At 63.8% G+C, this 42,711-nt stretch carries 38 protein-coding genes, 1 pseudogene and 1 riboswitch; of the genes and pseudogenes, 22 read left to right on the forward strand and 17 right to left on the reverse strand.

Annotated elements, in window-relative coordinates:
- Positions 1-5 precede the first annotated feature (5 nt).
- A complete protein-coding gene (locus I8N66_RS13545; protein WP_291154475.1) occupies positions 6-1,679 on the forward strand; it encodes an ABC transporter ATP-binding protein in 1,674 nt (557 codons plus the stop codon).
- Positions 1,680-1,702: 23 nt separating this feature from the next.
- Positions 1,703-3,076, forward strand: coding sequence for an alpha-glucosidase/alpha-galactosidase (locus I8N66_RS13550; RefSeq protein ID WP_291154425.1), 1,374 nt, complete (start codon positions 1,703-1,705; stop codon positions 3,074-3,076).
- Positions 3,077-3,189: 113 nt separating this feature from the next.
- On the opposite strand, the gene I8N66_RS13555 is transcribed toward I8N66_RS13550, so the two are convergent.
- Both I8N66_RS13555 and I8N66_RS13560 read right to left on the reverse strand, forming a co-directional pair.
- On the reverse strand, positions 3,190-4,560 hold the full coding sequence (locus I8N66_RS13555) for a HAMP domain-containing sensor histidine kinase (RefSeq protein WP_291154427.1): 1,371 nt from the start codon (positions 4,558-4,560) through the stop codon (positions 3,190-3,192).
- Entirely contained in the window at positions 4,557-5,231 is a 675-nt protein-coding gene (locus I8N66_RS13560; RefSeq protein ID WP_291154429.1) for a response regulator transcription factor, read from the reverse strand. The genes I8N66_RS13555 and I8N66_RS13560 overlap by 4 nt, the downstream gene beginning before the upstream one ends.
- Positions 5,232-5,456: 225 nt before the next feature.
- Here I8N66_RS13560 and I8N66_RS13565 point away from each other — a divergent pair, with 225 nt between their 5' ends.
- A complete protein-coding gene (locus I8N66_RS13565) occupies positions 5,457-6,935 on the forward strand; it encodes a patatin-like phospholipase family protein (protein WP_291154431.1) in 1,479 nt (492 codons plus the stop codon).
- Positions 6,936-6,984: 49 nt separating this feature from the next.
- Here the strand turns inward: I8N66_RS13565 and I8N66_RS13570 are convergent, their stop codons facing one another.
- The 3 genes from I8N66_RS13570 to I8N66_RS13580 form a co-directional block, all read right to left on the reverse strand.
- On the reverse strand, positions 6,985-8,052 hold the full coding sequence (locus tag I8N66_RS13570) for a GH25 family lysozyme (protein WP_291154432.1): 1,068 nt from the start codon (positions 8,050-8,052) through the stop codon (positions 6,985-6,987).
- A 140-nt stretch (positions 8,053-8,192) separates the two neighbouring features.
- On the reverse strand, positions 8,193-9,782 hold the full coding sequence (locus I8N66_RS13575) for a radical SAM protein (RefSeq protein WP_291154434.1): 1,590 nt from the start codon (positions 9,780-9,782) through the stop codon (positions 8,193-8,195).
- Entirely contained in the window at positions 9,779-13,894 is a 4,116-nt protein-coding gene (locus tag I8N66_RS13580; RefSeq protein WP_291154436.1) for an AAA family ATPase, read from the reverse strand. The genes I8N66_RS13575 and I8N66_RS13580 overlap by 4 nt, the downstream gene beginning before the upstream one ends.
- A gap of 171 nt (positions 13,895-14,065) precedes the next feature.
- Here I8N66_RS13580 and I8N66_RS13585 point away from each other — a divergent pair, with 171 nt between their 5' ends.
- On the forward strand, positions 14,066-15,763 hold the full coding sequence (locus I8N66_RS13585) for an amidohydrolase family protein (RefSeq protein WP_291154438.1): 1,698 nt from the start codon (positions 14,066-14,068) through the stop codon (positions 15,761-15,763).
- A 41-nt stretch (positions 15,764-15,804) separates the two neighbouring features.
- Here the strand turns inward: I8N66_RS13585 and I8N66_RS13590 are convergent, their stop codons facing one another.
- Genes I8N66_RS13590 through thiO form a run of 4 tightly spaced genes read right to left on the reverse strand, consistent with a single transcriptional unit; the run spans position 15,805 to position 18,349 of the window.
- Positions 15,805-16,410: a thiamine phosphate synthase gene (locus I8N66_RS13590; protein WP_291154440.1), complete on the reverse strand. Its 606-nt coding sequence runs from the start codon at positions 16,408-16,410 to the stop codon at positions 15,805-15,807.
- A complete protein-coding gene (locus I8N66_RS13595) occupies positions 16,407-17,180 on the reverse strand; it encodes a thiazole synthase (RefSeq protein ID WP_291154442.1) in 774 nt (257 codons plus the stop codon). Before I8N66_RS13595 ends, I8N66_RS13590 begins: the two co-directional genes overlap by 4 nt.
- 3 nt (positions 17,181-17,183) lie before the next feature.
- Complete coding sequence (gene thiS, locus I8N66_RS13600) at positions 17,184-17,381, reverse strand: sulfur carrier protein ThiS (protein WP_291154444.1); 198 nt, start codon at positions 17,379-17,381, stop codon at positions 17,184-17,186.
- Positions 17,378-18,349 carry a glycine oxidase ThiO gene (thiO, locus tag I8N66_RS13605; protein ID WP_291154446.1) on the reverse strand — a complete coding sequence of 324 codons (972 nt, stop codon included), beginning with the start codon at positions 18,347-18,349 and terminating at the stop codon, positions 17,378-17,380. Before thiO ends, thiS begins: the two co-directional genes overlap by 4 nt.
- Positions 18,350-18,509: 160 nt before the next feature.
- A riboswitch (TPP riboswitch) is annotated at positions 18,510-18,630 on the reverse strand.
- A 410-nt stretch (positions 18,631-19,040) separates the two neighbouring features.
- Here thiO and bioB point away from each other — a divergent pair.
- The 5 genes and pseudogenes from bioB to I8N66_RS13630 all read left to right on the forward strand — a co-directional run bounded on the left by bioB (position 19,041) and on the right by I8N66_RS13630 (position 24,084).
- Positions 19,041-20,056 (forward strand): annotated as a pseudogene (bioB, locus tag I8N66_RS13610) (biotin synthase BioB).
- Positions 20,053-21,198 carry an 8-amino-7-oxononanoate synthase gene (locus tag I8N66_RS13615; RefSeq protein ID WP_291154448.1) on the forward strand — a complete coding sequence of 382 codons (1,146 nt, stop codon included), beginning with the start codon at positions 20,053-20,055 and terminating at the stop codon, positions 21,196-21,198. Before bioB ends, I8N66_RS13615 begins: the two are co-directional and overlap by 4 nt.
- Positions 21,195-21,833 carry a dethiobiotin synthase gene (bioD, locus tag I8N66_RS13620; RefSeq protein WP_291154450.1) on the forward strand — a complete coding sequence of 213 codons (639 nt, stop codon included), beginning with the start codon at positions 21,195-21,197 and terminating at the stop codon, positions 21,831-21,833. The genes I8N66_RS13615 and bioD overlap by 4 nt, the downstream gene beginning before the upstream one ends.
- Positions 21,830-23,098: an adenosylmethionine--8-amino-7-oxononanoate transaminase gene (locus I8N66_RS13625; protein WP_291154452.1), complete on the forward strand. Its 1,269-nt coding sequence runs from the start codon at positions 21,830-21,832 to the stop codon at positions 23,096-23,098. The genes bioD and I8N66_RS13625 overlap by 4 nt, the downstream gene beginning before the upstream one ends.
- Positions 23,095-24,084, forward strand: a complete 990-nt coding sequence (locus I8N66_RS13630) for a beta-ketoacyl-ACP synthase III (RefSeq protein ID WP_291154454.1) — start codon at positions 23,095-23,097, stop codon at positions 24,082-24,084. The genes I8N66_RS13625 and I8N66_RS13630 overlap by 4 nt, the downstream gene beginning before the upstream one ends.
- Before the next feature lie 43 nt (positions 24,085-24,127).
- On the opposite strand, the gene I8N66_RS13635 is transcribed toward I8N66_RS13630, so the two are convergent.
- From I8N66_RS13635 to I8N66_RS13645, 3 genes are read right to left on the reverse strand one after another with little or no spacing between them, the layout of a single operon-like run.
- Positions 24,128-25,069 carry a U32 family peptidase gene (locus tag I8N66_RS13635; protein ID WP_291154456.1) on the reverse strand — a complete coding sequence of 314 codons (942 nt, stop codon included), beginning with the start codon at positions 25,067-25,069 and terminating at the stop codon, positions 24,128-24,130.
- A 7-nt stretch (positions 25,070-25,076) separates the two neighbouring features.
- Positions 25,077-26,054, reverse strand: a complete 978-nt coding sequence (locus tag I8N66_RS13640) for a peptidase U32 family protein (protein ID WP_291154458.1) — start codon at positions 26,052-26,054, stop codon at positions 25,077-25,079.
- Positions 26,045-26,563 carry an SCP2 sterol-binding domain-containing protein gene (locus tag I8N66_RS13645; RefSeq protein WP_291154459.1) on the reverse strand — a complete coding sequence of 173 codons (519 nt, stop codon included), beginning with the start codon at positions 26,561-26,563 and terminating at the stop codon, positions 26,045-26,047. The genes I8N66_RS13640 and I8N66_RS13645 overlap by 10 nt, the downstream gene beginning before the upstream one ends.
- A 124-nt stretch (positions 26,564-26,687) precedes the next feature.
- Here I8N66_RS13645 and I8N66_RS13650 point away from each other — a divergent pair, with 124 nt between their 5' ends.
- On the forward strand, positions 26,688-28,199 hold the full coding sequence (locus I8N66_RS13650) for a UbiD family decarboxylase (protein ID WP_291154461.1): 1,512 nt from the start codon (positions 26,688-26,690) through the stop codon (positions 28,197-28,199).
- Positions 28,196-28,786, forward strand: coding sequence for a UbiX family flavin prenyltransferase (locus I8N66_RS13655; RefSeq protein WP_291154462.1), 591 nt, complete (start codon positions 28,196-28,198; stop codon positions 28,784-28,786). The genes I8N66_RS13650 and I8N66_RS13655 overlap by 4 nt, the downstream gene beginning before the upstream one ends.
- 1 nt (position 28,787) lies before the next feature.
- On the opposite strand, the gene I8N66_RS13660 is transcribed toward I8N66_RS13655, so the two are convergent.
- The 3 genes from I8N66_RS13660 to I8N66_RS13670 form a co-directional block, all read right to left on the reverse strand.
- On the reverse strand, positions 28,788-29,477 hold the full coding sequence (locus I8N66_RS13660) for an NnrU family protein (protein ID WP_291154463.1): 690 nt from the start codon (positions 29,475-29,477) through the stop codon (positions 28,788-28,790).
- Positions 29,478-29,487: 10 nt separating this feature from the next.
- Positions 29,488-29,916, reverse strand: coding sequence for a hemerythrin domain-containing protein (locus I8N66_RS13665; RefSeq protein ID WP_291154464.1), 429 nt, complete (start codon positions 29,914-29,916; stop codon positions 29,488-29,490).
- Between the two features lie 78 nt (positions 29,917-29,994).
- Positions 29,995-30,150, reverse strand: a complete 156-nt coding sequence (locus I8N66_RS13670; protein ID WP_089044838.1) for a hypothetical protein — start codon at positions 30,148-30,150, stop codon at positions 29,995-29,997.
- Between the two features lie 122 nt (positions 30,151-30,272).
- On the opposite strand from I8N66_RS13670, the gene I8N66_RS13675 reads away from it, so the two are divergent.
- From I8N66_RS13675 to I8N66_RS13700, 6 genes are all read left to right on the forward strand, one after another.
- The gene (locus tag I8N66_RS13675; RefSeq protein WP_291154466.1) at positions 30,273-30,827 is read left to right on the forward strand and encodes a cytochrome c oxidase subunit 3; all 555 of its coding nucleotides are present in this window, start codon (positions 30,273-30,275) and stop codon (positions 30,825-30,827) included.
- Positions 30,828-30,832: 5 nt separating this feature from the next.
- Complete coding sequence (locus I8N66_RS13680) at positions 30,833-31,111, forward strand: cytochrome C oxidase subunit IV family protein (RefSeq protein WP_291154467.1); 279 nt, start codon at positions 30,833-30,835, stop codon at positions 31,109-31,111.
- A gap of 158 nt (positions 31,112-31,269) precedes the next feature.
- Positions 31,270-31,722 (forward strand): cytochrome c, encoded by a 453-nt coding sequence (locus I8N66_RS13685; protein ID WP_113538313.1) that lies wholly within the window; start codon positions 31,270-31,272, stop codon positions 31,720-31,722.
- A 24-nt stretch (positions 31,723-31,746) separates the two neighbouring features.
- The gene (locus tag I8N66_RS13690) at positions 31,747-33,093 is read left to right on the forward strand and encodes a nitric-oxide reductase large subunit (protein WP_113538314.1); all 1,347 of its coding nucleotides are present in this window, start codon (positions 31,747-31,749) and stop codon (positions 33,091-33,093) included.
- Positions 33,094-33,159: 66 nt separating this feature from the next.
- The gene (locus I8N66_RS13695; protein WP_113538315.1) at positions 33,160-33,972 is read left to right on the forward strand and encodes a CbbQ/NirQ/NorQ/GpvN family protein; all 813 of its coding nucleotides are present in this window, start codon (positions 33,160-33,162) and stop codon (positions 33,970-33,972) included.
- An 8-nt stretch (positions 33,973-33,980) separates the two neighbouring features.
- Positions 33,981-35,882 (forward strand): nitric oxide reductase activation protein NorD, encoded by a 1,902-nt coding sequence (locus I8N66_RS13700; RefSeq protein WP_291154468.1) that lies wholly within the window; start codon positions 33,981-33,983, stop codon positions 35,880-35,882.
- Between the two features lie 442 nt (positions 35,883-36,324).
- Here the strand turns inward: I8N66_RS13700 and hemN are convergent, their stop codons facing one another.
- Complete coding sequence (hemN, locus tag I8N66_RS13705) at positions 36,325-37,677, reverse strand: oxygen-independent coproporphyrinogen III oxidase (RefSeq protein WP_291154469.1); 1,353 nt, start codon at positions 37,675-37,677, stop codon at positions 36,325-36,327.
- A 224-nt stretch (positions 37,678-37,901) separates the two neighbouring features.
- Here hemN and I8N66_RS13710 point away from each other — a divergent pair, with 224 nt between their 5' ends.
- The 4 genes from I8N66_RS13710 to I8N66_RS13725 all read left to right on the forward strand — a co-directional run bounded on the left by I8N66_RS13710 (position 37,902) and on the right by I8N66_RS13725 (position 40,527).
- On the forward strand, positions 37,902-38,180 hold the full coding sequence (locus I8N66_RS13710) for a DUF2249 domain-containing protein (RefSeq protein WP_162768787.1): 279 nt from the start codon (positions 37,902-37,904) through the stop codon (positions 38,178-38,180).
- Between the two features lie 143 nt (positions 38,181-38,323).
- On the forward strand, positions 38,324-39,703 hold the full coding sequence (locus I8N66_RS13715; protein WP_291154470.1) for a hypothetical protein: 1,380 nt from the start codon (positions 38,324-38,326) through the stop codon (positions 39,701-39,703).
- A complete protein-coding gene (locus I8N66_RS13720; protein ID WP_291154471.1) occupies positions 39,684-40,214 on the forward strand; it encodes a DUF2249 domain-containing protein in 531 nt (176 codons plus the stop codon). Before I8N66_RS13715 ends, I8N66_RS13720 begins: the two co-directional genes overlap by 20 nt.
- Entirely contained in the window at positions 40,201-40,527 is a 327-nt protein-coding gene (locus tag I8N66_RS13725) for a metal-sulfur cluster assembly factor (protein ID WP_291154472.1), read from the forward strand. Before I8N66_RS13720 ends, I8N66_RS13725 begins: the two co-directional genes overlap by 14 nt.
- Positions 40,528-40,592: 65 nt before the next feature.
- Here the strand turns inward: I8N66_RS13725 and I8N66_RS13730 are convergent, their stop codons facing one another.
- On the reverse strand, positions 40,593-41,816 hold the full coding sequence (locus I8N66_RS13730; protein WP_291154473.1) for an NnrS family protein: 1,224 nt from the start codon (positions 41,814-41,816) through the stop codon (positions 40,593-40,595).
- Between the two features lie 340 nt (positions 41,817-42,156).
- Between I8N66_RS13730 and I8N66_RS13735 the strand changes: the two genes are divergently transcribed.
- On the forward strand, positions 42,157-42,711 hold a 555-nt coding region (locus tag I8N66_RS13735; RefSeq protein ID WP_291154474.1), incomplete at its 3' end, for a multicopper oxidase domain-containing protein.

Genomic DNA, 42,711 nt, shown 5'->3' on the forward strand with positions numbered 1-42,711 from the left:
GTATCATGTCTGAAACAATCGACGTCCTCACCGCCGCCCCCTCGGCGCGCCGTGCCCTTGCCGAACGCGAGGGCCGGCCGGTCATCGACGCCCGCAATGTCGCGGTTCACTTCAAGGTCGAGCATGGCACGGTGGAGGCGGTGAAGGACGTGTCCTTCCAGCTCTACCGCGGAGAGACCATCGCCATCGTCGGCGAGTCCGGCTCGGGCAAATCGGTCACCGCCCGCAGCGTGATGGGGCTGTTATCCAAGCGCGCCACCGTCGCCCCGCAATCGTGCATCGGCTATGACGGCAAGGACGTGCTGAAATTCACGCCGCGTGAACGGCGGAGCTTGCGCGGCAATCGCCTGGCGATGATCTTCCAGGAGCCGATGAGTTCGCTCAACCCGGTCTATACGGTCGGTTCGCAGATCGTCGAGGCGATTCGGGCGCATCGCCGGATGAGCCGTCGCGTGGCGACCGAACGCGCGCTGGAACTGCTGCGCCAGGTGAAGATCCCGGACCCCGAGCTCCGCATCAACCAGTATCCGCACCAGCTCTCCGGCGGCCAGCGTCAGCGGGTGATGATTGCCATGGCGCTCGCCAATGATCCGGATGTGCTGATCGCCGACGAGCCGACGACGGCGCTCGATGTCACCGTACAGGCGCAAATCCTCAACCTGATCCGCGACCTGCAGCGCGAACTCGGCATGGCGGTGATCCTGATCACCCACGACCTGACGGTGGTGCGGCAGTTCTCCGACTACGTCTACGTCATGCAATATGGCGAGGTGAAGGAGCACAACACCACGGCAGCGCTCTTCGCCAACCCTTCACATCCCTATACGAAACGGCTGCTTTCGTCCGAACCGTCCGGTGCCGCCAAGCCGCTGCCAGACAATGCGCCGATCGTGCTTGAAGGGCGGGACGTGAAGGTCTCCTTCATGCTCAAGAAGGGCGGCCTTTTCCGCTCGCAGTTTTCTGAGTTGGTGGCGGTCGACAGGCTCAGCCTCAATCTGCGCAAGCACGAGACGCTCGGCCTTGTGGGCGAATCCGGCTCCGGCAAGACGACCTTCGGCCAGGCGTTGGTCAGGCTGATCAATGCCGATGGCGGTGAAGTCTTCTTCGATGGCATCCCGATCCACGACAAGGATCGCACCGCCATGCGGCCCTTGCGCTCGCGCATCCAGATCGTCTTCCAGGATCCCTTCGCATCGCTCAATCCGCGCATGTCGATCGGCCAGATCATCGAGGAAGGCTTGGTCGTCAACGGCATCGGCGAAAACCGCAAGGAGCGGGTAGACCGGGTGGTGGATGCGCTGACGGCCGCCGGGATGCCCGGCAACATTCTCTCACGCTTCCCGCATGAGTTCTCTGGCGGCCAGCGCCAGCGCATTGCGATCGCGCGCGCCATCGCGCTGGAGCCGGAATTCATCCTGCTCGACGAGCCGACCTCGGCACTCGATCTTTCTGTCCAGGCCCAGATCATCGAACTGCTGCGCAAGCTGCAGGACGAGCGGGGCCTGAGCTACCTCTTCATCTCCCATGACCTCAAGGTTGTGCGCGCGCTCTGCCACCGGGTGGTGGTGATGCAGCACGGCAAGATCGTCGAGGAGGGGCCGGTGAGCGAAATTCTTTCCAATCCCAAGACCGCCTACACCGAAAGGCTCGTACGGGCCGCCTTCGATGTGGCAGCATGACCGCTAGAAAGCAGAGGCAATCCATGACCAGACAACCCAAGATCACTTTCATCGGTGCCGGCTCCACCGTCTTCATGAAGAACATCATCGGCGACGTGCTGCAGCGCCCGGCGCTCTCGGCCGCGACGATCGCGCTGATGGACGTCAACCCTGAGCGCCTCGGCGAAAGCGAGATCGTCGCCGGCAAGCTGGTGCGCACGCTCGGCGTCAAGGCTGACATCGAGACCCATTCCAACCAGAAGAAGGCGCTGGAAGGGGCCGATTTTGTCGTCGTCGCCTTCCAGATCGGCGGCTTTGAGCCCTGCACCGTCACCGATTTCGAGGTGCCGAAGAAATACGGTCTGCGCCAGACGATTGCCGACACGCTCGGCGTCGGCGGCATCATGCGTGGCCTGCGCACAGTGCCGCATCTCTGGAAGATCTGCGAGGACATGTTGCAGGTCTGCCCCAACGCGATCCTCTTGCAATACGTCAACCCGATGGCGATCAACACCTGGGCGATATCAGAGAAGTATCCGACGATCCGCCAGGTCGGCCTCTGCCATTCGGTCCAGGGCACGGCCTACGAGCTTTCGCGGGATCTCGATATCCCCGTGGCGGAGATCCGCTACCGCGCCGCCGGCATCAACCACATGGCCTTCTACCTGACCTTCGAGCACAAACAGGCGGATGGCAGCTTCCGAAATCTTTATCCGGATCTTGTGCGCGGCTACCGCGAGGGGCGTTTCCCGAAGCCGAGCCACTGGAACCCGCGCTGCCCCAACAAGGTGCGCTACGAGATGCTGACCCGGCTCGGCTACTTCGTCACCGAGAGCTCGGAGCATTTCGCCGAGTACACGCCCTATTTCATCAAGGACGGCCGGCCGGATCTGATCGAGAAGTTCGGCATTCCGCTCGACGAGTATCCGAAGCGCTGCGTCGAGCAGATCGAGCGCTGGAAGGGGCAGGCGGCCGCTTTCAAGGAGGCCGAGACGATCGAGGTGGCCGAGAGCCACGAATACGCCTCCTCGATCATGAACTCGGTCTGGACCGGCGAACCGTCGGTGATCTACGGCAACGTGAAGAACAACGGCTGCATCACCTCGCTGCCGGAAAACTGCGCCGCGGAAGTGCCCTGCCTGGTCGACGCCTCGGGCATCCAGCCGACCTTCATCGGCGATCTGCCGCCGCAGCTGACCGCGCTGATCCGCACCAACATCAACGTCCAGGAGCTGACGGTTGAGGCGCTCATGACTGAAAACCGAGAGCATCTCTACCACGCGGCGATGATGGATCCGCACACGGCCGCCGAACTCGACCTCGACCAGATCTGGTCGCTCGTCGACGACCTGCTCGTCGCTCATCGCGACTGGGTCCCGGAATGGGCGCGCGTGTCGAAGAAGGTCCAGGCAGCCTGACTTTTTCTCCCGGTCAGGCTGCGTCGAGCCCCGGACCCTCGTGCTGTCTTCCCCCATGTCCTAGCCGATTTAAGGGGCGAGACAGGCAGCGCAGGGTCCGGGGCTTGTTCTTTTCAAGCCGCATTGTTGGCCGCGAGTGGCAGCACGACGCGCATGCAGGCGCCGCCGGAAGAGGAGCGGGCGACATCGACGTAACCGCCGTGCAGGTGGACGATCTTCTGGACAAGGTTGAGGCCGAGGCCCGCGCCCTTGCCGTCCTTTCGAAGCCGCTGGAACGGCTCGAAGATCCGATCGGTTTCGCTGCGCGGAATGCCGTCGCCGTCGTCGCAGACGTCGATCGAGCCCTGAGGGTCGACGTTGACGGTGATGGTGCCGCGCCGACCGCCGTGGTCGATGGCGTTCTGCACGAGATTGGTCAGCGCTCGCTCCAGCGACGCCTCGTCTCCCGTCACCATGACAGGGCGTTGATCGGCCTCGAAGGTCATCTCGTAACCTGCCCCGAAGGCAAGCGGCGCGAGTGCGACGATCACCCGCTCGGCAAGGGCTGCGAGATCGACGGGCCTGAAATCATCCTTCTGGGCGTCGAGACGTTCGAGATCGAGAAGCTGGCCCGCCAGGATGGAAAGGCGCGTCACGTCCTCGTTGAGGCGCGTCTTGTCCGGTCCCGGCGGAAGCGACGCGATGCGGGCGCCGAGGATAGCGACCGGCGTGCGCAGTTCGTGCGCCGCCTGCGCCAGGAAGCGCTTGTGTCTCGTATAACCGTCGTCCAGCCGCACCAGCGCATCGTTGACCGCGGTTACCAACGGCAGGAATTCCGTGGGGACGCCCGCGACCGGCATCTGGATGCCGCGCTGGTCGTATTCGATATGGGCGGCATGCGAAGCTGCGTGCGACAGGCCCGAGAGCATCCTTCGAACGACGATCGGGGTGACGACCACGGTCGCAAGTGCGAGCAGCAGCAGCATCGGCACGAAGATGCTGAGGAAGGCGCCGGTGGTGCTGAGCAGCAGACGGCCAAGGGTCAGTTGCCCTTCGGTGCCGCTGAAGATCTGGACGCTGCCGGCCGGAGACTCGAGCCATTTGACGACGGCTTCCGGGCGGGCGTTCTTGTCCGGGGAAAGCCGGAAGCGAGCGTCGTTCATGCGCTCCAGGCCGGCGATCGCGAAGGCGAATTCTTCTGGCACGGTTCCCTCGGAGAGGCGGTTCCCTTCCCTGTCGCGGACAACAAACCAGATCTTTCCCGCTTGTTGACGCAATCGGGTGAGCTCCGGCGTTTCCTGAAGCGCGAGCCCGCCGTCGGCATTGCGAGTGATCGCGTCCTTCAGGACGTCAACATTGCCGTTCTCGTAGCCGTCGATGAGATAGCCGGTCACCCAGAGCAGACCAACGGCGATGGCGATGACGACGATAGTCGCCACCGTTTCGAACAGCACCAGCCAGCCGACGAGGCGCCATTTGAACGAATGGGAAGCGCTGCCGCTCATTGGTCTTGTCTGAGCAGATAGCCGACGCCGCGGATACCGTTGATGATCACCCCGGCATCCGCATCCGTAAGCTTGCGCCGAACGCGCGAGATATGGGTGTCGAGCGCATTGGACTGGATTTCGTCGTCGAGACCGAACACGGCTTCCATCAGGGCCGCGCGCAGCACCATCCGTCCCATGCGGCGGGTCAGCGTTTCGAGCACCAGAAGCTCGCGCCGGGGCATCTTGAGAGCAGCGCCTGCAACGCTTGCCTCGCAATGTGCGAGATCGAAGGAGAGACGTCCGACGGTGACGACATCGGATTGCACGGGCGCCGGACGCCGCGCCAGCGCCCGCAGCCGTGCCAGCAGTTCCTCGAAGGCAAAGGGCTTGCCGATATAGTCGTCCGCCCCGCCATCGAGCCCCGCGACCCGGTCAGCCAGATCGTCGAGCGCCGTCAGCATCAACACCGGCACGGTATTGCCGCGCGCCCGTATCACGGGGATGAGCGAGAGCCCGTCGCCATCGGGCAGCTTGCGATCGAGAACGACCACGTCATAGACGGCATCGTTCAGGATCAAGGCGGCCTCAGTGAGGTCGCGTGCATGATCGGCAATCATCCGGTGATTGCTCAAGGCGGTCCGCAGCGCGCCCGCCAGTTCCTTCTCATCTTCGACCAGCAAGACCCGCATGAATGCGCTTTACCTCGTGCAATGTGCCTACGCGCGCGACCCTAGCACCGCTTCATTGAGGGAACCTGTCATCCTGTCGCAAAGTAGTCCCGATCGCTGCCGCCGCACAATCATTCGTTGCGGGATTACGGCATGACATGCTGTCTCAATGTTGATCCTTAGGCTGTGCGGCACCTGCTCGTGAACCTCGGTTCTCGCTGGCGGAGCCAACCCGGATCAGGACGCATGAAGGTCATCAATCGAAAGCGGCGTTCCCTCAAGGAAATCGGAGAGGGGCCTACCGACCGCTATGCGGTGCGGAAAATTGCGGTTGTCCGTACAAGGCGGCTTCTGCGCCACGGCACGCTGGCATTTGCACTTGCGGCGGCCGGTTGCGCCGGCCCGGATGTGACGCCGACCAACAGGCGGCTCGAACTGACGACGGGAGCCGTGCCGCTGCCGCTACCAATTTCGGATGGCGGCGATACCGGCATCATCCTCGCCTTTTCCGGCGGCGGTGCCCGCTCTGCCGCCTTCGGCTACGGCGTGCTGTCGGCACTGTCGGAGGCGCCGTCACCGGGCACAAGCGGGCGCCGTCTTGCCGACGATGTCGCCGTTGTTGCCGGCGTCTCCGGTGGGGCGGTGCTCGCCTCCCATTTCGCCCTTTACGGTCGATCGGGCCTTGCTGATTTCCGTCAACGGTTCCTCGGGCGTGATGTCGAGGCATCGCTCAGGATGTCCTTTTCGCCACCCAATATCCTGCGCGGCTATCGGGGCGGCGTAAACGATCTATCCGGCTTCCCCGCCTGGCTCGAAGCCAACCTCTTCAAGGGCGCGAAGCTTGGCGACATCGCGCGTCCGGGACACCCAAACCTGGTGATCCACGCGACCGATCTCTACAATCGCGCCCCATTCATCTTCGATCGTCCGTCGTTCACCGCCATCTGCAGCAACTACGACGATTATCCGCTTGCCTATGCGGTTGCCGCCTCGGCCGCTGTTCCGGTCGTCTTCGCGCCGCTGACGCTGCAGAACTTCCGGACCGGTTGCGAGGCGTTGCCGGAAGCGAAACCGCAAAAGGCCGGGCCTCTGGCGCCGGGCTCGCTCGTTGCGCGCGAATATGCCGATTCTCTCGGGCGCTACGAAACGGCAAGGGATCTCAACTATCTCAAGCTCTACGACGGCGGTCTGGTCGATGGCGTCGGAACGCAGAGCCTCCTCCACCTGATGGGCCGGGCAGCGCCCGAGCCGCTGCCTGCGGAGCGGGCCATGCGTCTCAGGCACCTGATGGTCATCGTCGTCGATGCTTCGACGCGGATCGGAGGGGAGCTTTCAAAGACAGTCGACAGCCCCAAGGCGCCGGATGCGATCGTCGCCGCCATCGACGCGATGATCAACATTCCCAATCTTCAGAGCTTTGATGCCCTGCGCGACCATCTGCCCGCCTGGCGGGACAAGTTCGTGAAATGGCGTTGCGGGAGCAGCGGCACGAAGCGAGGCTGCGGCGATCTCGATGTCGGCATCGTCAGGCTGGCGCTGTCGGACATATCCGACCCGGCGCTGGCACGCCGGATCCTGGGGCTGCACAACCGCCTGAGCCTGGAGGCGAAGGACGTCGATTTTCTCGCGGGCCTTGGCCGGCGCTTGCTGCTCGAACAGCCGGACTACCGGCGGTTCCTGGACCGCATCAAGCGGAGCGGGCCTAGAGTTGCCCAAGCGGGCTGAGACGCCGTAGTGTCAGATTGAGCGGCTGGGTGGGCGAGAGCCTGCCGGTTCAGTTCGCCCGTGCCTCCAGCCAGTCGTGCCACTGGTCCTCGCTGCCGTGAAAGACGTTGAGGTCGATCTTGCCATCGACGCCTTGAGAAAGGCCAGAACCGGAATACTGCCAGAACAGCCACTTGCGGTTCGGGTAGACGATCGACGGGTGCTGGGCGACGGCACGCAGCCAGAACGGATAGTTCTTGAAAGCGCCCTGCAGGTTGTCGGCATAGAAATCCGGTGCGGTGTAGATGATCGGGCGCTGTCCATAGTGCGCCTCGAGCTTGTCCATGAACACCTGCATCTTTTCGCGTATGCGCTCCGGCGACAGGCGACGCTTGCAGCTCGATTCGCCGTTATATTCGACGTCGATGACAGGCGGCAGCGCGCCCGGTTCACGCGGAACGTTGCGGATGAACCAGTCGGCCTGTTCGCCGGCCGTGCGGCACCAGTAGAAGAAGTGATAGGCGCCGCGGCGGATGCCGGCCGCCTTGGCAGCGCGCCAGTTCTTCTTGAACATCGGGTCGAGGTGGTCGCCGCCATCGGTCGCCTTGATGAAGGCGAAGTTTGCCCCTTGTGTCCGCAGCCGAGCCCAGTCGATGTCAGCCTGCCAGCGCGAGACGTCGACGCCATGCACCGCCATCTTGCGCGGATTTTTGGCGCGGCCGAAGTTGATCGGCTTGGCGTCACGGAAACGATGACCGTAGATCCGCGAGCGGCCCTGCGGCATCGCCTGGGTCACCGGATTTTCCGGCGCGACGAAGGCGACCGGGCGCGCGTCGGGAACAGGCGTGGCGAGCGTCGTCGTCGTGGTGTTTGCCGCGGGCGCGAAGGCTTCAGGCTCCGGAACGGGGCCGGCCCAGGCGAGCATTTCCTGCGGCGCTGCCGATTGGACGTTCTGGGGCGGGGTCACCTGCGCGACCCGCGCGCCCACATTGGCGGCGGGCACCGGTGCGGCCGAGAGCGCGACGGAACTGGTCGTCTCGCGCGAGGGACGCGGTGCGATCGTGTCCAGGCTTGAACTGGAGGAGCAGCCGGAAACAAGGCCGGCAAAGATGATTGCGGTCGCAGCTGAAAGACGCATGGGCACCCGTACGCAAAACAAGGTCGACGGCAGTCGCCGGCCGACAGGTGTGAATAGCTAACGGAAGCTTACCCAAAAAGTTTGAATCCAATCTTACCAAGCCGACCCAACTTCACGCACTGGAGGTTGCAATGAGGAGGTCAGATTGCCGCAGGCGTAGAGGGCACGCTCTCAGCCTGCGCTGTGTTCGATCCCAAGCCCGTTCGTTGCCGCCGGCTGCTGCGAAATTCGAGATTGCGGGCAATGGTGTCGTCGAGCGCTCCGGAAGCGTCGGTGATCATGGTCGGCGCAAAATGCGAGCGGAGGCCTTCGCTGACCCGGAACGCCGGCGTGTAGAGTGGCCCGAGCGGCTGGGTCGTCGTGACGTAGGTGAGATTGTCGTCGCTCCCCGAACGCGTCGGCAGGCCATGGCGATGCAGGACCGAGGGAAGCGCGAGGCGCAGGCTGTTGGCGAGCAGATGGATCATCTGCCGGCCGGAAAGCGAGTGGCGGTAGTTGCGATAAAAGCCCAGGCAATGGCGCAGGATGCGGACGCGGTTGCCGTCGAGGCGCGACAGCTTGCGCGCAAAGAGGGCCACCTCCCCGAGGTCGTCGATCGGACGGGTCATCAAGGTGAACCCATCCATGTCGCGCAGTTTGGCTGAAGGCAGGAAGCGCCGCTCAGCGGCGCATTCGTCAAACAGCGGCGTGCCGAGCAGCGGGATCGTCAGGCTGAGGAAGGCCGGCAACGGCATGGTGCTTTCGCCGGTAATGAAGGCGAGTTCGTCCTGCATCGCCTGCATCGTCTGCGACGAAGGGTCGAACATCAGGCCATACTGGAAGGCGACGCCGGCCTTGAGGCAAGTCCGGATGGCTTCCAGTTGCGGCACCACCAGGTTCTGCTTCTTCTGATAACGCTTCAACTGCGCTTCGTTCAGCGTCTCGACACCGCTGAAAAGACCGAGACAGCCGGCCGCACGAACGGCTTCGAGATTGTCGGGGTCTCGGAAGAAATCCCCGGTGACGAGGGCTATCCACCCCTGAAACAGCCCCTCTCGCCACAGCGACCGGATCAAGTCGAGCTTGGCATGAAACGCATCCTTGCTGTTGCCGTAAAAATTGTTGTCGATGAACAGTACGTATTTCTTGGCCGGGACGTTGCGCAATTGCGCCTCGATATAGCCGAGGTCGTAGCTGTGATAGCGCCGGTTTTCGGCGGTGAGCGCGCAGAAGCTGCATTTGAAATTGCAGTAGCGGCTCGTCTCGACGTAGCTGATCGGGCCACCCCAATTGGCAAGGTCGAAGCGCGGCAGGATCGTCTCGGAGACGGCCCATTCGCCGAAGACTTCCCTGATGACCGCCTGCATCTCCTCGACGTCGCCTTCGCAGGCGTAGTCGAAGGTTTCGGCGCTCGAAACCGGCAGATTGCGCACGACCGGTCCGCCCGCAACGATCACGCATCCGGGCGACTTCGTGCGGGCATAGGCGGTCAGGTGGCGCATCCGGTCGAAGGCAGCGGTGACGCCGGTCAGCACTAGCATATCGAGGTCTGCGAACGCCGCCTCGTCGATAAGCGGCCCGTCGTGAAACTCACTGTAGGCGCGAAGGCTGACCCGATCGCGGGCAAAGGCGCCCGCCAGGAACAGATGTCCGGTTCCCTGTGGAATGAAATCGGGGCGGCCTTCTGGGTTTCTGGTCTCGTCGAAATGGGCAAGCACGATCAGGACGCGAGGTACTCGGGACTGGTTCATGCATGGCCTCCCTCGAACGCAACAATCGGGACATGGGTCGGTGGCTCGGCTTGATGAAGTTGGAGGACCTCGCTCCAGGTGTTTTGCCGAACGGCAAACATCGTCTCCAGGGCCTGCCATGCGGCAGCGTCCTTCCGACCCGCCGGGTGGTGTAACGACGCGAGCGCGACGGCTGGCATCTCCAATCGTATTGCTTCCGCGAAGGCGTATCGTGCGACCCGTTCGGCGCGGCGCTGCTGGCCGCGATGCACGTGCAGGGTCGCCTCGCCGAGCGCTGCCGCCGGGCGGCCGAGCGGATAGACGCGGGCAAACCGCTCGAGCTTTCGCAGGACAAGCTGCGCTGCCATGGGGTCGCCGCTATCAGGGTCGCTCGCGACGTCGAACAGGCGGGCAAGCGCCGGCAGGGTCCGTGTCTTCATTGCCGGGTTGAGCGTCTGGCACCAGGAGAATGCGCGTTCGAACCAGGCCTTTGCTTCACCCGTATTGCCCTGCCGCCGGGCGGCCTCTGCCAGAAGCGATGCGCCCTCGATGCAGTGAACGAGTTCCAGCCCATCGGCCTTGGCGGTGATGATCTGCTTGAGCTCATCGAGATCGGCTTCAATGGTGTTCCATCGGCCAAGTGCTGCATGGCCCCTGAGGCGGCCGAGCAGGCCGCAGCCAAGCACCTGGGTGTCGCCGCGTCTGCGGCCCTCTTCACAGATACGCTGAACGAGGATCTCCCAGGGTGCGATGCCTTCGAAGGCGGAGGTTAGTAGCCAGGGGCCCGAAATCGTCTCGAGGCCGACGGCCACCTCGCACCAGCGCCGAAGGTCACCGACGGTCGAGGCATTGTTGAGACCGGCCTCGAATGCCTGTTTGCCTTCGCGCCAATGGCCGATGCCGATCTGGTACATGCCCGACAAGAGGTCGACACGCACGCGCGTTCCCAGCTGATCCACGCGTTCCGAAAGGGCGGCGGCCAGGCGGCTGTAATGCTCGGCCTGCTTGTGAAGCGGGATGACGCCGCATATCGCGCCGAGGCTCGCGTAGTTCGTGGCGGTCGTCGGCGAGACATACTTATTTCTTTCGGCAAGGTTCGTCGCGCGAAGCGTTGCATGGATCAGCCGCAGTTTTTCGCTGGTAAAGTAGTAGATCCGCGTCAGGTCCTCATGCGCCTTTGCCGCGAGCAGGAAGGGATCGGACGGCGATCGTGAGATCTCACGTTCCAGGATCCAGTCCTTGTCCCCGTGGGTCACGCGACGCCACACCTGTTCGGCAAGATCAAGCACGAGGTGCAGCGCGAGGCCGGCCGAGGTGCGTGGCAGCGGAAGGCCGGAAAGCCGCAAACCTTCCTCATAGGCATTCCTTGCCGCCTCGGCGCGGCCGAGATTGAGGCTGGCCTCGCCGAGCAGGAAACAGGCGGCGGCCCGCCGCGCCGGCGTGATCGTGACCGAGAGTTCGCGGGCGGTCTTGAAGAAGCGCTCGATCAGGTCGACGACGGCCGCATTATCGAACTGGCGCAGGCGCAGCTCGGCGACACGATCCAGGTAGTTGAACGCCAGCCTGGCATCGCCGGCGCGTTCCCAATGGCTCAAGATGCGCGGCAGGTTCTCGGCGTTATCGGGTTGCCGGCTCTCCTCCATCGCCTGCGCGATGGCGCGATGGGCCTCGCGGCGCTGTTCCGACAACATGCTCTCGTAAATGGCCTGGCGGATGACGGCGTGGCTGAAGGTGAAGCGACCCGGGCGATCATCCATGGGCTTGATCAAATGGGCGGCCTGCAGCCGCTCGATGCTGGCTTCGATGTCGAGTGCGTATTTCCTGATCGGCGGAAGCGCCTGCAGCTCGGGAACGGAAAAAGTCGCGCCCATGGCGCTTGCGATCTTCAGCAGGGCCTGAAGCTCGGCCGGAAGCTGGTCGGTCCGGGCGATAACGGTGACCTTCGCCGTATTGAGCAGGGTCGCATCGTTCGAACGGGTTTCGGCGAGCGACAGCGGCGCGGGCGCTTCAGCCGCTTTCGGCAGTCGGCGCTCGCCGATCATCCGGCAGATTTCGCAGATCAGCAGCGGGTTTCCGGCCGACTGGGCATAGACCGCTTCGCCGAAGCCATCGGCAGGCGAATTGCTGCCGATCGAAGCGCGCACAAGCGCGATCGTGCCCTCGAAGTCAAGCGGCAGAAGGTCGAGGGTCTGGGCACCGTTATGATGTTGACCGGTCCACCGCGTCAGGTCCTGTTGTGTCCTGGCCGTCCGCGTCGATACGACGACCGGGATCGGCGCCGTTCCGGAGGCCAGCCGTCCGAGCAATTGGCCGGAGGCCTCGTCGAGCCAGTGCACGTCTTCGAGCACGACGACACCCCGCCCCCAGGAAAGACTGTCGGTCATCAGGTCGCGCAGCAATTCGCGCAGGCGGTGGGAGCGCCCGTCGCCCGACATCGCCCGCGTCTCGACCGTGTCGGTCAAGGTCAGGTTGATGGCATCGTTCAGCAGCGGCGCCAGATGTGCGAGTTCCGGGCGACGGGCGAAAAACTGCAGCACCTGGTCCGATGCCTCGGGGCCGCGCAGGTCGCCGATGCCGAGCAGATCGCGGATCACCCCGCGCCAGGCAAAATAGGGCACGTCGCTTTCGATATCGTCCGCATTGCCGACCAGGACCTGGCTGCCATGGTCACGGCAGTTTTCGACAAAGGCGCGAAGCAGCGCCGATTTCCCGACGCCGGATTCACCCTTGACGATCATCACGCCGGCGGCCTGCCCCCGGCCGGCGCGCTCCACATAGGCGTTGAGTACCGCCAGTTCGGCGGCCCGGTTGAAAAGAATGGGTGACTTGTTGTCGATCGTCGCGACCGTTTCGGCTATCGGCGCGAAGGCGACGACGCCACCGCGCATGCCGGGCACCCCAAGCGTCCAGGGGCCGGAAAAAGCGATCTGGCCGGCAGTCTCCTTGGCTGTCGCCTGGTCGACGAGGATGCGGCCTGCCGCAACGCTCGCCAATCGGGCGGCCATGTTCACGGCAGCACCCACGACAGTATAGTCGGCCCGGTGGATCGTGCCGAGTGCGCCACAGAAGCTCTCGCCGGTGGAGATGCCTGCCGACAGGCCGAGATCCGGTTCATCGAGTTCGTTCGACAGGCGAAGGGCGGCGATGATCGCCCGGCGCGCATTGTCGGCATGTTTCCTGCCGGGCAGGCCGAAAACGGCGAAGACTTCGAGCCCGCCGGCATGAAGGGCCGTGTGCAGGATCTCGCCGCCGGTGCGGCCAACGACGGCAATCGATCGTTCTATGAGCTTGTTCAGCCGATCGAGATCCGTATCAAGATCACGGCCGACGATATGCACGAAAAGCGCCGTCACCGTTCTGAGATCCGCGAGCCATTCCGAAAGGGGCGACAGCAGCCGGCTGCGCAACGAAAGCGGCAGATAGGCCTCAAGCCGGTCAGCGGTAGAGCCCGGCTGCGTGCGCGGCGCTTCCTTCGTGGTCGAGCAGGGCTCTATGCTGTCGAGCCGCGCGGTCCCCTCCCGGTTCGGCCCACCCTTGGCGCGCTTGCCGACCAGGCGCCACACGGTATCCGAAACGAGAATTTCGCCGGCATCGCTCAGCTGGCCGCAATGGTCGGCCTGAGCCAGGCAGTCGCCGCCGACGATCAGCCAGCGCTGATCGGCGCGCGGCAGCAGGTGCAGCAGCGTGATGGCACCGGCGCCAACGGCAATGCGCAATTGAAGCGCATCTTCTGGGCTGCCCGGGCCGCCGATTTGCTCGCGGATCCGTTCGGCGCAATAGCAGCTGCGCCAGGCAGTCTGCTCGAGTTCTTCTGGGGAGGGTGCCCGCCAGCCGGCAATCAGGCTGTCGCCTGCGAAACTCAAGACCGTGCCGCCATGCTCTTCGATATGGTTGATGAGCTCGCCCATGAAGGCGTTCAGGAGCAGGCTTACGCGCTCTGCGCCGGCGGCACGGTCGCTTTCGGACCATTTGGCGGTCAAGCGGGTGAAGCCGGAAATGTCGGCGAAAAGCAGCGAGCCGAGGAAGTCTTCCCGTGCGGGGGCAGCCGATTCCGTCGCTGCCGGGGAGGACCAATGGACCAGGGCTCCGGACAGGTAACGTTGGAATTCATATTTGCCGGCGCCACCAACCACGCAAAATTCTCCCCAAGATTTTAGAGTAACACGCCTCCTGTCTGACTGAAAGACGACTCGCGCTGATCTACGAGATGTCAGTAACGGCAAGTAAATAGCTGTTTCGCGCGGCCTTCGGACGGAGTAATGTTTCCCCGATTGTTCGAGGGGGTCTCGCAACAGGAGGGGACGATGGGGGTCGACTGGGCTGGTCCGGTTGCCGCCGTGACGCGCCGTGATGTCTTGCGGCTGGTTTCGGCGGGCGTGCTTGCAAATGTGCTTTCCGGATGCCGGCATCTGCCTTCGCCCGGCGCCTGCAGTCTCAGTCATCCGATCATCGACGTGCATTGTCATTTCTTCAACGCGGCCGATGTGCCGGTGGAAGGGCTCGTTCGCTACGTGGCGCTGCGCGAGAAGATGCCCGAGAAAAGGCTCTCGGCGAATGCGCAGGAAGCGAAGGGACTGGAAAACGCGCTGGTGGTCTTTCTCGTGACCGCGCTTGGCGACGTCGCGCCCAAAGTCAAGCATGAGCTCGCTGTCCTGAAGAAGGGGGCTCGGCGCATTTCCGACGCCGAACTTGCGCGGCGCAAGGACGAGCAGTTGCGTGTCGCGATCAGGGAACTGGTCTCGCGCGCCAACGAACAGCGTTCCACATTCTCACGGCGCAGCCTCGGCGAATCCCCTGATTATGACGGCCTGCTGCAGCAACTCGGCGGCACCCCCAATCTGCCGCAGACATTCCAGAGGCGACTGGACCAGCGACGTTCGGGCGGCATGAGTGACGCGGAGGTCGATACGCTTGCCAACAACGCAAAGGCGCACGACCAGATCGGCACCTATCTTTCTTTCGTGCGGCTGATGCAGGATTACCGGGAAAACCTGGCCGAGGCTTATATCAAGATCTTCGCGTCCAAATGCCGGCTTTCGCTGATCACACCGAGTATCCTGGACTTCGACAAATCGCTGCACGGTCGGTCATCGCCGCAGCGCGACCAGATCGACGTAATGGACGAGGTCCAGCAGCTCGTCACCAGGAAGCATGGCATCCGCATGCACAGCTTCGTCGGCTTCGATCCGCACCGCGAGGCGCAAAAGCCGGGTTCGTCGCTGGCAAACGTCCAGTATGCGATCATGGAAAAAGGCTTCATCGGCGTCAAAATCTACCCACCGATGGGCTTCAAGGCATGGGGCAATGCGGACCCGGCGATCGATGCAGCCCTGAAGCGGCTTTACGTCTGGTGCCGCGACAACGATGTGCCGATCATGGCCCATGCGGAAAACAGCATCGGGGCCGGCTGCGGCTACGGCAACCTTGCAAGCCCCGCCTATTGGAAGGATCTGCTCGACACCAACCAGTACGACAAGCTGCGGATCAATCTCGCGCATTTCGGCGCTTTCGACGAAGTCATACGCCCGGGGGCGCCGACGGGCGTGATGGTCTCCTGTGCCCAGGACAAGTTTTCCGGGCCGCCGACCTGGGAGGACATCATCGGCAGGACGATCGATCACGAGCGTCGCCCCAACCTGTTTGCGGATCTGAGCTATCTCAGTGAATTGGTCAGCAGCGACGACAAGAACCTCCATGCAGAGATCCGGCAGCTGCTGGACAAATGGCTTGATGACTACGACCCCGACGCCCGTCACCTCATGTTTGGCACCGACTGGTCGATGATGGCGCTGGAAAAAGATTACAACGCCTATGTATCGAGGATTGCCGAGCAGCTGACGCTCGCCAGCGTCAGCGACGAGCACCAGCAGAACATCCTCTGGAAAAACGCCTCGCGCTTTCTCGGGATTGACCGACCGGGCAAGACGCGCGACCGCCTCACGGCCTATTGCGACAGACACGGCCTGGGTTCGGCCTGGCTTTCCGAACTGGCGATTGCCTGAAGCAGCGTTGCGGCGTCAGGTGACCCTGCCGTTTGTCTCGATCAGCGCCATGGGGCCGTGCGTGCAATCCATTCGCGTGTCCGCCCCTCGGGGTCGATATTGAGCGTGATATCGGTGACGACGGCGGCGCTGTCCGCGCCGTGCTCGAAGACGCCGGCGATCCGCTCGATGTTGAGGCCGCCGATCGCAACGAGCGGCAGCGGCTGGACGCGTTCCCGCCAGGCGGAGAGCCGCGGCAACCCCTGCGGATCCCATTTCATCTGCTTCAGGATCGTCGGATAGATCGGCCCGAGCGCAACATAGTCGGGTTTCGCGGCAATCGCCGTCTCAAGCTCTGCCTCGTCGTGGGTGCTAAGGCCGAGCTTCAGGCCGGCTGCGCGGATCGCGGCAAGATCCGCCTCCGCCAGATCCTCCTGGCCGAGGTGGACGAAGTCGCAGCCTTCGGCGATCGCGAGGCGCCAGTAGTCGTTGACGACAAGCTGGCAGCCATGACGTTTGCAGACTGCCTTGGCCGCACGGATCTCGTCGCGAAGCTCCGCTTCCGGGCGGTCTTTGACGCGAAGCTGCACCAGTTTGACGCCGAGCGGCACCAGCCGCTCGATCCACCGGGCGCTGTCGACGATGAGGTAGAAGGGATCAAGTTTCACGCAAACACCGCCTTTCCGATGACGGGGGTGGAGGGGACGGCAAAATCGCGTGGCTCCAGCATGCCGGCCTCAAAGGCGTCACGTCCTGCATCGATCGCCCGGGCGAAGGCCGCGGCCATGAGAGCCGGTTTTGCTGCGCCGGCAACGGCAGTGTTCAGCAGGACCGCGTCGAAGCCGAGTTCCATCACCGTCGTTGCATGCGACGGGCGGCCGATGCCGGCGTCGACGATCAGCGGCATATCTGGAAAATGCGCCCGCATGGCCCTGAGCGCCGGGAGGTTCTGCGGCCCCATGGCACTGCCGATCGGCGCGCACCAGGGCATCAGCACCTTGCACCCGGCCTCAACGAGCCGCTCGCCGACCACCAGATCGTCGGTCGTATAGGGAAAGACCTCGAAGCCTTCGGCTGAGAGAATGCGTGCGGCCTCCACCAGCCCGAAGACGTCGGGCTGGAGCGTATCCTGATGGCCGATCACCTCTAGCTTGATCCAGTTCGTGCCGAAGACTTCGCGTGCCATCTTCGCCGTCAGTACCGCTTCCGATACCGAGTGGCAGCCGGCGGTATTCGGGAGCACATGCACGCCGAGAGACCGGATCAGTTCGAAGAAGGCGCCGCCCTGGCGGCCGCCGGCGGTTTCGCGGCGGAGCGAAACCGTGAGGATCTCGGTCGTAGACGCGCGAACCGCGTCTTCAAGGGCGGCCGGCGAGGGGTAGCGGGCGGTACCCAGAAGCAGGCGCGAGCGCAAATCCTGTCCATAAAGCGTCAGCATGTCTCAGCCTCCCTTCATCGGTGAGAGTATTTCGATCCGGTCGCGATCGCTCAGGGCATGGGCCGAGCGATCCGTCCGATGTACCAGCTCGCCGTTGACGGCGGTGGCAAGCCAATCGCCTTCAAAGTCGAGTGCGGCCAGAAGTTCGGCAAGGTTCGCGACTGCGAGGTCGTGATCCTCGCCGTTGACGATCAGTTTCATGCGGCATCTCCCTTCAGGTTCCGGGCAAGGGCAAGATCCGCCGCCTCCTCGGCCAGAGCTGGCGAGAGCAGGAAACCGTGGCGGTAAAGCCCGTTGAGCGTGATGGTGTTTCCAGCGCACATGACGCGCGGCAGGTTGTCGGCAAAGGCCGGCCGGACGCCGGTTCCGGTTTCGATGAGACGCGCTTCGCCAAAGGCCGGGTGCAGCGTGTAAGCGGCGTTCAGGAGTTCCATCAGTGAGCGGGCGGCAATCGGCCCGCCATCGTGGGTTTCGATCATGGTCGCCCCGCACATGAAGAGCCCATCGCCGCGCGGCACGATGTAGAGCGGGATGCGCGGATGGATGAGCCGAACCGGTCGCGACAGCTCTACTTCGCCTGTCTGCAGATAGAGCATCTCGCCGCGCACGCCGCGCAGGCCGGCAATGGCGCCGATCCGAGACGCGCCGCCACAGTCGGCGATCATATCGTGGCCGCTGCCGTCATCCGTCTCTTCGACGAAGGCAACGCCACGCTCGACCAGCTTTTGCCGCAGCAAGACAAGTGCCCGGCGAGGATCGATATGTGCTTCGCCGGGAAAGAACAGCGCCTGCTGGAAGCGCCCGGCAAGCGCCGGCTCCAGCCGCGCGATCGCCGCTGCGTCAAGCCATTCGAAGCCGGACGTGCGCGAAGCGAAGCGCTTGAGTTCGCCGGCATCTCGTGCCGGGGCGACGACCAGCGTGCCGTTGCGCGATACTTCGCCCGGAAGCGCCCGGTCCCACCAGTCGATGGCGCCGATGCCGCGCGTCAGTACCGCTTCCTCGGCACTTTCGCGCTCGCACCAGGGCGCCAGCATGCCGCCGGCAAACCAGGATGCTGCACCGCCGAAGTCCGCCTGCCGCTCCGCAACGGCAACTTCGACGCCGCGACCATTCAGTTCATGCGCCAAGGCCAGTCCGACGACACCGGCGCCTTTGATCAGGACGCGCATGGTCAATGCGCCCCACGGTGCGGAACCGGCCGCCGGCCCGAAAGAAGCAAAGTCGCGATGATGATACGCACTGCCGAGGCTCCATAGTTGGAGACCCAGTTCGCGCCGTAGGGGATGGAAGGACGCCTTGCCGCGATAGGCTCGCGCGAACGCGAATGCGGCAGCGATGTCTGCACCGTCCCTACGCCAGTATGAACTGGATCAGGTTCAACGGGTCACTGCGCCGCGGAAACCGCCTGGCAGAATCTCAGCCCCTTGCCGGGACACCCCTGGTGAATGCTTCAAACTGAACGGCTGGACCGGATTTTGTCAAGAGCCGCCGATGCGAGCATCACGCCGAGTGCCTCCAGCCAAAATTATCTATAAAAATTGGATGAGGCATAAGTTGCTGAGTCTCTGCGTTGTTGAGGCGGCTCGCGTCGATAGATCTGCAGATGAGTTGGGAGGAAAGCTCATTAGAGCAGGATGTTGCGAGTTCATTGCTGCTATCCCGAATTCAATTCACCGAGCGGAAAACGATGCCGTTTGTTGCCTTCATGTCACCTGCTGGATCGTGATATTGCATCCTTGGATTGCTTAATTGCGCACGTGACTACTTAAAAGTGGTTGCCCTAACCCGTCCTTGTGAAAATTATAGATAATTATGGATTCTATCTATTTTACTGGTTCGCGAACGGGGAAATGAACACACATGCTCGACGTAAACAGTTCGACCGAGTCGACTTCAGCCACCGCTAAAGCGACCGAGCCGCGTTGGATTCTGGCTGATGCAAAAAAAATCTATAATCTGCCGTTCAACGACCTCCTCTATCGCGCGCAGTCCGCCCATCGCGCCGCGTTCGACCCAACTCCATCCAGATGAGCCGCCTGCTGTCGATCAAGACCGGCGGCTGCGCGGAAGATTGCGGCTATTGCAGCCAGTCGGCGCATTACCCGACCGGGCTCAAGGCGTCGAAATTGATGGAAGTCGAGCGGGTTCTTGCGGAAGCGAGGAAGGCGAGGGATGGCGGCGCGACACGTTACTGCATGGGCGCCGCCTGGCGCAGCCCGAAGGAGCGTGACATGGAGGCGATCGTCGCCATGATCAGCGGCGTGCGGGCACTCGGCATGGAGACCTGCATGACGCTTGGCATGCTGACCCCGGAACAGTCCGAGCGGCTCGCCGACGCCGGGCTCGATTACTACAACCACAATGTCGATACGTCGGAGCGCTTCTACGGCGAAATCATCACCACCCGCAGCTTTGCCGACCGGCTGGAGACGCTCGCCAATGTCCGCGACGCCGGCATCAAGGTCTGTGCCGGTGGCATTCTCGGCATGGGCGAGACGGCAGACGACCGGATCTCGATGCTGGTAACGCTCGCCAATCTGCCGGTGCCGCCGGAAAGCGTGCCGATCAATATGCTGATCCCGATCCCGGGCTCGAAGCTTGCCGATGCCGCACCTGTCGATCCGATCGATTTCGTTCGCACCATCGCGCTGGCGCGCATCCTGATGCCGCAGTCGCATGTCCGGCTTTCCGCCGGCCGCACCGATATGAGCGACGAGACGCAGGCGCTCTGTTTCTTTGCCGGCGCCAATTCGATCTTCGTCGGCGAGACGCTGCTGACAGCCGACAATCCCGGCGAGGATCACGATGCGTCCCTGTTCCGCCGCCTCGGGCTGAAGCCGATGGCACTTGCGGCAAAAGAGGACGCGGCCGAATGACCGTGGCCCTCCTCGCGCGCCACGAGAAGACGCTTAGCGGCCTCGATCGAAAGGGGCGCCGACGCGAACTGGTCGTCGGCGGTGGTATGGATTTCACCTCCAACGACTATCTGGCGCTTGCCGGATCGCCGCGCCTGAAGGCGGCAATCGCCGCAGCGATTGAACGCGGGGTGCCGGTCGGGTCCGGCGGCTCGCGGCTGTTGCGCGGCAATCACGAGGAACATGAGGCGCTGGAGGCGGAAGCGGCGACGTTCTTCGGCGTGCCGCGCACGCTGTTCTTCGCCAGCGGCTACGCGGCCAATGCCGCCTTGTTTTCGATGCTCCCACAGCGCGACGATATCATCGTTCATGATGCCTTGATCCATGCGAGTGCTCACGAGGGTATTGCTGCAAGCAAGGCGGTCACTCGTGCCGTCGCGCACAACGATGTCGACGCGTTCGCAGATACGATCAGCCGGTGGCGGAAGGCGGGCGGCATGGGGCATCCGTGGATTGCCGTCGAAAGCCTCTATTCCATGGACGGCGACCGGGCGCCGCTTGCCGATCTCGCCGCGCTTGCTGAGCGGCACGATGGCTTTCTTGTGGTCGACGAGGCACATGCGACCGGCGTCTTCGGGCCGGACGGACGCGGGCTGACGGCCGACTTGGAAGGTCGGGAAAATCTCGTGGTGCTGCACACCTGCGGCAAGGCGCTCGGGGTTTCCGGCGCTCTCATCGGTGGGAGTGCGGTGCTTTGCGACTACCTTGTCAATCGTGCCCGCAACTTCATCTATTCCACCGCGCCGTCGCCGTTGATCGCGGCCGCCGTCCGTGAAGCGCTGGCGCTGCTGGCGGATGAGCCGCAGCGCCGGGAAGAGTTCGATGGCCTCAGGGCCTTCGCCAATCAGGCCCTTGCCAAAACCCTTGGCATCGAAGGCAGCGGCTCGCAGATCCTCCCCGTTATTGTCGGAGACAACGGCCGCACTGTACGGATTGCCGCGCGGATGCGCGCCGAAGGTTTCGATATCAGGGCGATCCGTCCGCCGACCGTTCCCGAGGGGACCGCGCGGCTTCGGATCGCGATCACGTTGAATGTCGACCGGCCGATGATCACGCGCATGCTGGAGCGCTTGAAGGTGGCGATGGCGGAGGAGCGGCCATGACGCCCCGTTTCATCATAACCGGCACGGATACCGGCATCGGCAAGACCCTATTCTCTGCAGCCCTGACCGATGCGCTTTGCGGCTGCTACTGGAAGCCGGTGCAGTCGGGCCTCGACGAAGAGACCGACAGCGAGGCTGTCGCCCGGCTCGGTCGGATCCCGCCCGAGCGCATTCTGCCCGAGGCCTACAGGCTCAGAACGCCCGCATCGCCACACCGCTCGGCGCGTATCGACGGTGTGTCGATCGCGCCTGAAAGCCTCTTGCCGCCGGCGGTGATCAGACCGCTGGTCATCGAAGGCGCAGGCGGGCTCCTGGTACCGCTCACCGAGAAAACGGTCTTTGCCGATCTGTTCGCACGCTGGCAAATCCCGGTGATCCTTTGCGCCCGCACCGGGCTCGGCACGATCAATCACACGCTGCTGTCGCTCGAGGCGCTGCGCCGCCGTGCGATCCCGGTCCTTGGTGTCGCCTTCGTTGGCGACGAGCAGGCGGATAGCGAGGCGATCATCGCTGCATTGGGCGCCGTGCGCCGGCTCGGGCGGCTGCCGCGGCTCGATCCGTTGACGCCGGATCGCCTGCGGCAAGCATTTCGCGACAATTTCGACATCGACGATTTTAAGCAGGTGCCGGCATGAGAACGTCCGCAGTCTGGTACCCCTTCACCCAGCATGCGCTGGAGCCGACGATGCGCCGCGTCGTCCGGACCGAGGGTGCCTATCTCCTCGACGAGGACGGCGCGTCGATCCTCGATGCGATCTCGTCCTGGTGGGTCGTCACCCACGGTCACCGCCATCCGGCGATCATGGAAGCGATCCGCCAGGCCACGGAAACCCACGACCAGGTCATCTTCGCGGAATATACCCACGCCCCGGCGGAAGAACTGGCAAGCGGGCTGATCGAGATCGCGCCCAAAGGGCTTGCCCATGTATTCTATTCCGACAGCGGCTCGACGGCGGTCGAAGTCGCGTTGAAGATGGCGCTCGGCTTCTTCCACAATCTCGGCCGGCCGCGAAACCGCATCTGCGTGCTCGAACATGGCTATCACGGCGACACGGTCGGTACGATGTCGACAGGTGAACGAGGCGTCTTCAACGCGCCTTACGCGCCGCTGCTTTTTGCCGTCGATCGGCTGCCGTTTCCGGAGGCAGGCCGGGAGCAGGCGACGCTCGATGCCTTTGAGGCAGCCTGCAGCTCCGGCGAAGTGGCTGCCCTGTTGATCGAACCTCTGCTTCTCGGCGCCGGCGGCATGAAGACCTACCCGGCGTCGGTGCTTTCCGAACTGAAACGGATCGCCGAGCGGCACGGCAGCCTGCTGATCGCCGACGAAGTGATGACCGGATGGGGACGGACCGGCAGTCTGTTTGCCTGCGAACAGGCCGGGATCACGCCGGATATCCTCTGCACGTCAAAGGGGCTGACCGGTGGTGCGCTGCCGCTGGCGGCAACGCTTTCAACGGCCGAAATCTTCGAGGCCCATCTCTCGAGCGATCGGCGCAAGACGTTCTTCCATTCGAGTTCCTACACGGCCAACCCGATCGCCTGCGCTGCGGCGCTCGCCAATCTCACCGTCTGGAAGGAGGAGCCCGTGCGAGAACGTATCGATGCCTTAAGCGAACGGCAGCATAGGCATGCCGCTTACTATGCCGACGATCGCCGCTTCAGCGACGTCCGCCAGCTCGGAACGATTGTCGCGCTGGACCTCAAGGTTCCGGCAGGCGGCTATCTCTCAGAAGCCGGTCCAAGGCTCAGGGCGTTCTTCCGCGAGCGCCGATTGCTGATCCGCCCGCTCGGCAATGTCATTTATCTGATGCCGCCCTATTGCGTCACCGAAGCCGAACTCGCGCAGGCCTATGGCGCAATCGACGAGGCGGCGTCGCTTTTCGCGGCGGGGCGGCTGTGAGCGCCGCCAGGTCATCCCGCCTTGTTGGGTTCGGCCATGCGGTTCCGGAGCGGCGTGTCGCAAACGCCGAGATCGAAACGAAGCTCGGTCTCGAACCCGGCTGGATCGAACGTCGCACCGGCATTCGCGAGCGGCGCTGGGTAGTGGACGGCGAGACGTTGACGGGCTTGGCATCGATCGCAGGGGCTGCGGCACTCGACAAGACAGGCGTTTCGCGGGGCGATATCGCCCTCACCTTGCTCGCGACCTCGACGCCCGATCATCTGCTGCCGCCCTCCGCACCCTTGCTTGCCCACCGTCTCGGGCTCACCCGTTCCGGCGCGATTGACCTGGCCGGTGCGTGTTCGGGCTTTCTCTACGCCCTGACGCTCGCCGACGGTTTCGTGCGGGCACAGGCAAAGCCGGTCCTGGTGGTGGCGGCCAACATCCTCAGCCGGCGGATCAATCCGGCCGAAAGGGCAAGCGCCGTCCTCTTCGCCGATGCGGCAGGTGCGGTCGTCGTGGCCCCGTCCGCTGATCCGCAGACCGGCCTCCTTGGCGTCGACCTTGCGGCGGACGGCAGCCGCTACGACCTGATCTCCATCGCCGCCGGCGGCAGCAGCAGGCCCTTCTCTGCCGGCATGCAGCCTCAGGATTTCTTGATGACGATGCGCGACGGGCGGGAAATGTTCACCCAGGCGGTGGAGATGATGGCGACATGCGCTGTCCACGCCATGGATGCCGCCCGCTGCAGTTCCCAGGAGATCGACCGGTTCGTGCCGCATCAGGCCAACGCCCGGATATTCGACGCCGTCTGCGATCGCCTTGCCATCGCGCCGGCAAAAACCGTGCGCACTATCGCTGACTACGGCAACTCGTCCGCCGCAACGATCCCGCTGTCGCTATCACTGGCTCATGAAAAGCACCCGTTCACTCCAGGTGAAAAAGTACTGCTGACGGCAGCGGGCGCCGGCCTCACCGGAGGCGCGGTGCTGCTCGGCATCTAGTCCGGTGGCGATGCGGACCGCATACGCCTTCCGCATCCTGCCCCTAGGCCGGGACACCGTCACGTGCCGAGACCTTGATCCAGGCCGCCCCTGTCTGGCCGTGGTGGAAGCCGTTGGAAAACGGTACGTCGGGATAGGCGGAGGCGAGCCGGACGAGGCTTTCGCTGGTGGAGCACCGGCCAGTGATCGCATCGTCGTATATTTGTGCGACCGCGACCATGTCGCAGTCCTGCGGCGAAAGCCGGATGCGCGATACGCCGGCCGCAGCCAGTTCCGGTAGCTCCTGCATCAGCGACTGGCAGGTATGTGACATGGTCTGCACGCCGTTCAGCGACAGGAAGGGCTGCCGGTCGAGTGTCTCGACGGTCAGGCCGTCCGTATCCTCACCGCAGATGAACTGGCAATTGTCCTTGATCAGCCCCTTGGAACGGGCATGGGCGCAGCGCGCCGAGATCGCCAACGGCACGCGACCGAAAGCGAAGACCTCGAAGGCAACGCCGGGGTTCTCGGCAAGGATGCCGCGCACCGATGCCATCGGCAGTTCCGGCGGCAGACAGATGCTGATTGCGCCCCTCGAAGCCAGGAGCCGGGCGGTCGCGCCGTTATAGACGTTGACCAGCGGCCCGATCGAATGCGGCCTGCCGGCAAGCAGATGCAGCGCGGATAGGTCATTGGCCTCGATCGGATGGGTGCTGTCACGCACCAGCCCGCGCACCAACTGGCTTTCGCGTTCCAGCGTCACCAGCGCGAGCGAGGCGAGGCTCACTTGTTTGCCGGCATTCTCCAGCCGTTCGATGACCTCGCCGACATAGGGTTCGATGAAATGCAGCCGCTTCGAGCACACCGCCTCGCCGATCGTGACGTGAGCGATCGGCGCTTCGTCGGCGATGCGGAAATAGAAGTCGCGCCATTTGGGGCCATCCCAGAGATAGTAGACCGGGCCGAGGCTTAAGGCGGGGTTGGTGAGGTTCGTAGATGTGGTCATGGGCCGATTATCTCCAGCGCTTTTCATAGGCGCCTGTTGTCGTCTTCTGGCCTTCGCTGAGCGCCTTCAGCCGCGACACCAAGGCAGGTCGCTCGGCGGCGCCGGCGATCAGTGCCCGCCGCATGACCGAGACGACCTCGGCGACATAGGCCTTGCCGCGCTGCCGGCCCTCGATCTTTAGCGCGCTGACGCCGGCGTTGCGTAGCGCATCGATATGGTCCATGACGTCGAGCGAAACCGGATCTTCGAAGGCATAGCCGCGCTCCTCGGCAATGTCGAAACGGCCCTTGCAGAGCGTCGGATAGCCGGCCGCTTCGCCCGCCGGGAAGCGGTTGATGGTGTAATCGCCGAGCTCGGACACCAGCTCGCGTCCGTCCTGGCGATAGCGTACATGGCTCGCGGGCGAACAGACACCGTTCATGTTGGGCGACTTGCCGGTAGCGTAGGAAGAGAGCGAACAGCGCCCCTCGGCCATGACGCAGAGGCCGCCGAAGGCAAAGACTTCGATCTCGCAATCGATCTGCTTGGCAAGGCGGGCGATGTCGGCGATCGTCAGCGTGCGCGGCAGCACAACGCGTTTTGCCGCGAAGGCTTCGACGAGGAAGCGCACGGCATCGGCGTTCGAGGCCGAGGCTTGCACGGAAACATGCAGCCGCTGCTGCGGATGGCGTTCGACCGTATAGGCCATCAGGCCGAAATCGGCGAGGATGACGGCATCGGCGCCAAGCACCACGGCATCATCCACCGCCTGATGCCAGAGCGTCTCCTGGCCGGCGCGCATGAACGTGTTGATCGCAACGAAGGTCATCACCCTGCGCTGTTTGGCATAGGCGATGGCCGTCCGAAGTTCGTCTCGGGAGAAGTTCAGGCCCGGAAAGTTGCGGGCGTTCGTCTCGTCGCGAAAACCGCAATAGACCGCGTCGGCGCCGGCATCGACGGCTTCGCGGAAGGCGGCCGGCGTGCCGGCGGGGCAGATCAGTTCCATTGGGGGGCCTCCTCCTTGAGAACACGGCCAAGCGCGCGCTCGCGGATCTGTTCTCCCGCGCTGCGCACGAGCGGCGCCAGAGGCCCGGCCATGTCGGCGAGATCGCTTGGAAGGTCGATCTCGCAGTCGTCGAGGGCGTTGCGCAGCGCCAGCATCGCCTCCATGTCGCCGCTGACGGCAAGATCGCGCGAGAAGAAGACGGCGTCGCCGTCGATGCGGCCCTCGAGTAGCGCCAGAAGCAGCACGAGTTCGCCTTCCATGCAGGCATCGGAAACCGGCGCGCGCTCCTTGCGATGCACGGAGATGCGCGGCACGGCCGGTTCGACAAGAAAGCCGATCGGCAGGTCCGACGGCAGGAAGGCGTAGCGCTTGGCTGCGTGATCCGCGAGACGGTCGAAGAGGCCGGGATGGGTCTCGATCACGCGGGCAAAGACGCGTTGCACCACGCTTTCGATGGCGATGATGGGAACGAAGTTGAGGGGTGCGGTGATCGCGAGGGGAAGTGTCATGACGGCCTGTGGGACTACCTCTGCAGGGAGAATCGGACGATGCGCCGCATGCTAGTCGCCCGGGGCGGCCGGTTGTTTGCGCCACGTCAAAGACAAGGGCCATTCGCCGCCACAAACAGGCTCCATGAACAGGACCTTCCGCCCGTCCCAGGGCTTTGCAACGCTTCAGGATTTTGTCGACACGCTCGAGCGCGAAGGCGATCTGACGCGCATTTCGCGGCCGGTTTCGCTGGTGCATGAGGTGACCGAAATCCACCGCCGCGTGCTTGCCGCTGACGGGCCGGCACTTCTCTTCGAGCGGCCGATCGATGCGACGGGCGCCGCACAGCCGATCCCGCTTCTGACCAATCTCTTCGGGTCGGAACGCCGGATCGAGCGTGGTTTCGGCCTGGCGCCGGGTGGGCTCGATGCGCTTGCGGGCGACCTTGCGGAACTGCGCGATCCGAGAGCGCCGCAGTCGCTGCGTGACGCCTGGGATCGGCTGCCTCTGCTCCGATCGGCGATGTATATGCGGCCACGAAAGGTAACGCGTGCGCTGTGTCAGGAGGTCGTCTGGCGCGATCACGAAATCGACCTCGGGCGCCTGCCGGTTCAATGGTGCTGGCCGGGCGAGCCGGCGCCGCTCATCACCTGGCCGCTGGTGATCACGCGCGCGCCGGATGATCCGCTCGATGTCAACGTCGGGATCTATCGCATGCAGGTGCTGGGGTCTGATCGCGCCATCGTGCGCTGGCTCGCGCACCGCGGCGGCGCCCGTCACCATCGCTTGTGGCAACGCCTGGGGCAGGACATGCCGATCGCGGTCGTCGTCGGTGCCGACCCGGCGACGATCCTTTCTGCGGTCATGCCGCTGCCCGATGGCTTGAGCGAACTGAATTTCGCAGGGCTGCTTCGGCGCGGCAGGACGCAACTCGTGAAGGCGAAGACTGTGCCGCTTTCGGTGCCGGCCAATGCGGAGATCGTGCTGGAGGGCACGGTCTCAGCGAGCGAGACCGCGGAGGAGGGCCCCTATGGCGATCACACCGGCTATTATAATTCGGTGGAGCCGTTCCCGGTCATGCGTCTGTCGGCGATCACCATGCGTCGAAATCCGCTCTATCTTTCCACCTATACCGGCCGGCCGCCGGACGAGCCTTCGCGGCTCGGAGAGGCGATGAACAGGCTGTTCGTGCCGCTGGTTCGCAAGCAGTTTCCTGAGATATCCGATCTCTGGCTGCCGCCCGAAGCCTGCTCCTACAGGGCCATGGTCGTTTCGATCGACAAGCGTTATCCCGGGCAGGCCAAGCGCGTGATGATGGGGCTTTGGTCTGTCCTGCCGCAGTTCAGCTACACCAAGCTGATCATCGCCGTCGATCCGGATATCAACGTGCGCAACTGGTCCGACGTTATGTGGGCGCTTGCCACCCGCTTCGATGCCAGCCGCGACGTGACCGTGATCGAGGGGACGCCGATCGACTATCTCGACTTCGCGTCGCCGCGCTCCGGCCTCGGCGGCAAGCTCGGGCTCGACGCCACCAACAAGATCGGCGCCGAGACCGACCGCGAATGGGGGCGTGTTCTGGAGATGTCGCCCGAGGTCATTGGTCAGGTCGATGCGATCTGGGCCGGTCTCGGGCTTGGAGGGCTGACGCGATGAACCGGCTGAAGATCGTCCTCGGCGTCACGGGCGCTTCAGGCGCTGCGATTGCCGTTCGCATCGCCGAGCGGCTCAGCGAAATCGAAAGCGTCGAGCTGCATCTCGTCCTATCGCCGGCGGCGCACCGCACGCTTGCGCATGAGGTTGGCGCAGAGGCACTTCCCTCCCTGTTGCGTAAGGCTGTGCGAGCCTATGACCACGCCGATATCGGCGCGGCGATTGCGAGCGGGTCGTTTTCAACGGCCGGCATGATCGTGGCGCCGTGCTCCATGCGCACACTTGCTGCGATCTCTGCCGGCATGGCCGATAACCTCGTGGTCCGTGCAGCCGACGTGCATCTGAAGGAGCGGCGCAGGCTGGTGCTGATGGCACGCGAGACGCCGCTGCATCTCGGTCACCTGCGCAATATGTGCGCCGTCACGGAAATGGGGGCGATTATCATGCCGCCGGTGCCGGCCTTCTATCATCGGCCTGAAACCGTCGAGGCCATCGTCGACCATCTGGCGGCCCGGGCGATTGACCTGCTGGCGCTGCCGATCACCCCGCTGGCGAGGGCCTGGCAGGGTGAGGACCAAAAATCATCGTGATCTAGAAGGCGGTTGCCTGAAGCAGCGGATCGGCGTCGAACAGGACCTCGTGACCGCCAAGCAGCAGCCAGACGGCAATCGCGACGGTGGCAAAGGCGGCGATGATCATCACGGGATCGGCGCGCAAACGGGTTTCGCCCCGGATGATCGCTGCGAAAGGCCAGACTGACGTGCCCTTCGAGGTCGCTTGCCAGCCGTCACCCAGACGTCGGCGGGCACGCTTTTCAAGCATGAAGAAACCACCGACGGAAAACAGCGCGAAACCGCCGAAAAGCACCAGCGCGCGCAGGTCGCCATTGGGCACGATGTGACCGGCGGCCCAAAGCAGGAAGCCCCAGAGCACCGGGTGGCGGGTGATCGTCACGATGGCGCCCGGCCGTTCGTTTCCCTGATAGATGGATATCGACAGCGCGTTCTCGCTGAAGAGGCCGGCCAGCACGAGAAAGATGCCGAGTGGCGCCAGAACGAAGGTCACCCAGGCCTGCCAGGCCGCCGGTTCCCAGAGTGGGATGAAATCGAGCTGAAGGGCCGCGTGAAAGACGAAACCGAGAGCGAGCACGGACAGAAGCGAATAGACCGCGAAATAGGTCGAGCGGCCGAGGCGGTTAATCAGGCCCTGGCGTAGCGCCGGCCAGGCCGGCACCAGATGAAGCAGCAGGAAGACGGCGAAGGCGAGGAGAAAATAGGTCATATCGGTTGTCTCACGCATGGCGCCAGAGAAGCAGGCGCTCTGTTGCCACATGGCGGCGAACCGTTTCGAAGAAGCCCCGCAACATGTAGCCGATCGCATCCCAGCTGAGCGATGCCCTGTTGTCGAGAACCGCCTTCAGCACACGCACCAGTTCGACGGCTGCCCGATCGTCCTGGTCATGCTCGGCGCGCAGCCGTGCGATCAAGGCGTCGCGGCCGTCGTCCGCCCGCTGAATTTCGACCGCTGGAAACAGGATCATCTCCTCCAGCGCGTGGACGCGCCTGAGCTTTTCCGGCAGCTCCGTCATGATCACGCGGCAGCTCGTCAGGTCGATGCGGCGCGGGATGGAATCGGCAAGCGTCTCGAGGCGATCACACAGGGACAAAAGCTCGCGATAAGCCTGCCCCAGCTCGTGATGTTCTGAAAATTGCTGCTGCATCGATCTGCTCCGTTGAGTGTTGGTTCGAACTACACCCGACGGCAATGATCCTCTTTGACATTTCTCAAAGTCTGCAGATCAGCGATCGAGAAAGAGAACGATGGCGATAGCAACGGAGGAGAGGATCGCCGACAGCGTCGCGCCGCGCTGAAGCACGCCCATGCGATAGAGCACGAGGGCGAAGACGATGATGATGGGGGTAGCGACGGAAAGGCCGATCTGTGCGTCTGTCATCGGAAGGCTCCTTTGTTGTCAGCCAATAGCCCCGCCCCCTGCCGGCTTCTTTGCTCAATCGCAAAGACAGGCTGTGCGCCCGCGCCTAGCTCGAACGATGTTTTTTGAACGGAGGCGCTGACATGGATGCCCGCAGTCATCCGATTGCCGCAACGGCGGAAGAGGACACGACGGACGCCTTGCTGCTCTGGGTGCTCGTCTGGAGCGAACTTGCCGCCTTCGGCATTCTGCTTGTCGGCTTCCTGATTGTGGGCCTTCTCCAGCCGGACGCGTTTGCCGCCGCCCGCTCGCATCTCGATCCTCTGCTTGCCGGTATCAACACGCTTGTTCTTTTGACAAGCGGCTGGCAGGCGGCCTTGGCGACGAGGCCGAGGGCATCGCTTAGGCAGCGCAGGCGGGCGCTGGTGAATGCGGCGCTTTTCGGCTTCGCCTTCGCGGCGATCAAGGTGTTCGAATATAGCGCCGAGGCTGGCGTTGCCGGCGATCCTCAGTTCGGCTCCTTCTTCGAGCTCTATTTTCTCGTCACCGGCTTCCATCTGCTGCACGTCGTCGGTGCCTTCGTGCTCATCATCGTTGCCTGGCGACCAAAACCCGGCAATGTCGAGCTGATCACCACGCTCTGGCACGTGATCGATCTGGTCTGGATCGTGATGTTCCCGCTCGTCTATCTCGTGTGAGTGCCATGACCGATCGCAATCCCAGACAATTGTTCAACACCTGGCTGCTGCTTGCCGGGGCCGTGATTTCGGGCATGGCGCTGATGGCGATCGCCGGGCCTGCCACCCTCGTCATCGCCGTGTTGCTCGGGCTCGCCATCGTCAAAAGCCGGTTCGTCGCGCTCGATTTCATGGGGCTCCGGCAGGCGCCGTCGGCCCTTCGTCTTGGCCTTTTGATCTGGCCCGCAGCGCTCGTCCTCGTTGCCGCAGCGAAGCTGGTCCTGAGCACTGCTCTCTTCAGCTGAGACGACCCGCGGACTTGTTTGCCGAAACGCAAAGAAGCCGCCGCCGATTTCCCTAGACATGGGTTCGCCCCGATTGTTGCCGGCTGCGCCGCACGGGGAGGGGATCAGATCAGCCGGCCGCACTCTCAGCGGCCAACTGAAATCGAAAGGACCACGTGATGGCAGAACGCCTCACCAAAACCGGGGCCCGTAACGTCTTTTACGGCGGGTCCTTCTTTTTCTTCGCAATCTTTGTCGGGCTGACCGCCCACAGCCACTACTACATGCGAACGACCTCGACGGACGAAACGACGCTGACCGATGCGGTCGCACGCGGCAAACACGTCTGGGAAAAGAACTCCTGTATCAACTGCCACACGTTGCTCGGCGAGGGCGCCTATTTCGCGCCCGAGCTCGGCAATGTCTGGAAGCGCTTCGGCGGCGAGGCCGATCCGGACGGCGCCCGCGAAACGCTTAAAGCCTGGATGGCCGCCCAGCCGACCGGCATCGAGGGACGGCGGCAGATGCCGCAGTTCAACCTGACCGAACAGGAACTCAACGACCTCGCCGACTTCCTCGAATGGACGAGCCGCATCAAGACCCAGAACTGGCCGCCGAACGAGGCAGGTTAAGCGAACCGATTGGAGTGTGACACCATGAAATACCAAACCCAAAAGGTCGCGATGCTCTACTTCTACGGAGCGCTCGGCCTGTTCCTCGCCCAGGTGCTGTTCGGCGTGCTTGCCGGCACCATTTACGTCCTGCCCAATACGCTCTCCGAGCTGCTACCCTTCAACATCGTGCGCATGGTCCACACCAACGCGCTGATCGTCTGGCTGCTCATGGGCTTCATGGGTGCTACCTACTACCTGCTGCCGGAAGAGGCCGAAACCGAACTCTACAGCACGAAGATCGCCGTCGCGCAGTTCTGGATCTTCCTGATCGCCGCGGCCGTCGCTGTCGTCGGCTATCTCCTGCATATCCACGAGGGGCGCGAATTCCTCGAGCAGCCCTTCGCCATCAAGGTGGGCATCGTCATCGTCGCGCTGATGTTCCTCTACAACATCACGCTGACGGTGCTGAAAGGCCGCAAGACGACCGTCACCAACATCCTGATCTTCGGGCTCTGGGGTGTGGCCATCTTCTTCCTCTTCGCCTTCTACAATCCGATCAACCTGGCGCTCGACAAGATGTACTGGTGGTACGTCGTCCATCTCTGGGTCGAAGGCGTCTGGGAACTGATCATGGCATCGGTGCTCGCCTTCCTGATGATCAAGCTCAACGGCATCGACCGTGAGGTCGTCGAAAAGTGGCTCTATGTCATCGTCGGCCTGGCGCTCTTCTCCGGTATCCTCGGCACGGGCCACCACTACTACTGGATCGGCGCACCGGGTTACTGGCAGTGGATCGGTTCGCTGTTCTCGACGCTGGAAGTGGCACCCTTCTTCACCATGGTGGTCTTCACCTTCGTGATGACCTGGAAGGCCGGCCGTAAGCATCCGAACCGCGCAGCTCTCCTCTGGTCGATCGGCTGCTCGGTCATGGCATTCTTCGGTGCCGGCGTCTGGGGCTTCCTGCACACGCTGTCTTCGGTGAACTACTACACCCACGGCACCCAGGTGACCGCGGCCCACGGACACCTCGCCTTCTTCGGCGCCTATGTGATGCTGAACCTCGCGGTCATGGCCTACGCCATTCCGGAAATCCGCGGCCGTGCGCCCTATAACCAGTGGCTGTCGATGGTGAGCTTCTGGATCATGTGCACCGCCATGTCGGTCATGACCTTCGCGCTCACCTTCGCCGGTGTCCTCCAGGCGCATCTGCAGCGCGTGCTCGGCGAAAGCTACATGGACGTCCAGGACCAGCTGGCGCTGTTCTACTGGATCCGCCTCGGTTCGGGTGCCGTCGTCCTGATCTCGGCGTTGATGTTCATCTGGGCAGTTCTGATGCCCGGCCGCGAGCGCAGCGAGAAGCTCGCCGGCGTCGTCCAGCCCGCCGAATGACCGATCAGCCGGCGCGGTTCGCCGCGCCGGCATCTCCCCAAGAATTCCCAGCATGGAGAACTTGCCATGAGCCCTGTCCAATCTGCCGTCAGTCGCGCGGCGCTCGATATCCCCGCCTATAGTCCCTCCGGCAATGAATGCGCGCTGTTTGAAAGCGCCTGGGTGCGGCAGCTGCCGCTCCTCTTGAAGGGACCGACCGGATGCGGCAAGACCCGCTTCGTCAGCCACATGGCGGCGAAGCTCGGCCTGCCGCTTTCGACCGTTTCCTGCCATGACGATCTGGCCGCCGCCGACCTCACCGGGCGGTATCTTCTCAAGGGCGGCGACACCGTCTGGGTCGACGGCCCGTTGACCCGGGCCGTGCGCAACGGTGGCGTCTGCTATCTCGACGAGATCGTCGAAGCCCGCAAGGACGTGGCTGTCGTCCTGCATCCGTTGACCGATGACCGCCGCATGCTGCCGCTCGAGCGCACCGGCGAACTGCTCGAAGCACCGTCGAGCTTCATGCTGATCGTTTCCTACAATCCCGGCTACCAGAACCTGCTGAAGAGCCTGAAGCCGAGCACAAGGCAGCGCTTCGTGGCGATTGAGTTCGACTTCCTGCCGCGGAACGAGGAGATATCGGTCGTTTCGCAAGAGAGCGGACTGCTGGAGAGCCAGGTGGCGCCGCTCGTCAACCTCGCGCACCGCCTGCGCGCTCTGAAGGGGCATGACCTCGAAGAAGGCGTGTCGACCCGGCTGCTCGTCTACTGCGCCTCGCTGATTGATGCCGGCATGCCGGTCAAGGATGCGGTGCGCGCCGCGATGATCGAACCGCTCACCGACGAACCGGACGTGCGTGCCGCACTTCTTGAAGTGGCCGGTTCGCTGATCGCGTGAGGTGAACCATGCTTGATTTCCTCGAGCTCGAAGAAACCGTCGGACGGGCCTGGCACCGTTTCGTCGGCAACACCAGAACCTGGCGGCGGTATCCGGAAGAGGCGGTGAAGCTCGCCGACATGCTGCCGGTCCTCGGCGTCTCCTTTCGCGGACATGGCGGAGAGGCGGCGGTGCAGATCGTGCCCGCCCGCGGACGCACGTCGACCCATCGCCTGCGGTGGCGGCAGCGCATGGGGCTTGGCGAAGAGAAGCTCGTTCAGCCGGCGCGCGACCACGCGTCGCTGATGCTGCCGGGCGAGATCGACCTTTTTCCGACGAAAGACCTGAACCGGGACCTCTATCACTGGCTCGTCGCCTATATGGCGACGATGCCGGTCGACCCCGTCAGCGAAACCGATCCACTCCGCCGCGATCTGGCATTGGTATCGCGTGCGCAGGAAACGGTCGACGAAGTCTTCCAGCGGTTCCCCGGGCTCCGGCGGCGCTATCGGCGTCTGGCCGAGGCGGTCCTTGCCGAGCGGCATAGGGCCGGGCTGCCGTCGATCGAGCAGCATCTCGAAAACTGCATCCTGCGCCTGTTGCGCAAGGCCACGGGCCAGGCGGATACGACGCTGCCGGTGATCTTTCCGCATCGCGCGCCACCCGGTTACCTGCCGATGCTGCCGATGCCGCTCTGGCCGGACACGCTCTTGCGCACCGAAACCACGACCACGCGCGACGAAGATGTTGCCGCGGCGCCGGGCACGCAGAGTGCGGGCGCCGAGGTCGAGCGCCATGTGGCGGTGCGCGAAAATCCGGAGAACCGCAAGGGCGAACGCAGCCCCTTCATACTCAATCGCTTCGAGAAGATCCTGGCCATGGCCGAGATGGTCAATGTCGACCGGCCCGGCGACGACAGCGACGACCACGACAGCAAGGCTGCCGAGGAACTCGACGACATGACGCTCGGTGAGCGCAAGGGACGGCCCTCGGCACGCTTCCGCTTCGATCTCGATCTGCCGCCGGAAGCCGTCGACCCGACGCCGCTGACGGCCGAACTGACCTATCCCGAATGGAACTACCGGACCGGCCAGTACCTCAAGGACCATTGCCGCGTGCTGGCCATGCCGGCTTCCGCCCAGGAGGAGCGGACGGAACTTACCGAGGAAAGCAGGAGCCTGATCCGCCGGGTACGGCGCCAGTTCGAAGTGCTGCGCCCGCGGCACGAGATGCTCCGCGCCCAGCTCGACGGCGCCGATCTCGACCTCGACGCGGTGGTGCGCGCCCGCACCGATCTCGCCGCCGGCGGCCAGGGCAGCGACCGCATCCATCTGATGAGCCGGCCGCAGGTGCACGATCTGGCGGTGACGATCCTCGTCGACGTTTCGCTGTCGACCGATTCCTGGTCCGACAACCGGCGGGTGCTCGACGTGGAAAAAGAGGCCCTGCTCATCCTTGCGCACGGGCTCTCGGCCTGCGGCGACAACCACTCGATCCTGACCTTCACCTCAAGGCGGCGCGACTGGGTGCGGGTCGAAACCGTGAAGGCCTTCAATGAGGCGATGGGGCCGCTGGTCGAAGCGCGTATCGCAGCGCTGAAGCCCGGCTATTACACTCGCATCGGCGCCGCGATCCGGCACGCCTCGGCCGAGCTTCGTCGGCAGCCGAACCGCAAGAAGCTGTTGCTGGTGCTGACCGACGGCAAGCCCAACGATATCGACCACTACGAGGGGCGTTTCGCGCTTGAAGACAGCCGCCGCGCGGTCACGGAGGCGCGGCGCAGCGGCATCAACACCTTCGCTGTCACCGTCGACCGGGAGGCGAAGTCCTACGTGCCCGCCATGTTCGGCCAGAACGGCTATGCCGTGATCGGCAACATCTCGCGGCTGCCGGCGGCGCTGCCGGCGATCTACCGCAATCTGGTTGGGTAAGGCGGTCGGCCAGTCGAAAGAGAAGCAAGAGGCCCGGTAACCGCCGGGCCTCTTAGATTCAGCGGAAGGCGTTTGCCAGCCGCAAGTCCGCCGCTTCGCGGCTATTTTCGTGGGAGGGAGGCTGGGTTTGGATGCTCGGGTCAGGCCCGAGCATGACGTTTTGGATGGGCAGTTCCGCCAAATTGTATAGCCAAGGCCCAGCTATAGCTGCCGTCGATAAGCTTGAAACGGCTCGTTTTCAATGAGCGTAGTTGCCCCAAAACCCGGTTATCCTCGCCCTTTAGGCGAGGTTCCAAGGCGCAGTATCCAAACGTATTTCGTGGCGCAAGAGATGCTCGGCTCAAGCCCGAGCGCGACGGAAGAAGCGGGGCGGCGCTTTGCCGGCGTGATTGCGGCGGCTGAAGGCTCGGCAATAGCCAAGCCTTCCCGGCGATCAGCGCCTTCAAGCCGCCTTGCTGTGAACCCTCTGGGACTCATCTATATAGGCATCGAATGCCGCTGCCACCGCGCGGATGACAAAGCGGTGTTCGGGGCGGACAGTGATGACGCCATCGGCGATATCGATCACGCTATCCTTTCGCAGTTCGGCCAATTTGCTATTTCCGTCGACGAACGATTGCCAGTCCCGGCCATGCGCTGCGGCGATTGCGGAAATATCCGCGCTGAAATCGCACATCAGCCGCTCGATGATCGCGGCGCGCAGACGGTCCTCGTCGGTCAGTCGGTAGCCCTTGGTGGTTGCGAGGCGACCGGAGGCGATCCGGCTCGCATAGACACCGGGGGGCACCTCGTTCTGCACATAACCGTCGCGCGAGCGGCCGATTGCCGAGGCGCCGAAACCGATCAGGGTCTCGCAGGTGTCGGTCGTGTAGCCCTGGAAATTGCGGCGGAGCTGTCCATTCGCCTGGGCCGTCACCAGATCGTCGTCAGGCAAGGCAAAATGGTCGAGGCCAATCTGCCGGTAGCCGGCTTTGACCAGCGCCTCGCTGATCGCCATCGCCTGTTCGGCGCGCGCGGCACTGTCGGGGAGCGCCGTCTCGTCGATCATGCGCTGGTGCTTCTTGAAGCTCGGCACATGGGCGTAACCGAAAACCGCGAACCGTTCCGGCCGCATCGAAACGGCCGCTTCGACCGTCTCGACGCAGGAGCGCACCGTCTGATGCGGCAGGCCGTAGATCAGGTCGAAATTGATCCCGCCGATGCCGGCGCCGCGCAGGTGGTCGACGGCTTCGGCCGTCTGCTTCTCGCTCTGGATGCGGTTGATTGCCTTCTGCACGACGGGATCGAAGCTCTGTACGCCGAGGCTCGCGCGTCGGACCCCGCCTTCGCCGAGTGCCTCGGCCATGGCGAGCGTCAGCCGGCGCGGATCGATCTCGACGGCGACATTGGCCGATGGTGACAGCGCGAAGCGCTCGCGCATCAACGCCATCAACGCCAGGAATTCACGCGGTTCGATGATTGTCGGCGTGCCGCCGCCAAAGTGTACCTCTGCGACCGGAAGCGGCCGGCCAATGGTATCGGCGACCGTGCGGATCTCGTCTCGGAGTACATCGAGATAGTCGAGGATCGGATCGTCCTTCCTGGTGATTGTCGTATGGCAGCCGCAGTACCAGCACATGGAACGACAGAAGGGGATGTGCAGGTAGAGCGACACGTCCTGCCCCTCGGGGATCGCCTTCAGCCAGTCACCGTAGGTGTGATCGTCGACATCAGCGGCAAAGCGCGGTGCGGTCGGGTAACTCGTGTAGCGCGGCAGGCGCATTTCACCGTATTTCAGGAGCGCGGAAGCTTGCATTTCGTCCTCATCTGGGTGGCGATGGATGCACCTTTTCTAGGCCGTGCGGGGCGGCACCTCTTTGCGAAAAGTCAAGGACGGGCATGGTCTCGGCCAAAGCGGGATTTGTTTGCGCTTCGACAAAATGTCGCGGCTGCGTGGTCGCTAGGTTGCGGAAATCCGGGGCGTGTGCGCCGGCGTTTCCCGGACCATCATCAAACGACGGCGCTCAGAAGCGGATGACCATGACCATTGCAGAGACCGACATGCCCTTCATCGATGTGCGGACGATTCCGCCGGTAGAACGCCATCCGAAAATCTTCGGCATGTTGAACGCGCTTGCCGAGGGCGGCGCCTTCATCATCATCAACGACCACGATCCGCGCCCGCTGCACTACCAGCTGGAAACCCGCTATCCGGGCGAATTCACCTGGGAATACCTCGAGCAGGGACCGGATGTCTGGCGTGTCGAAATCGGCCGGCAGCAATCCTCCGGCTGCGATTGCTGCTGCGGCGGGCACTGAGCCCTCGATGCGCCTCAAGAGCGGGATGAGGAAAGGCATTCGCCGTTTTCCGCTCACATCCCGCTCTCACTCATGAGAACCGATCACGTCCATGGCCTTGGCCGACCCGACCAAATCCATCGTGATCCAGGGGATGAACCGCCATGTTCGCAGCCTCGCTTTCCCGCTGGACGATGTCCTACTTCGCGGCCGCGCTGATCTTCCTCGTCCTTGGCGAGATCATGATGGTTTTCGGCTACGGCCACCCGGTCTCAGCCCTTGAGGCGCCCGAAACGCTGGCGCTCGTCCATGTCGTCGTGCTGGGCTGGCTGAGCCTGCTGATGACCGGCGCGCTGCTGCAGTTCGTGCCCGTTCTCGTCGGCCAGGCATTATCCTTCCCGAGCGTCGCGCTGCCGGCGCTCCTGTTCCTCATCACAGGCATCGCCAGCCTGACGCTCGGCTTCGTCAGCCTTTCCGGCGCGATCGATCTTCCGGTGATGCTGCTTCCTCTGGGAGCTGCTTTTTCGATCGTCGGCTTTTCGGTACTGGGCTTTGCCTTCGCAGCCACGCTCTGGCATGCGCGCCCGCTGCCACTACCGGCCCGGTTCGTCGCGGTCGGTCTTGCGGCACTCTTCGGCACGATGCTGCTCGGCGGCACCTATGCCGGCGTACTCTCGGGCTTGATCGATGCGGAAGGCGCGATCGACCTGACGATCGACGGGCTGTCGCTTCATGCTTCCCTTGGCCTTTGCGGCTGGCTGAGCTTCACCACCATGGGTGTCAGCTACCGGCTTTTGACCATGTTCATGCTGTCGCCGGACAAGGAGCGAACAAGCAGCCGCGTGGTGTTCGTGCTTGGCGCCCTTTGCCTCGGTCTTCTGGCGGCGGCGGTGCTCCTCATACTCGTGGGCACTTTCGGCCGTGCGCCGCTTCTCGCCCTTGCCGTCGCTTCCGGCGCCGCCATGGTGGCGATCTATGCCGGCGATATCCTGCGCATCTATCGGGAGCGCCGGCGCAAGGTGATCGAGCTCAACAGCCGCGCCAGCATCGGCGCCTTCGTGTCGCTGATCGCTGCGACTGTGCTCTTCATCGCGCTGCTGGCTGCCGGCCGTCTCGACACCGGTTCCGGCGCCGTCATCTATCTCGTAACGTTCGGCTGGCTGACCGGCATGGGTCTCGCCCAGCTTTACAAGATCGTGCCGTTCATGACCTGGCTCGAATGCTACGGGCCGGCGCTTGGGCGCATGCCGACCCCCAGGGTCCAGGATCTCGTTACCGAAGCCTCGGCTCTTCGCTGGTTTCGGCTCTATTATCTGACGGTCGCGCTCGGTACTCTGGCGTTGCTGATCGGCAGTGCCATCCTTTTTCGTTTTGCGAGTTTCGGCCAATTGATTGCCGTCAATGCGCTCGTCCTCGAGTTCGTGCGAACACGGCGACTGATCAACGTTCCGGCCGAACTTCGATTGCCTGACGGACTCGTTCGACCAGGCCTGTTTCTGCCACCAATTCCTCACGGAGGTTCCCATGAGCCAAGATCCCTATGAACTCGACGTCCGGCCGCTGCTGCGTGGCGGCAGCGATCCGTTCCAGGCCATCATGAACGCTGTCGACAGCTTGGCACAGGGCCAGGCGCTGAAGCTGATCGCGACCTTCCGGCCCGTTCCGCTCTACAGCGTGATGGCTGGGCGTGGCTTCACCCATCAGGACCGCCCTCTCGACAACGGCGACTGGGAGGTTCTGTTCACGCCCGAAGGAGAGGTTGACGAGATCCGCCTTTCGGCTGGCGATACGGACCTGGACACCTGGCCCGACCCGAGCCGCCAGCTCGACCTGACGGAGCTCGATCCGCCCGAGCCGATGGTGCGCATTCTGGCGACGGCCGAGAAAATGGCGGAGGGCGAAGTGCTGTTCGCCTTGCTCGCGCGGGAACCGCTGTTCCTCTATCCGGAGCTCGCCAAACGCGGCCACAAATGGGCAGGCAACTTCGATGCGACCGGCGAGACCTACCGTATCCTCATTCGCATCGGCGGGAGGCGTTCCCATGTCGGTGCCTGAAACCCTCGACCTCGAGGCGAGGATCCGCGATGCGCTGCGCATCATCATCGACCCGGAAATGGGCAAGAACGTCGTCGATCTCGGCCTGATCTACGATATCGAGGTTCAAGAAGGCGGCATCGCCAAGGTCACCATGACGACGACGATCAAAGGCTGCCCGGCGACGGCCTTCCTCAAGGAGGCGGTGCAGAACTGCGTGTGGTATGTGCCGGGCGTCGAATATGCGGAAGTGCGCCTGACTTATGAGCCGCCCTGGACGCCCGAGATGATGGCCGACGGTGCGATCGAATACTCGCACGGCAGCATCTTCTGAGACTGGTATTGTTTAAAAAGGCGCCGCATCAGCGGCGCCTTTTGCATTGGGGATCGAACGTGCGGTCAGGACGAGGCGCGGGGCGAGCGGCGATCGCACACGAGCATCGGTCCATATTCGAGCGTGAACAGCGCGAAGGCGGCGATCCACAACACGCCCGACAGCGCGATCAGGTGGTGGTAGTGCGCGGGCAGTAGGTCTGCCAGCGGCCGGATCAGCGCCGCGGCCATGATCGCAACGTAGGAGGCGCCGGTGAGTGCCGATCCCACCAACGGTCGCCCGGTGTGGCCGCGGCTGGCGCGGGTCATGACGGCGAGCATCATCGACGCGATCACGCCGACGGTCAGCACGTGCATGACCGGGTATTCGCCCAAGAGGTCGATCGCACCGGCTGATATCGCCAGGAAACCGAGTGGCACGAAGGCGTAGGCCGCGTGTAGCACGAAGAGCAGCTTCTCCGACCAGGTCGCCAAGCCGCGCCAGCGGAACAGCCGCACCGTGTGGAAGGCGCAGGCGGTAAGCGCAATCGCCCCCGTGACGATGTGATCCGGTGCGAAGGTCCAGGCGGCAAGGGCCGCGACACCGATCAGGATCGCTGCCGTATCGAAGCGGTTATAGGGCACGGGGAAAGTGGTGCGCCCTACCTTGTTCAGCCAGTTGCGCGTGAAACTCGGCACGATGCGTCCGCCGACGATCATGATCAGCATCGTGTAGGCGGCGATGGCCAGCCGCGCTGCGGCATCCTCGTCGAGGTCCCGGAGCACTGAAAGGTGGAACCAGATATTGGCTGCAGACAGGAGCACCAGCCCGCCGATGACTTTCAGATCCTTCCATTTCCGGCCGACGATCACCTCGCGCGCGCAGATCAGCAGGAGCACCGGCAGGAAAAGCGCTTCGATACCGGCAGCGACAGGCAGGCCGATGACGCCGCTCGACAGCAGCGCGAGCCGGCCGACAACCCAGAGCCCGAAGAGGGCGGCGAGCGGACCGCCCGAGACTGGCAGCCTTCCCGTCCAGTTCGGGATCGCCGTCAAGAGGAAGCCGCCGAGCACGGCGGAGGAAAAGCCGAATAGCATCTCATGCGCGTGCCAATGGGCGGCGCCGTAGTCGCCGGCAAGGTCCAGGCCGAGAGTAAGCGCAGAGATCCACAGCACCATGGCGGCGATCGCCCAGAGCGCGGCGCCGAAAAAGAACGGCCGGAAGCCATAGGAAAAGAGCACCGGGCCGGTGGTCGAGAGCCCGCGCGGAATACCGCCGCTCGGTTTCGGTCTTATCAATCTGTCCAACATGATCGTGGTCCTCGTCGTGCGTGCTTGCGGACTTGCGGATGAGGCTTGATCTATCAATGGCTTCGCAGGGGCTCTTTGCGAAAACGCAAGTATCGCTGCCCCGCTCCGCCACGTGTGTTCATGTGGCGTGAAAGAAAAGCGATCTCGTCGAAACGATTTGTTCCAAGACAAAGACGCGATTCGTCTGTGGTTCTACTTCTCTTGTGACTGCTGGGGGACCGGTGGTCGAGACCGGAGGTGAGGCCGCCCGCGTCGGCGCCGCCCACTCTAACTCGTTGAATACAGGCGCGTTTCGCAGAAGGCCAATCCCGGCCGCTGGAGCGCGTCGAAGGAGAGCAAGATGACTGAACAACTTCAGATGACCCGCCGGACGATGCTTGCCGGCGCTGCCCTGGCGGGCGCGGTTGCGCCGCTTCTCCATACCGCTTCGGCACAGGCGGCCGGCGCCGCCACGGCGGCAGGCGCTACCCCTGTCGACATCTCGACCCTGCCGCGCGTGAAGGTCGATCTCGTCAAGCCGCCTTTCGTCCACGCCCATGAACAGGTCGCCAAGACCGGACCGCGCGTCGTCGAATTCACCATGACGATCGAGGAAAAGAAGCTGGTGATCGACCGTGAGGGCACCGAGATCCACGCAATGACCTTCAACGGTTCGGTTCCTGGTCCGCTGATGGTCGTGCATGAGAACGACTATGTCGAACTTCGGCTGATCAACCCTGAGACCAACACGCTGCTGCACAACATCGACTTCCACGCCGCGACCGGCGCGCTTGGCGGTGGTGCGCTGACCCAGGTGAACCCGGGCGAGGAAACCACGCTTCGCTTCAAGGCCACGAAGCCCGGCGTCTTCGTCTACCATTGCGCGCCTGAAGGCATGGTGCCGTGGCACGTCACC

Origin of the sequence: Ensifer sp. SSB1 (assembly GCF_016652895.1) — a bacterium.
Lineage (GTDB): Bacteria > Pseudomonadota > Alphaproteobacteria > Rhizobiales > Rhizobiaceae > Ensifer.

Excerpts from the sequence above, each read along its gene's own strand:
- thiO (WP_291154446.1), bottom strand. The coding sequence starts at position 18,349 with ATGCGCGTCCTGATCAAAGGCGCCGGTGTCGTCGGACTGGCCTTGGCG.
- thiS (WP_291154444.1), bottom strand. The coding sequence starts at position 17,381 with ATGAAACTGATCGTCAACGGCGAGGATCACGACCTCGCAGTCGCGAAC.
- I8N66_RS13585 (WP_291154438.1), top strand. The coding sequence starts at position 14,066 with ATGGGGGTCGACTGGGCTGGTCCGGTTGCCGCCGTGACGCGCCGTGAT.
- I8N66_RS13700 (WP_291154468.1), top strand. The coding sequence starts at position 33,981 with ATGCTTGATTTCCTCGAGCTCGAAGAAACCGTCGGACGGGCCTGGCAC.
- I8N66_RS13640 (WP_291154458.1), bottom strand. The coding sequence starts at position 26,054 with ATGGAACTGATCTGCCCCGCCGGCACGCCGGCCGCCTTCCGCGAAGCC.
- I8N66_RS13575 (WP_291154434.1), bottom strand. The coding sequence starts at position 9,782 with ATGAACCAGTCCCGAGTACCTCGCGTCCTGATCGTGCTTGCCCATTTC.
- I8N66_RS13725 (WP_291154472.1), top strand. The coding sequence starts at position 40,201 with ATGTCGGTGCCTGAAACCCTCGACCTCGAGGCGAGGATCCGCGATGCG.
- I8N66_RS13615 (WP_291154448.1), top strand. The coding sequence starts at position 20,053 with ATGACCGTGGCCCTCCTCGCGCGCCACGAGAAGACGCTTAGCGGCCTC.
- I8N66_RS13625 (WP_291154452.1), top strand. The coding sequence starts at position 21,830 with ATGAGAACGTCCGCAGTCTGGTACCCCTTCACCCAGCATGCGCTGGAG.
- bioD (WP_291154450.1), top strand. The coding sequence starts at position 21,195 with ATGACGCCCCGTTTCATCATAACCGGCACGGATACCGGCATCGGCAAG.
- I8N66_RS13690 (WP_113538314.1), top strand. The coding sequence starts at position 31,747 with ATGAAATACCAAACCCAAAAGGTCGCGATGCTCTACTTCTACGGAGCG.
- I8N66_RS13720 (WP_291154471.1), top strand. The coding sequence starts at position 39,684 with ATGAGCCAAGATCCCTATGAACTCGACGTCCGGCCGCTGCTGCGTGGC.
- I8N66_RS13670 (WP_089044838.1), bottom strand. The coding sequence starts at position 30,150 with ATGACAGACGCACAGATCGGCCTTTCCGTCGCTACCCCCATCATCATC.
- I8N66_RS13730 (WP_291154473.1), bottom strand. The coding sequence starts at position 41,816 with ATGTTGGACAGATTGATAAGACCGAAACCGAGCGGCGGTATTCCGCGC.
- I8N66_RS13675 (WP_291154466.1), top strand. The coding sequence starts at position 30,273 with ATGGATGCCCGCAGTCATCCGATTGCCGCAACGGCGGAAGAGGACACG.
- I8N66_RS13635 (WP_291154456.1), bottom strand. The coding sequence starts at position 25,069 with ATGACCACATCTACGAACCTCACCAACCCCGCCTTAAGCCTCGGCCCG.
- I8N66_RS13660 (WP_291154463.1), bottom strand. The coding sequence starts at position 29,477 with ATGACCTATTTTCTCCTCGCCTTCGCCGTCTTCCTGCTGCTTCATCTG.
- I8N66_RS13695 (WP_113538315.1), top strand. The coding sequence starts at position 33,160 with ATGAGCCCTGTCCAATCTGCCGTCAGTCGCGCGGCGCTCGATATCCCC.
- I8N66_RS13680 (WP_291154467.1), top strand. The coding sequence starts at position 30,833 with ATGACCGATCGCAATCCCAGACAATTGTTCAACACCTGGCTGCTGCTT.
- hemN (WP_291154469.1), bottom strand. The coding sequence starts at position 37,677 with ATGCAAGCTTCCGCGCTCCTGAAATACGGTGAAATGCGCCTGCCGCGC.
- I8N66_RS13565 (WP_291154431.1), top strand. The coding sequence starts at position 5,457 with ATGAAGGTCATCAATCGAAAGCGGCGTTCCCTCAAGGAAATCGGAGAG.
- I8N66_RS13685 (WP_113538313.1), top strand. The coding sequence starts at position 31,270 with ATGGCAGAACGCCTCACCAAAACCGGGGCCCGTAACGTCTTTTACGGC.
- I8N66_RS13655 (WP_291154462.1), top strand. The coding sequence starts at position 28,196 with ATGAACCGGCTGAAGATCGTCCTCGGCGTCACGGGCGCTTCAGGCGCT.
- I8N66_RS13665 (WP_291154464.1), bottom strand. The coding sequence starts at position 29,916 with ATGCAGCAGCAATTTTCAGAACATCACGAGCTGGGGCAGGCTTATCGC.
- I8N66_RS13595 (WP_291154442.1), bottom strand. The coding sequence starts at position 17,180 with ATGCTGACGCTTTATGGACAGGATTTGCGCTCGCGCCTGCTTCTGGGT.
- I8N66_RS13650 (WP_291154461.1), top strand. The coding sequence starts at position 26,688 with ATGAACAGGACCTTCCGCCCGTCCCAGGGCTTTGCAACGCTTCAGGAT.
- I8N66_RS13550 (WP_291154425.1), top strand. The coding sequence starts at position 1,703 with ATGACCAGACAACCCAAGATCACTTTCATCGGTGCCGGCTCCACCGTC.
- I8N66_RS13710 (WP_162768787.1), top strand. The coding sequence starts at position 37,902 with ATGACCATTGCAGAGACCGACATGCCCTTCATCGATGTGCGGACGATT.
- I8N66_RS13715 (WP_291154470.1), top strand. The coding sequence starts at position 38,324 with ATGTTCGCAGCCTCGCTTTCCCGCTGGACGATGTCCTACTTCGCGGCC.
- I8N66_RS13645 (WP_291154459.1), bottom strand. The coding sequence starts at position 26,563 with ATGACACTTCCCCTCGCGATCACCGCACCCCTCAACTTCGTTCCCATC.
- I8N66_RS13560 (WP_291154429.1), bottom strand. The coding sequence starts at position 5,231 with ATGCGGGTCTTGCTGGTCGAAGATGAGAAGGAACTGGCGGGCGCGCTG.
- I8N66_RS13570 (WP_291154432.1), bottom strand. The coding sequence starts at position 8,052 with ATGCGTCTTTCAGCTGCGACCGCAATCATCTTTGCCGGCCTTGTTTCC.
- I8N66_RS13555 (WP_291154427.1), bottom strand. The coding sequence starts at position 4,560 with ATGAGCGGCAGCGCTTCCCATTCGTTCAAATGGCGCCTCGTCGGCTGG.
- I8N66_RS13545 (WP_291154475.1), top strand. The coding sequence starts at position 6 with ATGTCTGAAACAATCGACGTCCTCACCGCCGCCCCCTCGGCGCGCCGT.